The sequence below is a fragment of the Acinetobacter minutum genome (assembly GCF_035916735.1).
Classification (GTDB): Bacteria; Pseudomonadota; Gammaproteobacteria; order Pseudomonadales; family Moraxellaceae; genus Acinetobacter.
In genome coordinates this window covers 1-46,171 of the sequence record NZ_JAQIHG010000019.1, presented here as the reverse complement: position 1 = coordinate 46,171, position 46,171 = coordinate 1, and the positions used below count along the sequence as shown (strand labels likewise).

At 45.5% G+C, this 46,171-nt stretch carries 36 protein-coding genes, 5 tRNA genes, 1 other RNA gene and 1 pseudogene; 23 read left to right on the top strand and 20 right to left on the bottom strand.

Going from position 1 to position 46,171, the window contains the following annotated elements; translation table 11 throughout:
* The 4 genes and pseudogenes from PAE54_RS08900 to PAE54_RS08885 form a co-directional block, all read left to right on the top strand.
* A pseudogene (locus PAE54_RS08900) lies at positions 1-3,403 on the top strand (hypothetical protein); the annotation flags it as partial.
* A gap of 487 nt (positions 3,404-3,890) precedes the next feature.
* Positions 3,891-5,129: a TolC family protein gene (locus PAE54_RS08895; RefSeq protein ID WP_326519163.1), complete on the top strand. Its 1,239-nt coding sequence runs from the start codon at positions 3,891-3,893 to the stop codon at positions 5,127-5,129.
* A 54-nt stretch (positions 5,130-5,183) separates the two neighbouring features.
* The gene (locus tag PAE54_RS08890; RefSeq protein ID WP_326519162.1) at positions 5,184-7,451 is read left to right on the top strand and encodes a type I secretion system permease/ATPase; all 2,268 of its coding nucleotides are present in this window, start codon (positions 5,184-5,186) and stop codon (positions 7,449-7,451) included.
* A 53-nt stretch (positions 7,452-7,504) separates the two neighbouring features.
* Positions 7,505-8,743 carry an HlyD family type I secretion periplasmic adaptor subunit gene (locus PAE54_RS08885; RefSeq protein ID WP_273778755.1) on the top strand — a complete coding sequence of 413 codons (1,239 nt, stop codon included), beginning with the start codon at positions 7,505-7,507 and terminating at the stop codon, positions 8,741-8,743.
* 424 nt (positions 8,744-9,167) lie between these two features.
* On the opposite strand, the gene PAE54_RS08880 is transcribed toward PAE54_RS08885, so the two are convergent.
* Positions 9,168-10,043, bottom strand: a complete 876-nt coding sequence (locus PAE54_RS08880; RefSeq protein ID WP_326519161.1) for a diguanylate cyclase — start codon at positions 10,041-10,043, stop codon at positions 9,168-9,170.
* An 80-nt stretch (positions 10,044-10,123) separates the two neighbouring features.
* On the opposite strand from PAE54_RS08880, the gene PAE54_RS08875 reads away from it, so the two are divergent.
* Positions 10,124-10,600, top strand: a complete 477-nt coding sequence (locus tag PAE54_RS08875) for a helix-turn-helix domain-containing protein (RefSeq protein ID WP_005262470.1) — start codon at positions 10,124-10,126, stop codon at positions 10,598-10,600.
* Positions 10,596-11,135: an IS630 family transposase gene (locus PAE54_RS08870; protein ID WP_326519167.1), complete on the top strand. Its 540-nt coding sequence runs from the start codon at positions 10,596-10,598 to the stop codon at positions 11,133-11,135. The genes PAE54_RS08875 and PAE54_RS08870 overlap by 5 nt, the downstream gene beginning before the upstream one ends.
* Here PAE54_RS08870 and PAE54_RS08865 read toward each other — a convergent pair.
* The 4 genes from PAE54_RS08865 to PAE54_RS08850 all read right to left on the bottom strand — a co-directional run bounded on the left by PAE54_RS08865 (position 11,097) and on the right by PAE54_RS08850 (position 13,392).
* On the bottom strand, positions 11,097-11,861 hold the full coding sequence (locus PAE54_RS08865) for a cache domain-containing protein (protein ID WP_326519160.1): 765 nt from the start codon (positions 11,859-11,861) through the stop codon (positions 11,097-11,099). The two genes, PAE54_RS08870 and PAE54_RS08865, sit on opposite strands and share 39 nt — an antisense overlap.
* A gap of 405 nt (positions 11,862-12,266) precedes the next feature.
* A non-coding RNA gene (ssrS, locus tag PAE54_RS08860) (6S RNA) lies at positions 12,267-12,451 on the bottom strand.
* A gap of 102 nt (positions 12,452-12,553) precedes the next feature.
* A complete protein-coding gene (locus PAE54_RS08855; RefSeq protein WP_326519159.1) occupies positions 12,554-12,838 on the bottom strand; it encodes a cell division protein ZapA in 285 nt (94 codons plus the stop codon).
* Complete coding sequence (locus tag PAE54_RS08850) at positions 12,835-13,392, bottom strand: hypothetical protein (protein WP_326519158.1); 558 nt, start codon at positions 13,390-13,392, stop codon at positions 12,835-12,837. The genes PAE54_RS08855 and PAE54_RS08850 overlap by 4 nt, the downstream gene beginning before the upstream one ends.
* Positions 13,393-13,456: 64 nt before the next feature.
* Between PAE54_RS08850 and PAE54_RS08845 the strand changes: the two genes are divergently transcribed.
* The 5 genes from PAE54_RS08845 to PAE54_RS08825 all read left to right on the top strand — a co-directional run bounded on the left by PAE54_RS08845 (position 13,457) and on the right by PAE54_RS08825 (position 18,354).
* Positions 13,457-14,089, top strand: a complete 633-nt coding sequence (locus PAE54_RS08845; protein WP_273778762.1) for a UPF0149 family protein — start codon at positions 13,457-13,459, stop codon at positions 14,087-14,089.
* 59 nt (positions 14,090-14,148) lie between these two features.
* Complete coding sequence (pepP, locus tag PAE54_RS08840) at positions 14,149-15,474, top strand: Xaa-Pro aminopeptidase (protein ID WP_326519157.1); 1,326 nt, start codon at positions 14,149-14,151, stop codon at positions 15,472-15,474.
* A gap of 28 nt (positions 15,475-15,502) precedes the next feature.
* The gene (gene ubiH, locus PAE54_RS08835) at positions 15,503-16,708 is read left to right on the top strand and encodes a 2-octaprenyl-6-methoxyphenyl hydroxylase (RefSeq protein WP_326519166.1); all 1,206 of its coding nucleotides are present in this window, start codon (positions 15,503-15,505) and stop codon (positions 16,706-16,708) included.
* Positions 16,705-17,937, top strand: a complete 1,233-nt coding sequence (locus PAE54_RS08830) for an FAD-dependent monooxygenase (protein ID WP_326519156.1) — start codon at positions 16,705-16,707, stop codon at positions 17,935-17,937. The genes ubiH and PAE54_RS08830 overlap by 4 nt, the downstream gene beginning before the upstream one ends.
* A 174-nt stretch (positions 17,938-18,111) precedes the next feature.
* On the top strand, positions 18,112-18,354 hold the full coding sequence (locus tag PAE54_RS08825; protein WP_273778765.1) for a hypothetical protein: 243 nt from the start codon (positions 18,112-18,114) through the stop codon (positions 18,352-18,354).
* A 58-nt stretch (positions 18,355-18,412) separates the two neighbouring features.
* On the opposite strand, the gene rsmI is transcribed toward PAE54_RS08825, so the two are convergent.
* The gene (gene rsmI / locus PAE54_RS08820; RefSeq protein ID WP_326519155.1) at positions 18,413-19,252 is read right to left on the bottom strand and encodes a 16S rRNA (cytidine(1402)-2'-O)-methyltransferase; all 840 of its coding nucleotides are present in this window, start codon (positions 19,250-19,252) and stop codon (positions 18,413-18,415) included.
* Between the two features lie 179 nt (positions 19,253-19,431).
* Between rsmI and PAE54_RS08815 the strand changes: the two genes are divergently transcribed.
* The 3 genes from PAE54_RS08815 to PAE54_RS08805 all read left to right on the top strand — a co-directional run bounded on the left by PAE54_RS08815 (position 19,432) and on the right by PAE54_RS08805 (position 21,484).
* Positions 19,432-19,836, top strand: coding sequence for a YraN family protein (locus tag PAE54_RS08815; RefSeq protein ID WP_326519165.1), 405 nt, complete (start codon positions 19,432-19,434; stop codon positions 19,834-19,836).
* Between the two features lie 84 nt (positions 19,837-19,920).
* On the top strand, positions 19,921-20,616 hold the full coding sequence (locus PAE54_RS08810) for a BON domain-containing protein (protein WP_326519154.1): 696 nt from the start codon (positions 19,921-19,923) through the stop codon (positions 20,614-20,616).
* Positions 20,606-21,484: an alpha/beta hydrolase gene (locus tag PAE54_RS08805; RefSeq protein ID WP_326519153.1), complete on the top strand. Its 879-nt coding sequence runs from the start codon at positions 20,606-20,608 to the stop codon at positions 21,482-21,484. Before PAE54_RS08810 ends, PAE54_RS08805 begins: the two co-directional genes overlap by 11 nt.
* 12 nt (positions 21,485-21,496) lie before the next feature.
* Here the strand turns inward: PAE54_RS08805 and nudC are convergent, their stop codons facing one another.
* The 3 genes from nudC to dnaQ all read right to left on the bottom strand — a co-directional run bounded on the left by nudC (position 21,497) and on the right by dnaQ (position 25,376).
* The gene (nudC, locus tag PAE54_RS08800; protein WP_326519152.1) at positions 21,497-22,243 is read right to left on the bottom strand and encodes an NAD(+) diphosphatase; all 747 of its coding nucleotides are present in this window, start codon (positions 22,241-22,243) and stop codon (positions 21,497-21,499) included.
* Positions 22,244-23,890, bottom strand: a complete 1,647-nt coding sequence (locus tag PAE54_RS08795) for a chemotaxis protein (RefSeq protein WP_326519151.1) — start codon at positions 23,888-23,890, stop codon at positions 22,244-22,246.
* Positions 23,891-24,017: 127 nt separating this feature from the next.
* Positions 24,018-25,376, bottom strand: coding sequence for a DNA polymerase III subunit epsilon (gene dnaQ, locus PAE54_RS08790; protein ID WP_326519150.1), 1,359 nt, complete (start codon positions 25,374-25,376; stop codon positions 24,018-24,020).
* A gap of 220 nt (positions 25,377-25,596) precedes the next feature.
* Here dnaQ and PAE54_RS08785 point away from each other — a divergent pair, with 220 nt between their 5' ends.
* The 6 genes from PAE54_RS08785 (at position 25,597) to PAE54_RS08760 (ending at position 35,703) form a co-directional block, all read left to right on the top strand.
* Complete coding sequence (locus tag PAE54_RS08785; RefSeq protein ID WP_326519149.1) at positions 25,597-28,821, top strand: lytic transglycosylase; 3,225 nt, start codon at positions 25,597-25,599, stop codon at positions 28,819-28,821.
* A gap of 16 nt (positions 28,822-28,837) precedes the next feature.
* Positions 28,838-30,682, top strand: a complete 1,845-nt coding sequence (locus tag PAE54_RS08780; protein WP_326519164.1) for an extracellular solute-binding protein — start codon at positions 28,838-28,840, stop codon at positions 30,680-30,682.
* A 33-nt stretch (positions 30,683-30,715) separates the two neighbouring features.
* A complete protein-coding gene (locus PAE54_RS08775) occupies positions 30,716-31,786 on the top strand; it encodes a microcin C ABC transporter permease YejB (protein ID WP_326519148.1) in 1,071 nt (356 codons plus the stop codon).
* Complete coding sequence (locus tag PAE54_RS08770) at positions 31,786-32,799, top strand: ABC transporter permease (RefSeq protein WP_326519147.1); 1,014 nt, start codon at positions 31,786-31,788, stop codon at positions 32,797-32,799. Before PAE54_RS08775 ends, PAE54_RS08770 begins: the two co-directional genes overlap by 1 nt.
* A complete protein-coding gene (locus tag PAE54_RS08765) occupies positions 32,774-34,390 on the top strand; it encodes an ABC transporter ATP-binding protein (RefSeq protein WP_326519146.1) in 1,617 nt (538 codons plus the stop codon). The genes PAE54_RS08770 and PAE54_RS08765 overlap by 26 nt, the downstream gene beginning before the upstream one ends.
* Before the next feature lie 62 nt (positions 34,391-34,452).
* The gene (locus PAE54_RS08760; protein ID WP_326519145.1) at positions 34,453-35,703 is read left to right on the top strand and encodes an NADH:flavin oxidoreductase/NADH oxidase family protein; all 1,251 of its coding nucleotides are present in this window, start codon (positions 34,453-34,455) and stop codon (positions 35,701-35,703) included.
* 94 nt (positions 35,704-35,797) lie between these two features.
* On the opposite strand, the gene PAE54_RS08755 is transcribed toward PAE54_RS08760, so the two are convergent.
* From PAE54_RS08755 to argG, 10 genes are all read right to left on the bottom strand, one after another.
* A tRNA-Glu gene (locus PAE54_RS08755) sits at positions 35,798-35,873 on the bottom strand.
* A gap of 23 nt (positions 35,874-35,896) precedes the next feature.
* A tRNA-Glu gene (locus PAE54_RS08750) sits at positions 35,897-35,972 on the bottom strand.
* 194 nt (positions 35,973-36,166) lie between these two features.
* Positions 36,167-37,081 carry a hypothetical protein gene (locus PAE54_RS08745; RefSeq protein WP_326519144.1) on the bottom strand — a complete coding sequence of 305 codons (915 nt, stop codon included), beginning with the start codon at positions 37,079-37,081 and terminating at the stop codon, positions 36,167-36,169.
* A gap of 130 nt (positions 37,082-37,211) precedes the next feature.
* Positions 37,212-38,630 (bottom strand): amino acid permease, encoded by a 1,419-nt coding sequence (locus tag PAE54_RS08740; protein ID WP_326519143.1) that lies wholly within the window; start codon positions 38,628-38,630, stop codon positions 37,212-37,214.
* Between the two features lie 107 nt (positions 38,631-38,737).
* Positions 38,738-38,813, bottom strand: a tRNA-Glu gene (locus PAE54_RS08735).
* 142 nt (positions 38,814-38,955) lie between these two features.
* Positions 38,956-39,108 carry a hypothetical protein gene (locus PAE54_RS08730; protein ID WP_326519142.1) on the bottom strand — a complete coding sequence of 51 codons (153 nt, stop codon included), beginning with the start codon at positions 39,106-39,108 and terminating at the stop codon, positions 38,956-38,958.
* Positions 39,109-39,255: 147 nt separating this feature from the next.
* A tRNA-Glu gene (locus tag PAE54_RS08725) sits at positions 39,256-39,331 on the bottom strand.
* A gap of 20 nt (positions 39,332-39,351) precedes the next feature.
* The gene (rnt, locus tag PAE54_RS08720) at positions 39,352-40,011 is read right to left on the bottom strand and encodes a ribonuclease T (protein ID WP_273778787.1); all 660 of its coding nucleotides are present in this window, start codon (positions 40,009-40,011) and stop codon (positions 39,352-39,354) included.
* Positions 39,996-41,030, bottom strand: a complete 1,035-nt coding sequence (pyrC, locus tag PAE54_RS08715; protein ID WP_326519141.1) for a dihydroorotase — start codon at positions 41,028-41,030, stop codon at positions 39,996-39,998. Before pyrC ends, rnt begins: the two co-directional genes overlap by 16 nt.
* 228 nt (positions 41,031-41,258) lie before the next feature.
* Complete coding sequence (argG, locus tag PAE54_RS08710) at positions 41,259-42,617, bottom strand: argininosuccinate synthase (protein ID WP_273778790.1); 1,359 nt, start codon at positions 42,615-42,617, stop codon at positions 41,259-41,261.
* Between the two features lie 201 nt (positions 42,618-42,818).
* On the opposite strand from argG, the gene PAE54_RS08705 reads away from it, so the two are divergent.
* The 3 genes from PAE54_RS08705 (at position 42,819) to PAE54_RS08695 (ending at position 45,621) form a co-directional block, all read left to right on the top strand.
* Positions 42,819-43,253 (top strand): hypothetical protein, encoded by a 435-nt coding sequence (locus PAE54_RS08705; protein ID WP_326519140.1) that lies wholly within the window; start codon positions 42,819-42,821, stop codon positions 43,251-43,253.
* 169 nt (positions 43,254-43,422) lie between these two features.
* Positions 43,423-45,444, top strand: a complete 2,022-nt coding sequence (locus tag PAE54_RS08700; RefSeq protein WP_273778791.1) for an NADPH-dependent 2,4-dienoyl-CoA reductase — start codon at positions 43,423-43,425, stop codon at positions 45,442-45,444.
* A gap of 87 nt (positions 45,445-45,531) precedes the next feature.
* Positions 45,532-45,621 (top strand) — tRNA-Ser (locus tag PAE54_RS08695).
* 245 nt (positions 45,622-45,866) lie between these two features.
* Here the strand turns inward: PAE54_RS08695 and PAE54_RS08690 are convergent.
* On the bottom strand, positions 45,867-46,171 hold a 305-nt coding region (locus tag PAE54_RS08690), incomplete at its 5' end, for a 4Fe-4S dicluster domain-containing protein (protein ID WP_326519139.1).

The window sequence follows — 46,171 nt, the reverse complement described above, 5'->3', positions numbered from 1 at the left end:
CGATAGTGACACCCAGGTTGATGGTAGCGTTAAAGTCTATGATATTGCAGGCAATGACTACACTGCCTCAGCCAGTCAAGACTATACAATTGATGTAACACCACCAGAGATGCTTGATGATTCAACCAATAGCGTATCTGAAGAAGGTTTAAAAGGTGGTATCAAAGATTCAATACCAGCAGAAATGGATACCACAAATTCTGCAACTGCAGTCTCAACTTTGAGTAATCAAATTGTTTTCTCAGAAGCCTTGTCTTCAATCTCTGTGTCAAATACGGTGGATGTCATCAGTATGTCCTCAGGGTTGCCGATTGCATCACTTACATCGGGAGGTTTACCAGTCACCTGGAGTCATTTCACACCGACTGACTCGGTAGCCGGACAATACATTCTGATTGGTACAATTGCAACGAGCCCTGTCACTGAAGTTGCGCGGCTTACCATCAATACAGACGGTAGCTATGAATTTGAATTAAAAGCAGCTTTGGATCATCCAGATATCAATCTGGAAGATGTCTTACAGTTGCAATTTGATCTGAATATCACGGATCTGGCCGGCAACTCGGCAAGTGTTCCAACGGCATTGACGATTAATATCGAAGATGACCGACCTGATGTGCACTTCCAAAATGGTAGTATTGCGGGCGGTGCAGTGAATCTACTCGCGACATTTACCGAAACCAACCTTACAGGTTTTGTTGAAACCAACCTTATCAACATTTTTGATCACTATAACTCTGGAACTTCTTCAGATGTGACACAAACCATGATGGTTTGGGCAAAACAAAATAATCTGACCGAAGTTAATTTAACGCTTCTATCAAGTAGCCAATTGGATACATTCCGTGGCTTATTGAGCACTAAAGAAGGAAACTTAATCCTTCAAGAGGTTGCCCACGAATTAGGACTCTCAATTTCTTGGAACGCTACAGGAAACTTGACCTTCCATATCACGGCAGGAACCTCAGCTTTAACCAATCAATCTGCGAATGAGCTACTGGCGACTTTGTATCAGACCATCGGTGGTTTAATGCAAGGAAGTACCAGTACCTTGATGGCAGGTGCAACCTTAACAGCCAGTGATGGTTTGTCTACAGTCACAACGACTTTACCAACTGATCCGGTTACCGGTTTTACGGATAATTTTGGTGCGGTTGAAACCTTTGGTCTAACACTCGCTAACAAAGTTTATGTGCCAGAAAATACCGTGACGGGGACTTCAGGGGATGATGTCTACTTTACGAAAAGCGGTAATGACACCGTTTATGGTAAAGCCGGCAGTGACATCCTTATTGGTGGAACAGGCAATGATGTGATGTATGGGGATGATGAAACCCCAGATGCCCTAACGGATGATAATGATAAATTGTACGGTGGAGATGGGGCAGACACACTCTATGGTGGTAATGGTCAGGACTTGCTGAATGGTGGAGCCGGTAATGATAAATTGTATGGCCAAAACGGCAATGATCTGCTCATTGGTGGCATGAATGATGATTTCTTGACAGGTGGTGCAGGTAATGATGTCTTCCAATGGCGTTATGAAGATACTTTACCAAATATTAACCTGCGGATTGATTTGGCCCCTTCAGCCAAACCTGGAGATGTTATCCGGGTGACTGACGGTTTCACCGTTCAAGAGTACGTAGTTCCGGGTGGTAGTGGCCCTGCTGGTCAGATGAATTCGATTGATGTGATTTTCAACCGGATTCCTTTACCAGGTGAAGTCATCACGATCACAGCAGCCCGGATTAATGTAGATACAGGTCAAACAGAAATCATTCGTACCATGACCCCACCGGGGACAGACAGTGCGATTTATTTGCCAGAGGCTAATAAGACAAATGCGAAATTAACAGTCACAATTCTGGATGATAATGGCCCTAAAGATGGTTATTTGACCCCAAGTGAAATCGCAACCAATACAGCAAACGCCATTGACCTTCGGGTGAATTTTACAACCTTGGGTGATGCGGCAGAAGGGGATGTGATTGAGTTATCTTATACCTATGTCGATGGTATGGTCGTCAAAACGGATATGCTACAAGTCACTCTAAACAGCACCATGTTGTCTAATGGCTATGTCGATATCCCAATGAATTCAACCCAGATTCCACTCCCTACAACGACGTATAACAGTTTCTTTAGTTTCACTGCCGTGCTGAAAGATAGTGCTGCGGTTGATGCAATATACAAATCCGCCCCTGCCAGTATAGGAGCGACATTCACTCCAAGTAATACGGAAAGGGTAACGTCAGATCCTGGTGTCCTTACCCTACTCAGCGATACTAACAATGACGGTATTTTGTCTGACATTACACCACGGGATGTCGTAACAGATTTTGCCGTGGGACTTGGTCCTAACAATCCGGTTGATGTCTTGGATTTACGCGCGCTGTTAATCAATGAGTACTATATTTCGGGTACTTTGGAAAATAACTTGAGCCGTTATATAAGAGTTGAAGCGAAAACTGTCGATCCAGTGACAGGACTGGATTCAACTGCAAATGGTGCTGTACTCTCAACTGTGATCTACGTCAGTTCTACAGGAACCTATGGTTCAGGCACAGAAGTTACCGATCAGGAAATCGTGTTATTCGGCATCGACTTAACCTCTAATAATACAACGCCTGATCAGGTCGTTATTAATAAATTACTAAGTGATGGCAGCCTACTGGTCGATGGTGTCGGCAGTGTAATTTATGTCAGTGGTGACCCAGTATTTGGTGACCTAGTGGATTACGGTGGCGATGGACCGGGATACGTCAAAACGATCAATTACGATGGTTTAACCATTAATTATGACGGTAATGGACATGTGAGCGGTAATGGATTGACTGGTGATGATACTTTATCAGGCAATATTTTAACCATTAATACTGCCGATGGTGATCAGTTGAAAGTGGATATGGTGACTGGCAGATATGTTTATGATGCGGGTAGTCCAGGAATATCAACTTTTGAGTTTACTGCGGTTGACCGTGATGGTGATACAGACTCGGGTTCAGTCAGTTTTGGTTACTTACCTGATCTGAATCAGTCTATTAACTATTCTGCCGGAACGCCTGTAGATGGTGGAGCCGGATTTGATATCCTCACTACTACTGAGAATTTGGATCTGACCTTGGTCAATACCATCCAGAATATTGAACAGATTAATCTGGGTGCTGGTAATCAAACCTTAACCCTCACCGCAGCAGATGTGCTTGAAGTAACCGGTTCTAGTACCTTGTATGTCCTTGGTAATACGGGAGATACAGTGAATTTGAGCAATGCAACACAAGTGGGCCCAACGCTTACAGGGGGGTATGTTGAATATCAAATGACAACTGCCGGAGGCGTGACAACATCCGTGTTCATTGATAATGACATCACCAATGTAACCGGTGTCAGTGTGTTATAACTGGTTTTGACCGTTGAATTGACTTTAATCTTGCACTTTCAAGGCATCCGATACGCGTATCGGGTGCCTTTTAATTTGTAATAATTTAGAAATAAAAAATCTGTTGAGAAATGAAGCAGAGTCAAGAGGTAAAGCTTTCATTTTGAGTTCCTAAACAGGTTCAAATAAACGCTTGAAATTGCCCTTAAGCTGGTTCATATTAATAAAAAAATACAACAAATATATAGCCGGATAAAGGAGAGCATTAGGCATAGAAATTTTAAATTAATTGTAAGTTTTTGATTGAAATTGATTTATTGAATGAACTATATCTCGTTAAATGTAACCAAATAATAAGTACGTAAAACAGTGTTATTAAAGTAATTTGAAAAAGTAATAACTTATTAACTGTAATTTTATTAAATAATAAGACAATGAAGTGAAGCCTATGAAAAAGTGTAATGTGTTTGCCAGATCGATACACTCCAGTCAAAGTATTGCACTTTTAATGGCTTTATTTGTTATTTCGCCTGCTCATGCCGTTGAACTCAAAACCTTATTAAAAATTGCGCTGACGCAAGACCCGTTAATTCTTGAAGCACAAGCCAATCAACAGGCTGCGGTCAGTAAGGTCAAAGAGTCTAAGGCGTTGCATTACCCAACCCTTGCAGTGACCGGCAACCAGATTCTCAACCAGTCACACAACAACCGTTCTAATTATGTTAGTGAAAGTTTCACGCCCGGGGTACGCGGCAGCTTAAACCTCTATTCTTTTGGTGCGATTAGTGCTCAGGTCGAGCGTGATCAAAAGAAATCTGAATATTTCAACCAGAAAATAGATGAGACTGCGGAAGAGTTGGGCTACACCATCGGTACCGAATATTTTAAGGCTTTACGTGCGCGTGAATCTCTGGCCGTACAGGCACGCAGTCTGGAAAGGCACAATAAATTTACCCGTGATATTGGGATTATTGTGCAATATGACCCAGGGCGTCGTTCTGAACTGACACAAGCACGAGCACGTCAGATGCAGGTCGAGCATAGTATTAGCAGCTTGCAACGTGAATTAGGTTTTGCCCTTAGTAACCTCAAAAAATACTCCCCCGAAGTTCTGGATCAAGAGGGATTGATTGATCCTTTTGCCTATATGTCCCCGACTGAAGTGATTGATCGCTATACAGCCAACATTCAGGCGCATCCGTCATTGCAGGCACAACAGGCCGAACTCGACAGTATCCGTTCTGAACTCAAATACCGTAAGGCTAAACGTTATCCAAGTATCAACCTGGAGGGGCAAGTCACCACTGAAGACAGTCAGGTCTATGTCAATATGGCTTGGGATGTACTGAATCAAGGCACCAAATATTCCATCGAGCAGGGTGCACAATCCATTGTCGCAGCGCAGGCGCGTTTGGGGCAGATTCAGCGTGACATTGAAGAACGTGCACGGACGGCTGAAATTGATATGTTCCAAAGTAAACAGAAAATGGACATCAGCAGTCAGCAGATTATCGCATCGCGTGATGTGGTGATTGCCAATGAAAAACAATTCAAGATTGCGCGTAAAACACTGGTAGATGTACTGAACGCCTATAACGAACTGGCCACAGTTGAAATGGCGTATGTCAGTGCACAACACGATTTTCGTATGGCGGCACTGTCTTATTTACGTGCCAAGGCCCAGATTTCTGCATGGGCTCATGATCCGGCAACAACAGCATGGTCACCACAGCCTGTTAGCCGCTAAAGCGGTTGCACATGCTGTGCCTCAGCAAAAAAATAAAAATTGGGTAGAGACATCATGAAATCCATTATTGAACATATTGCACTGGTGACCCAGTTATTGGGGACACCAGTTTCAGTGGTCACCCTGCTGGCACAAGTGACCCATGACCAAAATTTGCAGGTGAACTATCATGCGCTGGGTGAGGTGCTGAAAACCCACGGTTTTGACAATACCTTGGCGCAACGAGACCTGCTGGATATCCCGTCATTGGCCATGCCGGTGGTGATTGTGCTGCATAACGAAGAAGCTGCAGTGGTGACCCGTATCGAAGGTCAGGGCGCTGAACGTTATTATGAAATTCAGCAAACCGATGGCTTAAAGCAACGTTTGTCCCATCAACAGCTCAGCGAACGTTATCTCGGTTACTGCTGGTTTATCAAACCTAAGTTGGCCAGTGATCTGCGTTCTGAATTGCCTGAATATCATTTACCCAAGGCCTGGTTCTGGAAGGTCATCTGGCGGTTTCGTTCATACTATTATCAGGTCATTCTGGCCACCTTTATCATCAACTTTTTGGCCTTGGTCAGTTCACTGTATGTGATGAATGTTTATGATCGCGTCATTCCCAATAAATCCTATGAAACGCTCTGGGTACTCAGTATTGGGGTGATTCTGGCCATTACGTTTGAGTTCATCGCCAAAATGATCCGCGGTCATCTAACAGATCTGGCGGGTAAAAAAGCCGATCTGATTATCAGCTCGGCTATTTTTAGACGGGTGATGAGTCTGGATCTGGCAGAAAAACCAGCTTCCTCCGGTTCCTATGCGAATAACCTGCGCGAGTTTGAATCCGTTCGTGACTTTATGACCAGTGCCAGTCTCTTGGTCTTGGTGGATTTGCCGTTCTTACTGCTGTTTATTACCGTCATCTGGCTGATCGCCGGAAAACTAGCACTGGTTCCGCTGATCCTGATTCCGATTGTGATGTTGGTCGGTTTCCTGGCACAAGGCCCATTGGCACGTTATATCAATGAATCTATGCGTGAAAGTTCACAACGCCAAGGTCTTGCAGTTGAAGCTATTGAAGGGATTGAAACCCTGAAATCCAATAACGCCACCAGTTGGGCACAAGAAAAATGGGATTTTTATACCGCCAAAAATGCAGCGTCAGGCATTAAAACCCGAGACCTCAGTAATTTTGTGGTGAATTTCTCGGTGGGTATGCAACAGCTCAACACCGTTATTCTGGTGATCGTCGGTACTTATCTGATTCACAGTCCAGATGCTAACAGTAAAATCACCATGGGGGCATTGATTGCCGCGGTGATCTTGTCGGGGCGGGCCTTAGCACCATTGGCACAGATTGCGAGTCTGGCCATCCGTTTCCAGCAAGCCAAAGTCGGGATGCAGGGGTTGCAGAGCATTATTGATCGTAAAATTGAACGCCATCCTGATCGTCAATACATCAGTTTGGACCGTGTCGAGGGTGAACTGAAGTTTCAGAACGTCAGTTTTAAATATCAGCCTGATACACCAGAAGTACTACAAGCGTTGAATTTACAAATTAAACCGGGTGAAAAAGTCGGCATCCTCGGCAAAATCGGCAGTGGTAAAACTACCACACTAAAACTGGCAAGCGGTTTATTTGAACCGAGCCAAGGCAATGTCACCCTCGATGGGGTGGACTTGCGGCAACTGGATCCGAATTACCTACGCAATCAGGTGGCCATGCTGGGACAAGCTCCACGTCTGTTCCTGGGGAGCCTGCGTGAAAATCTGGATCTGGCACGTCAGGATGGTTTTTCTACCGATCAGGATTTACTGAACGCATTAAAACGCTTTGGACTGGAAAGCATTATCCAGAACCATCCAAGAGGGCTGGATATGCCTTTGGGTGAAGATGGTTTGGGGCTGTCCGGTGGGCAAAAACAGATCATAGCCTTAGCCCGTTTAACCTTAAGAAATCCGCGGGTGGTGTTGCTGGATGAACCGACCACAGGTCTGGATCAGTTGACGGAGAAACGTGCACTAAGCGCTTTGCATCAGTGGTGTAAAAATAAAACCCTGCTGGTAGTGACGCATCGTACTCAGGTGCTGAGTATTGTGAGCCGGATTATTGTGATTGATCAAGGCAAAATTGTCATGGATGGTCCACGTGATTTGGTCCTGCAACAACTGGCACAAAATGAGCAGGCCGAACAACAGCGTGCACAACATGCAGCCAAAACCGCAAACCCTCCCCAGAGCGGCAGACGCACTGTAGTGGTGAAGCCGGAAGGTGTGACCGTTGAGCCCGCAGACGCTGCAGAAGCAACAGTGATGAATATGCCGCATCAGGCTTAAAAAATTCTCAGTGTTTGCAGACAGGTATAACGAACAGATTGTGAGTGTGAACTATGAAGGATGATCAAACCCCGCCAGTGGAACAGATTCAGTCCAAAGACCTTAAACTGGTTAATGATCTGAACGCGGCTTTACAAAAAGAGAAGCACACCGGGCTATTCTGGGTCGTCAGTTTGCTGTTTGTCTTCCTGATTGTTTTTGTGATCTGGGCATACAACAGTACGGTTGAGGAAGTCACCCGAGGACAGGGTAGTGTCATTCCGACCAGCCGTGAACAGATCCTGCAAAGTCTGGATCCGGGAACCATCAAAGAAATGCTGGTCAAAGAAGGTGATGTGGTTGAAAAAGGCCAGATCTTACTGCGTCTGGATGATACCCGGAGTTCCGCGGTTCTACGTGAAAGTGAAGCAAAAGTTGCCAATCTGGAAGCAATGGCTGCACGCTTGCGTGCAGAATCTTATGGCACAGCCATTCAATTTCCTGCAGGGATTAGTGCCGACTTACAACGTCGTGAACGTGCTGCTTATGCCGCCCGTCGTCGTGCAGTTGATGATGCGGTGTCTGGCTTGGCTCGAAGCAAAGCGATGCTCGACCGGGAAATAGGCATTACCGCCCCGATGGTAGCGGAAGGTGTGATGTCAGAAGTGGAACTCCTGCGCATGCGCCGACAATCCTCAGATCTTGCCCTGCAGATCAATGAAAAACGCAATCAGTATTCGGCAGATGCCAATAATGAGCTGGTACGAATTGAATCGGAACTGGCACAAGCCAAAGAAAATATGGCCATGCGTGCTGATCCCGTCGACCGCAGTTTAATTCGGGCACCACTACGAGGCATTGTCAAAAATATCAAGATTAATACCGTCGGTGGCGTCGTTCAGGCAGGACAGGACATCATGGAAATTGTTCCATTGAATGACAAACTTCTGGTCGAAGCCTATATCCGTCCACAAGATGTTGCCTTTGTGCGTCCAGGTTTACCGGCAATTGTAAAGATCAGCGCTTATGACTATGCCTTATATGGCGGGCTTGAAGGAAAAGTTACACTCATCAGTCCAGATACCTTACGTGATAAGGCTCGACCAAGTGAACTGAATCTGAATCCAGACGAAGCCTATTATCGGATTTTGGTGGAAACCAGTAAAAATTCACTAACCGATAAGAATGGTAAAACCATGCCGATTATTCCGGGCATGATTGCCAGTGTTGATGTGAAGACTGGAGAAAAAACTATCTTCCAATATCTGATCAAGCCGATTACCCGGATGAAGCAGGCATTGCAGGAGCGCTAATCCTTGTATACGTTAATCCCCACTATCAAAAGTGGGGAATTTTTAGCTAGCCATAAACGTAAAAGAGCAATCTGAAATTGTTTCCCTGTCACGAAGAAAACGAAAATGTAGATAGCTCAGAGCAATTAATAAATGAATATAAATCGTTGACTGTGAAAAAAGAACATAACTGGATAAGAAAAGAATAAATAGAAACTAATTTTTTATTATATGGCTGAAATTAAAAGCTAAAAATAGAGCTTGTGGTAGCTGGTGATACTCGTTATAAGTCACAGGCTCTTTGATTTTCGTGGTGAAAATATTGGTATATGAATTAAAGTACGTCAATGGTGTACTTTAATTCCGGCAGTTTTAACACAAAAAAACGAGAGCATTAAGCTCTCATTAATTATCTCTTTGATTTAACTAAAAGATCCCTAAGAAATTAGGTGTGATCGGTATACCGAATACAATTACGACCCTCAACCTTAGCACGATATAAATTATTATCTGCTTCCTTGAAGACGTGTTTAATATCTGCTGACGTATCGGAAGACCAGAATGAAAGACCAATAGAAACCGTGATTGGTCCTATACCATTCACCAGTGTCGTGGCCAGTTTTTGCTGTAAACGTTCTGCACTTAAATAAGCTTGCTGTATATCTATTCTCGGGGTGATCACAATAAATTCTTCACCGCCAATACGACAGCAAATATCATCCTCACGGAAGTTTTCCTTGATCATTTGTGCCATCTTTTGCAAAACCAGATCACCTTGATCATGGCCATAGTGATCATTAATTTTCTTGAAAAAGTCGATATCAATTGCGATCACCGAGAATCGGATTTTCTGCTTCAGCAATTCATTAATCAACAGATTCATACCACGTCGATTATATAGCCCGGTTAAAGGGTCTGTATTAACGTGAAAATTGAGTTCAGTCACTTTTTCATTGAAATTTTTGGTACTTAGCAACAGGGACAGTTTAAATTTGTAGACTTCGTAATACCATGGATTCACCTGTTCAATTTGAGCAATCGCATCTGGACTATTCAGATTACCTGCTGTTTTTGCCAGGCTATGTAAAGGTGTAGAAATAAAACGAGATAATCGCCAAACTATAAAGAAAACAAAAATATAGAAGAAGAAAATACCAATGCCAACCTTATACAGAATAGAGCTGGCTTGAGCCAATAAAGACTCGGTTGGCTGTTGAGAAACCACGATCCAGTTAGTGGAAGGAACGCGTGCGAAACCCGCCAGATTATCAATTCCTCGGCTGTTAATCAGACGAATTTTTCCGTAATTTGCCTGATTCATAAAAGCTAACCCCGTGTTATTAAGTTGACAAAAATAACTAAACATGCGAAAAGACATTTTTGGTTAAACGATGTTTGCACATGCCACGGATTGTTACCGTCCCACTCAGCTTAGAACAGCGTGCACAACTAATTCTCCTGACCAAGCATGCAGCACATTGGCGTGAAAGACAACGTGCCCAAACCATTCTCTGGCTTTCCGAAGGTAAAACTGTTGCCGAAGTTGCTGCGTTACAAGAGCGTATCCCAGAAACCATAAGGCTACAACGCCGACATTGGGAGCTACATCAGTTTGAATCGATTCAAGAAGGTCATCGCTCAGGCCGTCCCAATACACTGACATCAAACTATCAGGCTCAAATCTTAGAGTGGGTCAACACAAGCCCACTCAATGCAGAACAAATCCGAGTCAAACTGCATGAAAAACACGGTGTGTCCGTGTCTGTTGAAACTATTCGCAAGTTTTTGCGAGATTCAGGCATGGTCTTCAAACGCACCCGCCACAGCTTGAAAAAAAAGAGACCCGACCGCATTTGGACAAGCGCAACAGCAAATTGAAGCATTACGTGAGCAAGCGGCACGTGGTGAAATTGTATTGGGCTATGTCGACGTAACAGGATTTTCGGCTACGCCAGATAACCGTTATGCATGGACAAAGATAGGCGATGTTCATGCGGTTGATGCTGTAAGACTAAAGCGAGTTAATGTGATGGGTTGTCTCCTGTCAACGGGTCATCTGATCACCAGTTGCCTACAGGAGTCCGTTAACAGTCGCTGGTTTTATGCCTATTTGATGGGTGTAGCAGCACAGGTGAAACGCAGCTATCAAGTTCCTTTGGTGTTGATTGTTGACAATGCCTCGATTCATCGCAGCAAACAGATGGTAGATTGGCGCAAGCTTCTTGTACAAGAGTATTCAACGACTTTGTATTTTCTACCTGCGTATAGTCCTGAGCTGAATAGAATTGAGATGGTTTGGAAGCAGATGAAGTATAACTGGCGGGATTTTAAGGTAATGAAGGCAGATCAAATAGAGCGTTGGGTTGGGCAGATTTCAAAGGGTTTTGGTAATGAATACATGTTTACTTTTTAGTTGATACTTAACTACGGTCTCTCCAATTCTTTCTCGTTCAGGATGAAAGATAATTTTATTATTATTATCCATAACATACATATAACCATCTTTATAAGTATATTTAATTGTGAGTAGCTCACTGATAATATTATTCTTTTTTAAATAAATAGAACCACTAACAAAACCAAGATACTTCTTATTCTGATCATAGATCGGTTGTGTGATGACAACAATTAGGTTCTTTGCAGCAGAATAATAGGGTGGAGAAATATAGGTTTTTTGGGCCTTTAAGGATTCTTTTACCCCTGGAGTGTGCAAGACCATATTCTTTTTAAGAGTCAGGCTTGGGGGTGCGACTTCTTTAATTTTTCCTTGATGATCAAAAACTAAAACACTGTTAAATTGTGATGACTGATTTTTCAGACGTGCAACTTCAGCTTGCAAAACAGCCTGATTATCGAAATTCTTTCCTAAAATGTTGGCACTATAGGCGAGCTGATCCAGCATAATCCTAAACTGCTGATCAGCATTAATTGAGATTTTATGGGCGTAATCAAAGTTAATCGATAAAGAATTCTCTATGAGTTGTTTTTTCTGAATGTAGTAACTCACAGCCAGGGAGATCAGGAATAAGCTAGCAACACTGAATATAACGAGATATAAAATTAAGGTTCTAAGATTAATCTTTAACGAGTCATTGTATTGACGGTGAAAAGCATGAATAAAATATTTGACCTTAGGCATATTGTTGTCTATTCCGCGCCCCGATAAAAAGAAAAATTAGACTTTATTGCTAAACAAGCATAAGTCATTCAAATCATTGTGTTTCGTTTCTCATATTACAATATAAGTGCGCTTTGTATAGGATTATTTACCGCTTCAGGGTAATCCCTCGCTAAAAATAATAGGATCTAAAAACAGTAGAATTTTTTCTTAAGCTATAAAACTCTGTGCGGATAAGACAGAGCAGTATTAATGGTCTGGAAAAACTGATCATGCTCTAAGATCCAGTGGGGCAGAATTTGTCCTTGAGTTCTGAGTTACTGCATTAAGCAACTGAAGTTATACATGGAGTATACAAAAAGCTTGAAAATTAGATTGGAGTGGAATATGGAAGTTTTTATTATATTGTTGAAATTAAAAGCTAAAAAATGCTCCGAAGATGCCGCTGCATGTCGTTACCCTTGAACCCTAAAGTTCAAGGTGGAGGCGACGCATACTTGCTGGGTTTCCTACTCGGGGTAGGCATACGCTCTAAATATGCAGAACGCCATCCTAAAGTGATGATATCGGCTCAGGGGAATCAGACCCGCTGGCGAACATCTCAGAGACAACTTTAGTATAACCCATCTTGCTACGATGGCAATGCTCTCGCGGCTGGATATGTAAACTTAGGTGACAACTGTTGCTGCTTTAAACAGAATGATTCAATTCATTCAAACCAAGCTCTCTACATCTTTTAAAATCGCGTCGAGAAGGCGTTCACAGTGTGCATATTCCTGTAGCGATTTATTGAGACTCAAAACTTCCTGCATCAATTCAAGTGCGACCATAATGACCAGTTTGTTATGCTCAACACGTGGAGCTTTACGGCGGAATTCATGAAATTTTTCATTTAACAGGGCAGCAGCACGCTCTAGATCTGCCTGTTCATCGGCAGTTGTTGCAACACGGAAAATCTGTTCAATCAGGCGTAGTTCAACGGTGACTTGTTCACTCATGATTCAACCTCTTCATTAACTTCTGTCGGGTGAGCAAGTTGCTGAATTTCTTGCGCGTTCTGATCCTGTGTGGTGCCAAGAATCGCCAAACGTTGGATAATCGCTTCTACTTTCGCACGTGCATGTTCATTTTTAAGTCGCAAACGTTCCCGATCCTGTTGCAGCTCCTGAATTTCCTGTTGGCTACGTCGTTGTTCATTTTGCAACTTTTCTTTTACAACGCGCAGTTCATTACGTTCAGCCAAAATTTCCTGAAAACGGTTTTTTAAGTCGGTACTGCTTTTTTCAAGACGGCCATAACGTTCAGCCAAAGCGGTAGCATCTTGGTTGAGCTGTTGATACTGGCTTTGTAAAGCTGACAGTTGCTCGGTCAGATTATCAATTTCTTCTTGTTTCTGGGTGATCAGACCATTCTTATGCACCACTTGCGCATGATGCTGTTCATCTGCCTGCGCTTTGTCGTGAATCAAAGCCTGATTTTCACTTTGGTAATCCGCTAAACGCGTTTTTAAAACGCCAATATGCGCTTGTAGACGCTGTAATTCTTCTAACATAACGTGGTCGCACAGTGTTGCAAACAAAGGTAATATATACGCAGTATAGAGATTGGATAAGCGAATGCAAGACGATATTTCAGGTTGGTCAGAATGGCACCGCAATTTTGTAGGCATTGAAGAAATTTCAAGCCCGAGTGAGTTACACGGGCTGTTGACCGGTATAGTTTGTGTTACACAGGCACCAAGTCGTGAAGAGTGGATCCAGATTTTATCCACCCTCAATGTGCCGGAATTACAAGATGATGCCCTGGTGATTTTGACGGATGAAGCTGATGATGTAGCGCATGCCTTGACAGAGGATGAACTGGACTATTTACCACTCTTACCTGATGACGATCACGTTTTGGCAGATCGTGTACAAGCCCTTGCAGATTGGTGTGCGGGTGTTGTGTTAGGTTTTGGTTTGGCATCGGGACATATCCGTGCTGATGAAATGGAACTGATTGAACATTTGCAAGACGTGGCGGCCGTCGAGTTTGAAGATTCAGACGATGATGAGGAAGGTGAAATTAGCTATCAGGAACTGTATGAATTCGTACGCTTGATTCCTGTGAGTCTATCGATTGGACGCAAGAAAATCAGTGTTGCTGAAAGTTCCTTGTTGCAAAACTTCCATGCGAAAGCAAAAAAGGGCCAAACAGCCTCTGAAAGCAATAGCGTTGTCGAAATGTTTACCCCGCACCGTCCGAGTTAATCGGACGCGTTGCGTCAAATTTTTCTTTATCACCTTGCCGATTAAAAATAAGAGCCATCATGAAATTGACACAGACCGATTTTCGCCTCCGCCGAGACCGCCTTGCAGCCAAGATTGGGCCACAAAGTATCGCCATCATTGCGACCAGTCCGGTTGCGTACCGGAATCGTGATGCTGATTATAAATTTCGTGCTGATAGTAGCTTTTATTACCTGACGGGATTTGCTGAGCCGGAAGCGGTGGCGGTCATTGAAACGTTTGAGTCGGGTGAGGATTATTGCTATAGCCTGTTCTGTCGTGAACGCAACCGTGAAATGGAAATCTGGAATGGCTATCGTGCGGGGATTGATGGTGCAATCCAGGATTATGAGGCGGATGAAGCTTATGCGATCGATCTGCTGGATGAAGAAATACTGGAAAAACTGCTCGACAAACAGCACTTGTATTATCGTATTGGACATCAGGCCGATTTTGATGCACGTGTGAGCCAGTGGATTAAGCAGGCTGATAGCCAGCAGCGCCGGGGGCATGGTTCGCCGGCTCAGGTCATACAGCTGGATCGGCTTCTGGATGAGATGCGTCTGATCAAGTCTGCTGAGGAAATTGAATTGATGCAGATCGCATCAAATATTAGTGCACAAGCACATACCCGTGCGATGCAACGGGTACGTCCAGGCATGATGGAATATGCACTAGAAGCGGAACTGAATTATATTTTCGGTCAAAACGGCTGTGTACCTTCTTATAACAGTATTGTCGGTGGCGGGGCGAATGCCTGCATTCTGCATTATGTGGAAAACAATCAAATGCTGAAAAGCGGTGATCTGGTCTTGATCGATGCTGCTTGTGAATATGAATGTTATGCGTCGGATATTACGCGAACGTTCCCGGTCAATGGCAAATTCAGTCCAGAACAAAAAGCACTTTATGAGATTGTCCTACAGGCACAGTTAGCCGCGATTGATGCTGTACGGATTGGTCATTCTTACCGTGAGCCACATGAGGTTGCCGTAAAAATTCTCACGGAAGGTCTGCTGGATTTAGGCTTATTGCAGGGTGAGCTGAATGAACTGATTGAAACTGAAACCTACCGTCAGTTCTATATGCATGGGACGGGACACTGGCTCGGGATGGATGTCCATGATGTCGGGTCATATAAGGAAGAAGGTGAATGGCGTCCTTATCAAGAGGGCATGGTGGTCACGGTAGAACCTGGCCTGTATATCGCTCCAGATGATGAAACTGTGGAAGAGAAATGGCGTGGCATTGGCATCCGAATCGAAGATGATGTCGTTGCTACAGCGGATGGACCTCGTATTTTAACAGCAGGTGTTGTAAAAACAGTCGCAGACATTGAACAGTTAATGGCTCAAGCCCAAGCATAATGGGTAGCAGCGATAAGGAGTAGAAATGGTGCAGCAGCAAGTCATGATTGTGGGTGGGGGTATGGTGGGACTCAGCTTGGCGCTGATGTTAGCCAAACAGAATATTGCTGTGAAGCTGCTGGAGGCCATTCGCTATCCACAAGAGCAGCAGGCTGAGGTGGCTTATCACTCCAGTTTTGATGCACGGAATACCGCTTTGTCACGTCGTACCGTACAGATCTATCAAAAGTTGGGGCTATGGTCAGCCTTGCAGCAGCATGCCACACCCATTTTGCAGGTTCATATTACTGAACAGGGCAGTTTTGGTAAGGCGCGTTTGTTGGCGGATCAGGAAAAAGTCGAAAGTTTTGGTCAGGTCATTGAAAATGCCTGGCTTGGCCGTGTGTTGCTGAGCCAGGTACGTCAGCAGCCTCTGATTGAACTGATTGATGGAGTTACCGTCACAGCGTTGCGTCAGGATGATCAGCAAGTCTATCTAGAAGCGACCCGTGGTGATGAAACTTTAAGCCTGAGTACCCAATTGCTGATTGCGGCAGATGGACGGGATTCATTCTGCCGTCAAGCACTCGGTGTGGGTGTGGATGTGCATGATTATGAACAAGCTGCAATTGTAACCACAGTGCAAACCTCGAAACCGCATCAGCACATCGGTTTTGAACGTTTTAGCCCGCTTGGGCCATTGGCTTTATTGCCACTGCCTGGAGAATACCGTCGTTCCGTGGTTTGGCCAGTGAAAAAAGGCACTGAACAGGAATGGCTTGGCGAAGAAAATGACCAGCATTTTCTTGATGCCTTGCAAAAAACCTATGGTGATCGGGCTGGAAAATTTCTGAAAACAGCACAACGTTTTAGCTATCCATTGTCACAAGTGCTGGCCCATCGCCAGGCTGTGGGACGTGTAGTGTTGATGGGTAATGCTGCGCATACCATTCATCCGGTGGCTGGTCAGGGCTTTAACCTGTGTATGCGTGATGCCGATGTGTTATTACGCTATTTGAACCAGCAGCAGGCAAATAATGCTGATTTGGGTGATCCAGAAGTATTAAAAGCCTATGAACAGGCTCGTCTTCCCGATCAGCGACGCGTGATCAAGTTCTGTGATTCCGTGGTGCGTGGCTTTAGTAACAACAATCCATTGCTGAAATTACTACGCAATACCGGATTGATTGCTTTTGATGTCATTCCGGGGGTGAAACCACTGGTGGCGAATTATGCTATGGGGTTAAAAGCATGAATGAAACCAAAGATGTGGTGATTATTGGCGGTGGTCTGGTCGGGGGGCTGACCGCCTTATTACTGGCACAGGCCGGTGTACAGGCGACTGTACTTGATGCTGCACCGATTCAGGATGAGGCTCAAGTTTTGGCTGTTGCCAATCCACGGGTATTGGCACTGAGTCAGGCCACCATGCACTTGCTCCGCACAGTCGGGGTGTGGGACAAACTGGCACGCCATATGCCCTATACAGGCATGCAAGTCTGGAACAAGAATGGCTATGGTGAAATCATGTTTGGCCAGGCATCTGACCGATTCCCCGCTGCTGAACAATGGTTAGGTTCCATGGTTGAACCGAGCATTTTGAACCTGGCGATCCAGCAGCAGATGGTGCAGCAGGTGCAGGATTACCGTACGCAGGTCAAAGTGACACGACTGGAACAGGATGTGCAAGGATGGCGCATTCAGCTGGCAGATGGTACCCAACTCAAGGCTAAGCTAGTGATTGGTGCCGATGGAGCCAACTCTTTTGTACGCGAGCAGGCGATGATCGGTTTGGATCTCTTGGATTATCGTCAGGCAGCGATCAGTTGCGCGATTAAAACAGCCCAACCGCATTTACACGTGGCACGACAAATCTTCTTGCCGACCGGTCCATTGGCTTATTTGCCGATGGCCAGCCTGCATGCTGCCGAGCAGGGCTTCTGGCAGTCGATTGTCTGGACGTTGCCAGATGATTTTGCTGATGAGTATTCCGCCTTGGACGATGAGCAGTTCAAACAACTGCTTACACGGGAAAGTCATTATATGTTGGGTGAAGTGCTTGAGGTTCGTTCGCGTGCACAGTTTCCTTTAAAAGCACGTTCTGCACAGTTATATGTGAAACCGGGGCTGGCTCTGGTCGGTGATGCAGCGCATGTCATCCATCCTTTGGCAGGACAAGGCGTGAATATTGGTTGTCTGGATGCGGCAGTGTTGTGTGATGTCTTGTTGCATGATTTACAGCGTGGGATCTGGGCACACGAGCAAACCTTACAGCGCTACGCTCACCGCCGTAAAGGACAAAATGAGGCCATGATGCATAGCATGTCCGCGATTGGCTGGCTGAAAAGCTCTGAATTTTCTCCATTGATCTGGGCGCGTAATTTTGGTTTGAAGCAAGTCAATCAGTCTGAATTGCTTAAGCAGATGTTTATGCAGCAGGCCGCTGGATTACAGGCACTACAGGGAACCCGTTACGCCGCTTGAGGCAAGTGTGTTGTTTTTTAAACAAACATCAATATAAGATTACTAAGATGGCTAAAAAAAATACGATTTTTTCGTATTTAGCTCTTTGCGAAACTCAGAGAGATTGCTAAATTTCTTCGTAATTCATTCCCATGCAGGATGGGGTAACAGGATGTCATTTGTGGGGAGAGAGAAATGACGGATATTAATGATTTTGACGATGCAGAAGATGTAACAGTCGACGAAGACGAGGCGAAGGCTGCCGAAAAAGGTGCAGATAGCGAAGATGGCACCTCTGATGCAGACCTTGCTGAAGCTGAAACGCTCACTGTTACCGCAAAACAAAAACAGCGCCAGGCCCTAGAAGATGAAATAGCGGCTTTCTTGGCGCGCGGTGGGAAAATTACCGAAGTTCCACCGGATGAAGGTCAGGCGTAGTTAATACGACAAGCACAAAAAAGCATCACAAACGTGATGCTTTTTTATATAAGGTTGCTTATTTTTGTTCGGTCAGTTCTAGTGCACGTTGATAGGCAATTTTCTTTTTGATCCCGGTAAGATCCGCAGCAAGCTGAGAAGCTGCTTTGACCGATAGATCTTGTAATAACCGTGTCAATAACTGATCCAGTTTTTCCTGTTCCATGTTCTTTTCTTGTGTGGCTCCACCTACCACCACGACAATTTCACCTTTCTGCTGGTGATGATCCTGTGCAATAAAGGTGACCAGTTCACCTAAGGTCATTTTTTTGATGGTTTCAAAGGTTTTGGTGATTTCACGGGCAAAGCCAACGGGACGTTCTGCACCAAATACCTTGGCCATGTCTTGAATGCATTCCAGAATGCGATGCGGTGCTTCATAAAAGATCAGGGTTTGTGTCTCATCTTTGAGCTTTTCTAATTGCTGTAAACGTTGCGATTGTTTGGATGCAAGAAAACCTTCAAAACTGAAACGGTCACTGGGTAAACCCACTGCACATAAAGCGGCAATTGCAGCACAAGCGCCCGGAACAGGAATGACACGGATCTGATGCTCCTGTGCCGCACGTACCAGTTTAAAGCCAGGATCACTAATTAACGGGGTCCCTGCATCGCTCACCAAAGCTAGACTTTCACCAGCCAACAGTTTTTCAATCAGACTATGAATTTTGTTGCTTTCATTATGATCATGGCAGGCGGTCAACGGGGTGCTGATATTAAAGTGCTTGAGCAATTGTGCAGACTGGCGGGTATCCTCTGCAGCGATCAGCGAAACCGACTTTAACACTTCTACGGCACGAAAGCTCATATCATCCAGGTGCCCAATCGGGGTAGCAACAACGTATAGCGGGGCACTCATGTGGAACTCCAGGATCAGATCAGCAAAATCGGTGTTTCTCTTAAAGATGAGAAAGCGAAAGAAAGGATGCTGCTGATTGTACCTGAAATGCCTGTTGAGGTCTAAGCGCTTTGCAAATCAACAAAAAACTGTTATCACATCAGGTGTTCGCACAAGATAAGAAAAATAACGAGGTTCTGATGGCACTTGCATCACGCACTTTGGGTCAATGGGCTGAACAGCAAGCCAGCCATTTTCTGCAGCAGCAAGGTTATCAGCTACTACGGCAAAATTATCATTCCCGTTATGGGGAAATTGATTTGATCATGGTACAAGCACAGCAACTGGTCTTCGTTGAAGTGAAAGCACGTCAGCGAGGCGGTTTGCTGCGAGCTGAGGAGAGCATTAGTTCCAGCAAACAACGGAAAATTATTCAGACTGCCCAGCATTTTTTGGCTCATGCGATTGAATATCAGGATTTTTACTGCCGTTTTGATGTGATTTGCCTAGAGATTTCTTCAACAATTGCAAAAACAGTACAGCAAGATTTTCCTCACCTCATTTATGATCTGCAATGGATTGAAAACGCATTTACATTGGATTAAGAGTTCATTACTCTTTGAAATAGATCTAAATATAAACGCTGAATGAATAGACCAACATTGAAGATGAATAGGGAGTCTGACGGAGTGTCTAAACGTATTGTAATGGCTCTGCTCTGTGTAGCAAGTTTATCAGGTTGTGCAAGTTTTATTGCAAGTGGTACAGGGCCAGCACCGGTCGGAAATGACCTCGGCACTCGCTCTTTGGGACAGGTATTTATCGATTCTTCGATTGAGCGGACGGCCAATATTAATCTTTATAAACTGGATCCACGCTTCAAACAGTCACGGGTGAATATTGAAAGTTTTCATAGCAATGTGTTGTTGACTGGGCAGGTGCCAGACCAGCATTTAAAACAGTTAGCTGAAGACAACGTCCGCGCGATGAGTGATGTCAAAGCCGTGCACAACTACATTACCGTTGGCGATAAAATTGGTTATGCCAGCATCATGCAGGATGCTGCGGTAACAGCGAATACCCGTGGTCTGATTGTGAAAGCGCCAATTGTGAATAGCAATAAAGTGCTGGTGCATACAGAAAATGGCGTATTGTATGTCATGGGCCGTTTAAACAATGCTGAAATTAATGACCTGAATCAGGTTCTGCAGCAAGTTGGCAATGTAAATAAAATTATCACCTTGATTGATAATACGGAACAGATGCAATCTGCCATACAACCCATGGCAATGGTGAATCCGGGCCAGAGCAATTTTGTACAGCCGGACGTACAGACACCTGTTGCAATTGATCCTGATGCCGCCGAGCCAACAAATGCCCAGTAAACCACAACAAATCGTCCAGCGTCTGAATGATAAAGTACAGCAGGTCTCTCAGAATTTTCGGTTGTATGATATCGGCAGTTACGCACTGAACCGTTTTATTGCAACCGAGTATTTTGAGCTGCTGCCGAATATTGCCTATGGTTTGAAAGGGCGTCAGCGCCTAGATTTGTATCGCTCCTGCATGCCACGACCGTATCGCCCTTTATTGGTGTTTGTACACGGGGGTTCCTGGCAACATGGTGACAAGAAAGACTATAAGTTTATTGCCGAGGCTTTTTGTCGTGAAGGCTATGATGTGGCGGTGGTGAATTATCATCTGGCACCAGAACACATTTTCCCGGCTTATATTGATGACCTGACATTGGCATTAAATCATTTGCATCAACATCAGCACAAATATCAGATCTCAACCGAAAATCTGGTCCTGATGGGGCACTCCGCGGGTGCCTTTAATGTGATGTCCGCTTTGTATCACCCTGAGCCTTGTAGTTTGCATTGCCGTGAACAGATTAAAGCGGTTGTAGGGATTGCAGGGCCATATCATTTTGATTACAAGGGTGATCCACTGTCACAGCATGCATTTGATGAGCATATTCCTTACCAGCAGGTCATGCCCTATTACTTCGTGGATCAAAATCCGGTACATCACTACTTGTTGATGGCGGAAAATGACCAGATTGTGCAGGAAAGTAACAGTTGGGATTTGCATGAGGTATTGCAAGAAAAGGGGAATCACAGCCAGGTGGCCGTGATTCCGAATACCGGACATATTACCATTGTGGGCAGTTTATCGAGCTGGTTTAGTCGTTATTTCAAGACGAAGGAGACCATCTTGCAGATGTTAGAGCAGACTTTTGCTCAGCGATGAAACCACTTGGGCTTACATCGCATGTCCATGGATGATATGCATGATCATGGCATGTGCCACGCTACCTTTAAAAGGAATTTCAGGTAGCTGATCAAATTTAAAGAAAGCGGCATCATAAATTTCGTCTTCCTGAATTTTGATCTCACCGGAATCATATTCAGCATGGAAAGCGATCATCAGATTGCTTGGGAAGGGCCAAGGCTGGCTAGAAATATAGCGAATATTTTTCACCTTAACACCGACCTCTTCTAATGTTTCACGCTCAACCGCCTGTTCAAGCGTTTCACCCACTTCCACGAAGCCGGCAATCAGGCCATACATTTTGCCCTTATTGCGAATTGACTGTGCCAACAGGATTTCATTACCTTTGGTAATAATAGTAATGACACAAGGCTGAATTCGCGGATATTGGCTGTATTTACAGGCCGGGCAGACCATGGCGTATTGTGTTGGGTGAATTTCGGTAGCATAGCCACAATGGCTGCAAAACTTGTGATTGCGGCGCCATTCTAGTAATTGAACCGCTCGGCTAGCCTGTTCAAATTGGGTGCGATCCCAAATGGTCACGAGTTGTCGAATGGGAACGAGTTGAAAACCTTCAGGAATGGTTTCGCTATCGAGTAGATCCCGTGCAATAACGTGATCGCCTTCAGTGAAGAGTAGATCGTCTTCTAGACGTTCAACTTGAGGGAGTTGAAACTGCTCGTCAACGAGCAGTTTCTGTTCATGAAAAATATAAGCAAGTGATAATTCAGACATTTAGATCGTTGCAGAAGCGAGTTGTTGACTACTCGATAATGCTACATCAAACATTGAATGTAAAACAGGTTGTTTATTTTTTAAATTCTCGATGAGCATTTCAGCACTAGCCAGTGTGTCCAACACCAGGTTGATCTGAGCTTTCTCAACACTCTTTTGTTGCTCAATCTGTTGCTGAATAAATATCGCAGATTGTAAGAGGGCATTTTGCCCTTCCTGAGCACCTAAGAATAAAATGGCACCGCCAACCTCTTTCAGCTGGGCAGGAACAGCCGTTAAACTGTTCACATCCTGATCCTGTAAATATTGTACCAATGACTGGCTACAGAGCTCGATCAGACTTTGCGTTTCAGTTAATAAAACCACATGGGCTTCGTCCAGACGATCCAATGAAATTTTCATGTTGTTGACTGGAAGCTGCAGGCGACTAGAAGTATGGCGACGTTCCAGAATTCCGATGGCATTCATAGCAGACAAAATCGCATTCATCAGGTTGTGGGCAAAATTTTCCTCATGCAGAACCTCTGGCTGAGTCAACGCTGCGGCCTGATTACAGAGCTCATGATAGGCATCATGCAGATCTAATACTTTAAAGATATTCGCCAGTTCTTTCAGTTTACCTTGCAGTTCCTGGGTTTTTTCAGGACTCATGTTTTGGTAATTGTATTCAATCTCGTTACGGATTTGTGCCATTTCGGTCGTTACCAGCGTACTGATATTGCGAATGGTGTCATAATCCGGGCCATATAACTGTGTGCTAAACACACGTAATTGGGTGTCGGTGAGGGAATCTTCAGCAATATTTAGCTGTTCACGAATGTGATGCGAAATCTCATCTTCTTGGCTGATACATAAACTCAGTACATCTGCACTATCTGCCAAGCTAGCCTTGAATTCATTAGGTGCTGCAAAGAACTGGGCCATATTGTATTCGATCTGAATGAACGTGCGTAGACGGGCATCGTTCAGGAACAGTTCATCAATATGGTTGAAAGCGACATAAACCAGATTCCAGTATTGCTCGCTTGGCTGTTGCTGAGCGAGACCTGCCAGATAAGTACCGACCAGTTTAATTCCCTGACGATCTAATTCAGCGGCCTGTTGTTGAAGCAGCTTGTGCAGGCAGAGTTTATAAAGCTGATGCACATAGCCTGATTTTTCCAATTGTGGTGCTTGTGGAAGCTGAAAATTCGGGTTGACGCAGTCTAAGAGTGGCTCAATATGTTGGCCTTCATTGGTAAGTGCTTTGCCCAAGGCGAGTTCTAATCGATTCAAGGTGTCATGCAAGAACTGTGGGACGGTTACTTCACGTAAGCAAATGAATTCGATATAGCGCTTCAACATGGTGGTGCCTTCACTCAGCGCCAGCATGTCCTGTGTATTAATTTCACTTGGATTGGCCATGATCTTGCGCATCAATTCTGCTGAATACTGCGCAATCCGGGCAAGTTGTGGCATGTCGATTAGAGCAAGGACTTGAGCACACTGTTCAAACTGATTGAGTGCATCATCTATACCAAAAGGAAGGGTCTGGTCTTCGGCCAACGCACTTACTGCAGATTCCACCAGTTTAATCGAGTTATCAACCTCATTTTTTATTATCAATAATGCAGTCGGGTCGAAGTGAATAGAGGTTTGGTAAGACATGTATCTGCACCTTTCCTAGTGTTATTTCTGTTGTGTAGGCCCCCAATAAAGGGGCTAATTTGTTCAAGCTCAAATATAGCCTAACTTTTCAGGCTTTAAATACAAAAAATAACAAAGCATTCAAAATTTATTTAGCAAAAAAGCAAGACTCTCCATGTTTTTCTTCATATTGTTTGACCCAAGTCTCATGTATGGCGAGCTCTTGCTCACTTGGCAGAATAACCGGCAAGTCGACTTGCATCAGTGGTCGGTTACTTTGGCCGGACTGGCTTTCGTGATGTGAAAGAGCGTCCATATCGAAAGAGACCTGACCGCCGGTCATCGCCAGATAAACGTCTGAGAGAATCTCTGCATCGAGTAACGCACCATGGAATGTACGATCACGTGCAGGGATTTCATAACGTCTGACGAGGGCATCCAAGGAGTTTTTCTGTCCAGGGTGTTTGCTCTTGGCCAACGCCAAGGTGTCCGTCACTTCACAGACTTCGGATAATGCCAGTAGTCCTGCACGTTTGAACTCCATATCCAGAAAGTTCATATCGAAGGTGGCGTTGTGCGCAATAATTTCGGCGCCTTTTAGGTATTCGAACAAAACATCGGCGATTTCGGCATAGGTCGGTTTGTCCTGCAAGAACTCATCAGTAATACCGTGCACGTTCACTGAATCACCGACCGGTTTTTGCGGATTGATATAAATGTGAATCGAGCTACCCGTAAGTTTGCGGTTGACCATTTCAATCGCACCGACCTCAATGATGCGATCCCCATCTTGATAATAAAAACCGGTGGTTTCTGTATCGAGGATCAGTTGGCGTGGACCATGTAATTCGAGTTGAGCTGGGGTGATTTTAATTTGTGGATGTACTGCACCTACTCCTATTTCTGATTCTTGAGTGGTTACAGTTTCTTCTGCCGCTTCCATTAAGGTTGTTTCTTCCTCAGCTGAATCATCGTCTAATAATTCAAAGCCGAAAGGATCATCTAGGAGCCAGTCCTGTTCTTGAGGTGTATCCGTATCGATGACTGTTTCGCTCAGCAGGTTTTCACTACTTTTAAGATGGTTCTGGCTGACCTGATCTGCACCGAGGTTGGCCAGTTTGTCTGCCATTTCATTACCGGGATGACCGGCATGGCCCTTGATCCAGTTCCATTCAATCTGGCGTTTTTGACAGACGGCATCCAGTTTTTGCCATAAATCCGGATTTTTGACATCTTTCCAGTTTTTCTTTTTCCAGCCGTGAATCCACTCTGTAATGCCCTGTTTGACGTAATTGGAGTCAGTCCAGACAATCAGTTTCGCCTCCATCGGGCAAAACGAAACGCCTTCAATCGCAGCAGTTAGTTCCATGCGGTTATTGGTGGTTTGTGCTTCACCACCAAACAGTTTGTGCTCACCTTGTTCGGTAATGATATATGCGCCCCAACCGCCCAAGCCCGGATTGCCGCGGCAAGCCCCATCAACATAGAGAGTGATTGTTTGTGACATAAATCAAAAATCCAAAAACGTGTGAGTGGGAAAAAGCGAAAACATGAAAAGTTATTGTATACGGAAATGGCTTTTTTCAACCTTGCCAAAATGCTTTTTTTAAATTTCTTGTAACATTTCTGCCTGAAACCCGCTAAATTATGGCCTTGTCTCTCAGACATGCTTCAATAAAATGGCATATCTAAAAAATAAATTTTCACGCGAGTTGTTGGAACTTTTTATGTATAAATCCACCACTGCGATGTGGCAGCCTTCTGCATCGGTCTTTTTTAAAATTACGCTCTTAAGTTCGGCCTTGGCAGCGTTGGGGATTACGACAGGTTGTTCTTCCACTCAAAGTGCAACAACAGTAAATAAATCCAATAACTTAAACTCGAATTATTTAGATGCAGACAGTCTCGATTCACTCGAAGATTTGTTATCCGCAACGGATATGCAGGCAGTAGAGGGGGATCGTCTGCTCATTCTGAAGCATGGTGATGTGTGGAAGCGCATGACGGTGGGTTTCAAAATGGATCTGGATCATTGGGATCCGCGTATTGAAGCACAGCGTAACTGGTTTATTTCGCGTCAGCCCTATCTGGATCGTCTAAGTGCGCGTGCCAGTCGCTATTTGTATCACACGGTGAAAGAAGCCGAGCGTCGTGGCTTGCCTACTGAACTCGCTCTGTTACCTGTGATTGAAAGCTCTTATGATCCCGCAGCGACCAGTAGTGCAGCAGCAGCGGGTTTATGGCAGTTTATTCCGAGTACCGGACGCATCTATGGTCTAAAGCAAACCGATTTATATGACGGCCGTCGTGATGTCGTGGAGTCTACCCGCGCTGCCTATGAGTTTTTAGGTGGCTTGTATAATCAGTTTGGTTCTTGGGAGCTGGCATTAGCGGCATATAACGCGGGCCCAGGCCGTATTCAGCAGGCAATTAACCGCAATAAAGCAGCCGGTTTGCCGACCGATTATTGGTCATTAAAACTGCCGCAGGAAACCATGAACTATGTGCCGCGTTTCCTGGCTGTCGCTCAAATTATCAAAAATCCGCAGGCGTATAATGTGCGTTTGCCTGCCATCGCGAATCGTCCGCACTTCCGTGAAGTTCAGGTGCCGGGTGCCGTATCCTTGAATGAAGTATCGGCCATTACCGGTTTGAGCCGTGCTGAACTGTATTCATTAAACCCAGGCTACCGTGCTGAGCATATTGATCCGTCTAGTCCAATGCGGATTTTGATTCCAGCCGATCTAAGTCCTACAGTGGACAGTAAATTACGCGGTTTAAAGGCGAATACAGGATTGTTGGCCAGTACACAGCCGGTTTTATCTGATTCGACTGCGGGAAGCAGTACCTCTACGGTACAAACCATTCGTCCTTCTAAAAGTACTCCACCACCGATGCAAGCTAGTGTGACGCCTGTAAAAACGCCAGTGGCACCTGCAGTGAGTCATAGTAAAAAAATCTCGACACCACGTGGTTCGGATGCGCTGGCTGCCTTCGCGGGTTCTGCAGACATTCCAAGTGCACCGCGTATTCCAGTGGCTGTTACACCTGCAACCAATATTCAGCCGGTTAGGATTGAACCACCGATCAGCGCTCAAGAACGCGAACAGTTACAGGCTGTGGTAAAAGCAGAAAATCAGAGTAAGAGTGTCGAAGAGGTTCTACAGCCCAAAGCTTCTCAGGCTGAAAAAGATCAAGTAGTGGCCGAGTTAACAGCTTTGGCACCTCAAGGGACAGAAATTGTCGATCCTTATGATGGCAAGATCAAGCTTACCGCGATCCAAACCAGTCAGTCCGTGGCAGAACAGCAGGGCAAAGAAGTGAGCAAAGCCTTTGCTTATCCAAAAGCCTTGGCTGAAGTGACACCAGCAGATTCAGCTGAAGCCAAACTCAACCGTGGTAAAAACTACGTCAAGACAGATGCTGAAGTGGTTGTGGTACCACCAAAAGGCAAACGTAGTACTTACACTGTCATGTCAGGAGATACCTTGGCACTCATCGCCATTAAAAATGGGGTGAACTGGCGTGATGTCGCGAAGTGGAATCAGATTGATCCAGATGCGACCTTATATGCGGGTACGCCGTTATATCTGTATGATGCAAAACCGCAAGCTGCGATTGATAAACCAAGTCCAAAACCGGAAAGTAAACCTGAAATTTATCTGGTGAAAGCCAATGATAGCTTAACCAGTGTGGCGAATCAGTTTGAACTGTCTTTGCAGGACTTGGCACAGTGGAATGATTTGACAGTGAGCAGCGGATTGCGAGTGGGGCAAAAACTGGTGTTACAGGCACCAGTGGATGAAAAACCAAAATCAGCTGCAAAACCGGTATCCACTACTGCCAATCCAATCAAGACAAAATCTTATACCGTACAACGTGGCGAATATTTGCAGTTGATCGCGGAACGTTATGATCTCTCGAATCAGGAATTGGCGGATTTAACACCAGGACTGACCGCAGGTAGCAAGTTACTGGCTGGACAGAAAATTAATGTACCGGCCAAAGCAGTCACCGGCATTGAAAAACCTGCAGAGGTGAAAGTCCGGGCAACGAAAGCTGAAACTACCAAAGCCCCACCAGCTTATAAAACTGACAGCTATAAGGTACAACGTGGAGATACCTTGTATAGTATTGCCAACCAGTCAAAAATCAGTTTGAGTGAACTCGCTGAACTGAATGATTTGAGTAATACGAGTGGCTTGCGTGTGGGGCAAACGATTCAGGTTCCGGCGGGTAGTACGACTCCAGCGACGTATGTTGTGCAGTCTGGCGATACCCTGATCGGCGTGGCGAATAAATACAATCTGCAATTGGATGACCTTGCTGATCTGAATGGATTAAGTCGTCAAGCCGGTTTGCGTGTTGGCCAGAAAATTAAGCTGACCGGTGAGCCAATTGCTGCTGTCAAAGAAGAAACCAGCTCTAAGGCCTCTCCTGAATTCCATGTGGTGAAGTCCGGTGAGACCTTAACCAGCATTGCAAAGAAATACCATTTACAGTTGAACTATTTAGCTGAATTGAATGGATTGTCACGTGGCAGTAGTGTTCGTGTTGGGCAGCGTTTGAAGTTAGAGGGTGAAATTGACAAAGCTGAAGTTGTGGCCAAAACTGAAATAAAGTCAAAAGCAGTGGTTAAAACCAGTAATGCAAATACTGAAAAATATACCGTCAAAGCTGGAGATTCTTTAACCTCAATTGCTGCACGTGTCGGCATTTCAATCAAAGAATTGGCTGACTTGAATGACTTGAACCCACGCAGTAGCTTGCAACGTGGACAGACCATTTTGGTACCCAAACGCTTCACGGAATATAAAGTGAAACGTGGTGATACCTTGATTGGCCTGGCCGGCAAGTATGGTCTGCAAAGTCAGGAACTGGCTGAAATGAATAACTTGAAACCAAGCACTACATTGCGTATTGGTGATGTGATCAAGGTGCCAAATTTATAGGAAGGACATGAGCACGATGCGTCAGTTTTATACTCGGGTTCCATCACTCGCACTTGTATTCGGACTCAGTATGCTGGCGCAAGGTGTGTCTGCTGCCTTGCAGACCACACCGTATATCGCCTTACATACCCAGCCACGCTATAGTGGCTTGGCCGCCCTGCCTTATGCGAACCCCAAGGCTCCTAAAGGCGGTTTGCTCAGTACCGCTAGCATGGGGACCTTTGATAATTTAAACAGCATGAATGGCAAGGGGAGTTCCACCGAAGGGGTCAATTATCTATTCGACTCCCTAATGGACAGTTCATTGGATGAGCCAGGTGTGCTGTATCCGCTGCTGGCAGAGAAAGTCACCTTTGATCCAGAAAAAACCAAATTCGTGATTTTTCATCTCAATCCTAAAGCTCATTTTAGCAATGGTCAGCCGTTGACTGCACAAGATGTCAAATTCACCTTTGATACCTACCAGAGCAAGGCCAACCCGGGCTTGCAGATGTATATTTCGGATCTGGCAAAAACCGAAGTCTTGTCCAAGTACCAAGTCAAATTTCATTTTAAATCTGACAATAACTCGGAAATGCCACTGATTCTGGCGACTTTGCCGATTTATTCCAAGCAGGACTGGCAAGGCAAGGACTTCAGCCGTATCAGTATGCAGCCGATTTTGGGGTCAGGGCCCTATGTGATTGACCGGATTGATGCCGGACGTAGTATTACCTATAAACGCAATCCCAATTATTGGGGTAAAGACCTGATCATCAATCGTGGCCGTTATAATTTTGACAAAATCAAATATGTCTATTACCGCAATCTGGACATTGCCTTTGAAGGTTTTAAATCCGGGCAATATACTCTGCATGAGGAAATGACCGCACGTAAATGGGTCACCGAATATCGGTTTCCTGCAGTGACGGCTGGAATGGTAAAAAAATACCGTTTCCAGCATCACAACCCGATTGCTACACAAAGTTTTATTTTCAATACTCGCCGTAGTCCTTTTCAGGATATCCGTCTACGCCAAGCTTTAACATATGCCTATGATTTTGAATGGCAAAACAAGGCGCTGTTTTATGGTCAGTATCGACGCCTGCAGAGTTATTTTAGTAACAGTGAGTTAGAGGCACGTGGTACACCAAGTGCTGCAGAAATGCAGATACTCAAACCGTTATTGCCGGGTTTGCCGCCCTTACAGCGTCAAGGGGTCATGTTGAACTGGAAATATCCAGTTTCCGATGCTAGCGGATTTAACCGCAATAACCTGTTGGTTGCCCGTCAAATGCTTTTAGACGCGGGTTATCCAATTCGGGGAGGGCAACTTTATGATCGTCAGGGCAAACCGATTCAGATCGAATTCCTGATTCATCAGGATGGTTTACAGCGCACCTTGATGCCATTTGTCCGTAATCTGAAAAAACTCGGGATTATGGTGAATATCCGTCAGGTTGATTTGCCGCAATATATTGAACGGATGCGCCGCTTTGATTTTGATATGACTACCGGGGTCATGCCACAGTCACTGACGCCGGGGAATGAACAGGCTCAGCTCTGGGGTAGTGCTGCTGCAGATCAGGTTGGCAATTTCAATTATGCCGGGATCAAGAGTCCGGCAATTGATCAAGTTGTACAAAGTGTGATTCGTGCGCCGAACCGGCAACAACTGGTGATTCGTACCCGTGTATTGGACCGTTTATTGCGTGCAGGTTATTATCAGATTCCAACCTACGGTAAAGGTGAGAACTGGCTGGCTTATTGGAACATGTATCGTCAACCACAAATCAAGCCGAAACTGTCTACCGGGATTGATTATTGGTGGGTTGATGCTGCGCAGGCACAAAAAGTAAACCAATACCTACGTCAACAATAACTACAGCTTAAAGTCATAAGGAACCTCGTTTCGATGGGTACATATATATTAAAAAGACTGCTGTTGATTATTCCTACGCTGTTTTTCATCTTGCTGATTAACTTTGTGGTGATTCAGCTGGCACCCGGAGGCCCTGTCGAGCAAGCCATTCAGCAGGCAGAAAGCTTTCAGGGGATGAAAGGCGCTGCTGGGGCGGAAACGACAAATACGCCGAATAGTCATTATCAGGGGGCACGTGGTCTCAGTGAAGAAATGGTGGAGAAAATTAAGGCCCAGTATGGCTTTGACAAGTCAGCGCCAGAACGTTTCTGGATTATGCTGAAGGGGTATCTAACGCTAGATTTTGGTAGCAGTTTTTTTAAAGACAAACCGGTGACTCAGCTTCTTTATGAAAAAATGCCGGTCACCATTTCCCTGGGATTATGGAGCACCTTGCTGATCTATCTGGTGTCGATCCCGCTGGGCATCAAAAAAGCCAAGCAGCATAGCATGATCTTTGATAAAGCGACTTCCTTGTTGCTGGCCGTGGGTTATGCAGTTCCGGCTTTTGTGTTTGGTGTATTGTTGATTGTTTTTTTTGCCGGGGGAAGCTACTTTCAATGGTTCCCGTTACAGGGGCTGGTTTCAGAAAATTTCTATGAACTCAGCTGGCTAGATAAGATTCAGGATTATTTCTGGCACATGACCCTGCCATTATTGACCATGGTGTTGGGCAGTTTTGCCGGCCTGACCTATCTCACGAAATATTCTTTTATGGAAGAGCTGAACAAGCAATACGTTCTGGCGGCGCGTGCCAAAGGCTTGAGTGAAAACCGGGTGTTGTATGGACACGTGTTCCGCAATGCCATGCTGATTGTAATTGCGGGCTTGCCTGAGGCATTGATTGGCATTTTCTTTGTCGGCAACCTGTTTATCGAAATTATTTTTAATCTGGATGGCTTGGGGTTGCTCGGTTTTGAAGCCGTGGTGCAACGTGATTATCCGGTAATTTTTGGCACCCTGTTTATTTTTACCTTGTTGGGACTACTCTTGCGGCTGGTCAGTGATGTGTTGTACCAGATTATTGACCCACGGATTAACTTTGATGCACGAGGAGTGAAATAATGTCTCCTCTCATGCACGCCCGATTACAGCGATTTAGACAAAATAGACTCGGCTTTGGTTGTCTGATCGTTTTTATCGTGGTCTTTGTGTTGTCTATTGCGGCAGAGTTGATCGCGAATGACAAACCGCTATTGGTTCGTTATGACCAGCAATTTTATCTTCCTATCCTGAAGCGTTATCCTGAAACCACCTTTGGCGGTGTATTTGAAACTGAAGCCGATTATAAAGATCCGGTGGTGCAACAATTAATTGAGGACAAAGGGTGGGCGATCTGGCCACTGATTGAATATTCCTATCAGACACCGAATCTGGACTTGGCTGTTCCAGTGCCTTCTCCCCCGACAGTTCAAAACTGGCTCGGCACCGATGATCAGGGTCGTGATGTCCTGGCACGGATTCTTTATGGCCTGCGGGTTTCTCTGCTGTTCGGTTTTGCCCTGACGTTTATTTCGGCCATTCTCGGCATTTTGGTCGGTGCATTGCAGGGCTATTACGGCGGTTGGGTGGATTTGTTTGGACAGCGGGTATTGGAAGTCTGGGGTGGCCTACCGATGCTGTTTATGGTGATGATTCTGGTCAGCATGTTTACCCCGAATGTGTACTGGCTGTTTTTGATCATGTTGCTGTTTGGCTGGCCGGCACTGGTCGGATTGGTGCGTGCAGAGTTTTTACGCGCGCGTAATTTTGATTATGTCCGTGCTGCGCGCGCACTCGGGGTGAGTGATCGTACCATCATGTTCCGGCATATTTTGCCAAATGCGATGAGTTCATCGCTGTCCCAATTGCCTTTTATGCTCACGGCGAATATTACTGCTTTAACCGCTTTAGACTTTCTGGGTTATGGTTTACCACCCGATGCTGCTTCCTTGGGGGAACTGCTTTTACAAGGTAAAAACAACCTGAATGCTCCTTGGTTGGCACTGTCTGGCTTTTTTACCTTGGCCCTGGTGTTGTCACTGTTAATTTATATTGGGGAGGCGACACGCGATGCATTCGATCCAAGACGCCAATAAGCCGATTGAGCCCTGTCTGAGCGTACGGCATTTACAGGTTCAAAATGCCCAGCAGCAATCTTTGGTCCAAGACCTGAGCTTTGATCTGTATCCCGGTAAAACACTGGCGATTGTTGGGGAAAGTGGTTCAGGAAAGTCGATCAGTAGTCTGGCACTGTTGGGATTGTTACCGAGTAGTCTATCTGTTTCCGGACAGGCTTACCTGCAAGAGCAGGATCTGCTCGCGCTTCCTGAAGCTCAGAAACGTCAGATTCGCGGCCATAAAATTGCAATGATTTTTCAGGAGCCGATGACTGCGCTTAATCCACTGCATCGGGTGGAAAAAATTATTGGTGAAACGCTGTTGCTGAAAGGTTGGCCGAAAGCTCGCGTGCGTGAGCGGGTTATTGATCTATTAAATGATGTGGGCATTCCTGAGCCAGAAAGTAAACTGCGACGTTATCCGCACGAGTTGTCTGGAGGGCAGCGCCAGCGTGTGATGATCGCAATGGCATTGGCTTTGGATCCCGAGATTCTGATTGCAGATGAGCCGACTACTGCACTGGATGTCACCTTACAAGCACAAATCCTGAACTTGCTGCAATCTTTGCAACAAAGCCGTTGTATGGCACTGATCCTGATCAGCCATGATTTGAATCTGGTACAGCGTTATGCGGATCAGGTGGTTGTAATGAATCAGGGCCGCGTAGAGGAACAGGGGGCCGTGCAGGATATTTTTAGCCAACCCAAGGCGGCTTATACTCGGCATTTGCTTAACCATGATTTTGGCGAAGCATTACAGTTGCAGCCTCAGCAAACACTATTGCAGCTTAGCGCTGTTGGCGTGAAATTCCCCATCAGACAAGGCCTGCTCAACCGGATCAAAGATTATTATGTCGCGGTTGAGCCCTTGGAGTTGACCCTGTTACAGGGGGAGTCGATCGGAATCGTCGGTGAGAGTGGTTCCGGTAAAACTTCTCTGGCTTTAGCGATTGCACGGCTGATCGAGAGTGATGGTCGAATTGAGCTGCTAGGTCAGGATTTGAACCAATTTTCAGAAAGACAGTTGCGCCCCTTACGTAGTCAGTTTCAGATTGTGTTTCAGGATCCGTTTAGCAGCTTGAATCCACGCATGACCGTACAGCAGATTATTGCGGAAGGCTTGGCTCTGCAGTCATTATCGCAGGAGCAGATCGTAGAGCGGATTGATGAAGCCCTGACTAAGGTTGAGCTGCCTGTAGAGTTTAAACAGCGCTACCCACATGAGCTATCAGGTGGCCAACGGCAGCGGGTGGCTTTGGCACGTGCTTTAGTGCTACAACCGCAGCTTATCATTATGGATGAGCCTACTTCGGCACTGGACCGCACCACACAACGTGCGATTGTAAAACTGCTGCGTCGTTTGCAGCAGGAACAGCAGCTCAGTTACCTGTTTATCAGTCATGATTTGCAGGTCGTACGTGCACTCTGCCAGAAAGTGCTGGTCCTGCGCCATGCTCAGGTTGTGGAACTGCAACCGACAGCTCAACTGTTTGCCCAGCCACAATCGGAATATACTCGACAGTTGATTGCCGCAAGCCAATATGCATCGAATGGAATTGAGCGTGGCTGAATCGGAATAGTTAGAATAATAACCAATGGCTGATCTCGCCGGACAGGACAGAGGAGAACAAGATGAATCGACTGGCTGAACCGCTGATCCTTCGCGGCATTACGCTGAAAAATCGAATTGTTAAAGCGGCGATGAGCGAAGCTTTGGCCAATCATCTAGGCCAGCCCAACCAGCAACATTTACGGCTGTATGAAGCTTGGGCGAAAGGTGGTTTGGGATGCGCCATTAGTGGCAATGTTATGGTGGATGGTCGTGCCAAAAATGAACCTGGTGTTGTGGTCATTGAAAATGAACGGGATCTAGATGTGTTGCGGCAGTGGGCTGAGATCGGCAAGCAATACGCGATGGTGCAACTGATTCAGTTGTCGCATCCGGGTCGACAATGTCCCAAAGGCTTAAACCGTGAAACGGTTGCCCCTTCAGCGGTACCATTTAGTGCGAATTTGGCCTCGATGTTTGCCACGCCCCGTGAACTGGCCGAGTCTGAAATTGAAGACATCATCCAGCGTTTTGCACGTGCGGCGCAGATTTGTGAGCAGGCTGGATTCGAAGGTGTGCAATTACATGGTGCGCATGGCTATCTGATCAGTGAATTTCTATCTCCCTTGACCAATCAGCGTCAGGATCAGTGGGGTGGTTCGATTGAGAACCGTTGCCGTTTCCTGTTGCGGATCTATCAGGCCGTACGTGAGGCCACATCAGCAGATTTTATCGTTGCAGTGAAACTGAATTCGGCGGATTTCCAGCGTGGTGGTCTGACTGAGGACGAGGTGATCAGCGTATTTAAGATGCTCGATCAAGCGGGTGTGGATCTCATCGAAATCTCGGGTGGTAACTACGAAGCACCTGCAATGACAGGTAAGACGGATCAACCATTAAAAGCCAGTACGATTGCACGCGAGGCTTATTTCTTAGCCTTTGCCGAGAAAATCCGCCATTATGTCCAGTGTCCATTAATGGTCACTGGGGGCTTTCGTAGCGTACAGGGCATGAATGCGGCTTTGCAAAGTTCAGCATGTGATTTGATTGGTATAGCACGACCTTTTGCACTGCAAACTGATCTGACTGAACAGTTGATCGCTGGGCAGGATGTGAAATATGCCATACGGCCAGTGAAAAGTGGCTGGGCTGCACTCGATAAAAAAGCCATTCTGGAAATTATCTGGTATGCCGCACAATTTAAAGCCATTGCGCAGGGTAAAGCCCCCAATCCGAATTTATCGCCGATCTGGGTGTTTCTCAAATACGCCCGGCGTAATGCGAAAGCGATTCTATATGGACGCTTAAACTCGCGTGTGCAATCTGGCCAGTGAGGGGTAATATGAATGATCGCGATTTGAAAGCGAGCAATAAAAAAGCCTGATTTATAATGATCAGGCTTTTTTATGAAGATAACATCTTCGAATATGGCGTCCCTACGGGGATTCGAACCCCGGTTACCGCCGTGAAAGGGCGATGTCCTAGGCCTCTAGACGATAGGGACTTATTTGAGGCAGATCTGAAAATTGGCGTCCCTACGGGGATTCGAACCCCGGTTACCGCCGTGAAAGGGCGATGTCCTAGGCCTCTAGACGATAGGGACGTTTCAGAGGTGGGCGTATATTAGGGTGAATTCTGAGGTCTGTCAAACACTTTTCTGCCATGAAATTATAATATTCTTTTGATCGCCTAAAAAGACAGCATCTTGCTGTGTGGTGTTATTCGCTTTGAAGCAGAAATACTTGAGATGAGTTCAAGATAAAGGCGTGATGTGCTGAGTTTGCTCATTCCTATGCTTCAAGTTAAGAGCATGGGTTTTTGTTCAGGATTAGACAGGGTTTCAACAATGCATTGGATAACGGCGGGATGTTGTAAGTAACCACTAATGTCATGGGGATCGACCAGAAATGTACGAATGGAATGGTTAATAATTGCTGGCTCAAATTGGAATGGAGGAGCATCCAAGGCGAAACAGCTGACAAAATCATCGGGGGAATAAAAATTATACCAATGACCTTGCAGGCAGTCGGGATAAACAATCGGTTGGGGGATCTTAGACTGAATAACATGAAAAGCCAGTGGTGAACCAAGAGTGATGAGTGCTTTCAGCCGAAAGTGAGCTGGGAGCTGCCGAATCACATTATATGCGACCACTGTACCCAGAGAATGGGCAACGATCAGATAGTCCTCATCATTTTTTAGGCATTGCCGAATCCGGCAATTCACCTCATCAATAAACTGGTGATTACTGAGGTAAAGATAGGCTTCCACAATAAACTCATGCATTAAGTCTTCATGCAGTTTGGGGAAATAATTCAGCATCATAATGAAATCTTTCAAGACATAGTCTTTGGCCATCTGTGAAAGCAGATAAATTTTGCTGGAAAAAGACAAATTCGGATTGCTTAAAAATCGGGGCAGGAACGGAGTCTGATTGGTGGTGGTGAGATCAAGCAGATGCGGTTTGATCAACGAATGCAGTGGCTTGCTAGGTGTCTGATTAAAGGTGAAACTGCCAATGCTGAGCGTATTACGCAAGCCATAATGCTCGAGTACATCACCATAAAACGGAAAATCTAGGCTACATTCACTTAGCATGTGAGTACAGTTCAGGTTCTGAAAACCCAGTTGTAAAACTTCAAGCCAGTACTGTTTTAAGGCAATCGCATCCAGATTCTGCTGGTTGATCCCATGAATAAACACTATTTTCATGCTGCTTGGCCTGTCTGACATCAAGCTTCTTTTTACTTTACGCTTGAACAGCCTGTCCAGCTAGAACCGCATGCATAAAAAAGTGTAGCCTTTTGCTACACTTCCAGAACTGAATAAAAATCACGGCATCCTAGGCACGCGAATGGTATAAGAGAAAATAACTCAGGTAGCATGCCGCCATAAAAATGAGGCAGCCGATAAATCCGACCAACATTTCCGGATCTGCAGCCATACTGAGACAGGTAATTAGGCAGAACACCAAGCCTAGAATCGGAATTAGAGGAAACCATGGCACAGCAAACTTTAATTCCTGCCGTTGATGGCCTTGACGATACCATTCGCGACGGAAATTAAACTGGCTGAGACAGATACTCATCCAGACCACCACCATGGTAAAGGCGGCGATACCCAGCAAGTTCTTAAAAATAGTTTCTGGAGCAAATAGTTCTGAGAGCAGGCCTGGAATGGCACCCAATAGGGTCACAAGAATTGCGATATACGGCGTGCCCGACTGGCTGAGTCTAGAAAAAATGGCGGGTAATTGTTTACGAACCGACAATGACCACATCATGCGGGAAGCCGCAAACAGACCGGAATTGGCCGCCGATAACAGAGCCGTAATAATCACGAAACGCATCAGGTCTTCTGCATAAGGAATACCCAGATAGCTAAAAACCGTAACAAAAGGACTGCTACTCACGCCAGCTGTATGCAGACCGGCTTGCTCATACGGGAGTAGGGCACTGATGACGACAATGGTGCCGACAAAGAAAATCAGCAAACGCCAGATGGCCGTGTTAATGGCTTTTGGAACCTGCTTCGCTGGATCTTTGCTTTCACCTGCTGCGACACCGATCAGCTCAGTACCAGAAAAGGCAAAGTTCACGATCAACATGGTGGCAAAAATTGGAAAAATGCCTTGTGGAAACCAGCCATGCGTGGTCAGGTTACTGAACAACGGGGCAGTTTCTTGTCCCTGAAAAGATAGCAGTCCAAACATCGCCAGAAGGCCTAATGCGATAAAGCTCGTCACAGTAATTACTTTGACCAGTGCCAGCCAGAATTCAGATTCGGCAAAGACCCGAGTTGAGCTGATGTTGAGAATCAAGACCAGTGCGGCAAACATTAGCGTCCAGATCCATACAGGAATCGTTGGAAACCATTCCTGCATCAGTAAGGCAGCCGCAGTAAATTCGGTGCCGAGCGTTGCTGTCCATGTCAGCCAATATAGCCAGGTGATCATATAACCAGTAGCTGGGCCAATAAAATGTTGGGCATAGACCCCGAAAGAACCCGAGGAGGGCATGTGTACGGCCAGTTCACCTAGACACAACATCACCATATAGGCGATCAGGCCACCGAGAAAGTAGGCAAGAATTGCACCTATTGGTCCTGTTTGAGCAATCACCTCACCTGAACCCAGAAAGAGTCCTGTTCCGATGGCACCGCCCAAAGACAGCATGACCAGATGTCGGGTACTCATCGCACGTTTTAAGGCAGCAGAAGGATCCTGATGCAAGACATCATTCGGAGAATGTGAAGGCAGCATGCAATAAGAAAAAATCAGAATAGAAGAAGGACGCTATTTTAGATAAAAAGCAGGATTGTTCAATTTGATTTTTATGGGAGGGTAAAATGAAGTAAAGCAGATATAGATGGCGTCCCTACGGGGATTCGAACCCCGGTTACCGCCGTGAAAGGGCGATGTCCTAGGCCTCTAGACGATAGGGACGTCGCAAGGTGGTGCTATATTAGGAATTTAACCGGGGGCTGTCAAATAATAATTGTGTTGATTTAAGCTGAAACGATGTGTTTGTTCAAAAAATGGTTGAAAAGCGGAAAGCACCATATGATCAACACACATAGGAGTTAAATTAGTGATCTGGCGTTTGGGCACTGGAACTTGGCTCAGCGGTCACCGACTTGGCGGATGGTTCAGCTTTATTTTGGTTGACGATGTATAAATACAGGATGGAGGGTGAAATAATTAGGGCAACCAAGAGAATCTTTTTCAGGATTTTGTTCATAAGCTCATTAAAAATAAACAATATTTGGACATTATAAACGGAAATTTGAGCTTTATCGCGCGTGAGCGATAGGTAGTAATACATTCTGTCGATAGAGAAGTAAAATCTTAAAAGAAATCGATTGTAATGAAACTAAAGAGGAGAAATTGGCGTCCCTACGGGGATTCGAACCCCGGTTACCGCCGTGAAAGGGCGATGTCCTAGGCCTCTAGACGATAGGGACGTTTAGAAGATGGCGGTATCTTATTGATCCGCCACCGTATTGTCAAGCAAGTGGGGTCCGAGTTTGTTTAAAATATAGCAAAACAGTTCGGCCGTCTTTTGCGTGTCATACAAGGCAGAATGGGCTTCTTTGCCATCAAACTCGAGGCCGGCCTGGATGCAGGACTTGGCCAGTACCGTCTGACCAAACATCATCGCACTCAAAGTTACGGTATCAAAGACCGAAAAACTATGAAATGGATTCTGGTTTTTGGTTCCGGTACGGGCAATCGCAGCCTGCAGAAAGCCGAGATCAAAATGGGCATTATGACCGACCAAAATCGCATGCGTACATTGCTGTTGGCGGCGTGTCTCATTGATCACTTTAAAGAGACGTTTTAAGGCACTTTTTTCATCTTCTGCCATGGCAACACGCATCGGATTAAACGGATCGATGCCAATAAAGTCCAGTGAGCGGCGATCCAGATTGGCCCCTTCAAATGGATTAATGTGTGCATGTACCGCTTCACCCGGTATAAATTGGCCATGCTCGTCATAGATAATCGGAATACAGGCAATTTCGAGTAAGGCATCGGTTTTGGAATTAAAACCTGCCGTTTCTACATCGACAACGACAGGTAAAAATCCACGAAAACGTTGACCGATGACTGGGGGGGCATCAGTGGTCACACTTTCCTCCATTGGATGGTTTGTCCGGCATACAACGGAATGATTTTTTCACCATCAAGATAGTCGAAACTTTCAGGAATGACCTGAGCTTCTTTGACTAGCGTAATTGTGTTGGTATTGCGTGGCAGACCATAGAAATCCGCACCAAAATGGCTGGCAAAACCTTCAAGGCGATCCAGTTTGTTGACCTGATCAAAGGCTTGAGCATACAGTTCTATCGCTGTTGGTGCGCTATAACAACCGGCACAACCACAGGCATTTTCTTTAGCATTTTTCGAGTGCGGTGCACTGTCTGTGCCTAAGAAGAATTTTGGATTGCCACTGGTCGCAACTTCCAGCAACGTTTGCTGATGCGTTTGACGTTTCAAAATTGGCAAGCAGTAAAAATGTGGCTTGATCCCACCGACCAACATGTCGTTGCGGTTGAATAACAGGTGCTGTGGGGTAATGGTTGCAGCTACGTTGCGATCCTGTTCCAGTACAAACTGTGCTGCATCCGAAGTGGTGATGTGTTCAAGCACCAGTTTTAGTTTTGGGAATTGCTTTAACAATGGTGACAATACTTCATCGAGGAAGCGTTTTTCACGATCGAAAATATCGACATGGGAATGCGTGACTTCACCATGTAACAGTAAAGGAACCTGATGTTCTTCCAGCTGTTCAATTACCGCATAGACTTTGCGAATGTCGCTGACACCATTGTCCGAGTTAGTGGTGGCACCTGCTGGATACAATTTTATGGCATTAACATGTTCAGACGCTTTGATTTTACGTACTTCATCGGGTGAAGTTTGATCGGTGAAATACAACACCATGCGTGGATCAAAATTCATGCCTTCAGGAACATGCGCCATAATGCGTTCACGGTATGCCACGGCTTCTTCAACCGTTTTCACTGGTGGAACCAGATTCGGCATACAGATCGCACGGGAAAACTGGCGTGCCAAGTCAGGAACCGTTCTTTTAAGCGCAAGGCCATCACGCAAATGAGCATGCCAGTCGTCTGGCTGGAGAATCGTTAGGGTATTCAAGGCAATTCAGACTTAAAAATAAAACAAATGATAATCGATAAACTGTGAAAATGGTAACGGGATTTCTGATCCTGCGGAAAAATTCGGCAGATCAACAAGCACTGTATGTCTGAGCGTGGATAGATGAAGAGAAAAGCTGCAATGAGAGGGCTAAGAGGCGGACTAACACTGTAAAAATGAAGCATGAAAAAACCGCCTGCAGGAGGCGGTTTTTCTTGAAACTAAAACTTATTTATTTTTGTCTTTCAATTGTGGAACTGCAGAGCCTGCACCAATAGAAAGCAGGCCAGAGTTGGTATAGATGCCCAATTTTGCACGGGTATCGGTGATGTCGAGGTTGCGCATGGTCAATTGACCGATACGATCCATCGGCGTAAACATCGAGTCACCTTTCTCCATAGTCAAACGCTCAGCTTCATAAGTGAGGTTTGGAGATTCAGTGTTCATGATGGTGTAGTCATTACCACGACGCAACTCAAGCGTTACTGTACCGGTAATGGCTTTTGCCACCCAACGTTGTGCAGTTTCACGTAGCATCAAGGCTTGAGAATCAAACCAGCGGCCTTGGTACAACAAGCGACCTAAACGTAAACCGTTAATGCGGTATTGTTCGATGGTGTCTTCGTTATGAATACCTGTTACCAAACGCTCATAGGCGATATGCAGGAGCGCCATCCCCGGTGCTTCATAGATCCCGCGAGATTTCGCTTCGATGATACGGTTTTCGATTTGATCCGACATGCCTAAACCATGGCGACCACCAATGCGGTTGGCTTCAAGGATGAGTTCAACCGGGTTTTCAAAACGCTGACCATTCAACGCAACTGGCATACCTTCTTCAAACGTCACGCTGACTTCTTCAGCCTTGATTTCAACGTCGTCTTTCCAGAACGCGACACCCATGATTGGCTCAACAATTTTGATGCCTGCATCCAGATATTCGAGATCTTTGGCTTCGTGAGTTGCACCGAGCATGTTGGAGTCAGTCGAGTAAGCTTTTTCTTTTGACATTTTATAGTCAAAGCCATTGTCGATCAGGAACTGTGACATTTCGGCACGGCCACCCAATTCATCAATGAATGTTTGGTCTAGCCATGGTTTGTAGATTTTAAGATTCGGATTGGTCAACAGGCCATAACGGTAGAAACGCTCAATGTCGTTACCTTTATAGGTCGAACCATCACCCCAGATGTTGACTTCATCTTCTTTCATTGCAGTTACCAGCATGGTACCGGTTACTGCACGGCCAAGTGGTGTGGTGTTGAAGTAAGGAACACCACCCGTGCTGATATGGAATGCACCACACTGAATCGCAGCAATACCTTCAAGTGCCAACTGCAGACGGCAGTCTACAAGACGTGCTTTGATTGCACCGTAAGCTTCAGCTTTCTTTGGAATCGCATCGTAGTCATCTTCATCTGGCTGACCAAGATTGGCTGTGTAGGCATAAGGCATTGCGCCTTTTTGTTTCATCCACAATAAAGCTGCAGAAGTATCTAGACCACCTGAGAAAGCGATCCCGACTTTTTGACCTACTGGTACATTCTGCAAGATGGTTGCATTATCAGTCATTGCTTGTCCTAACATTATAAAATAGGCACCACGAATTGGCTGCCTTGGAAAATCGTAAAATGGGGATATTGTAGCACTTTTCCCGCCGCTTGTTTTCGATAAACCGATCAAGTCCTAAAAAATTCTCCGTGATGCAGTAATGGCACGAATGGTAGTTTTGGTGTGTGCCAAACCTGAAGTGTGCTACACCTTAAATTTAAAACAGCAATACATGAAATGCTGTGTGTAGGCAGGGTAAATGGCAGGACTGTTCCTGAGCCGAATTTGCGTTATAGTGGACGTTATTTGGGGGATCTGTTGATGTTGCATAAAACACCTTTCTCGGGCTTTCCCGTTGCATCACTAAACCAGACCGTTGCCATGGTGCATGCCCTATATGCGGGTTTGATGGCTTTTGCTTTGGTTTTATTTGTTTATCTCGAATATCAGAAATCCATGACGGACCTGCCGACCTTATTGAGTTTGGTGCTGGTTTTACTGCTCATCTTGATTCTCAATTTGAAGGCCTACCGAGATGTGAAGCAGGGGCAGAACAAGGGATTATGGTTATCTCGGATTTTGGCCGTGTTGATGTTACCCAGTTTTCCGATTGGCACCGTGCTTGGCCTGATTGTGTTATGGAAAACTTTACCGAATCAGTGGCAATCTTGAGCAGCGCGTTAATCCTTGTGACTCGTATAAGTCTGTATTGATCATAACTTCACTTGCCATTGACCGGATTGCCCAATATTTGTGGCTACCTGGTCATCCCTTCGCTGAAAAAAATCATTAAAGTAACGTAGAACGGATAAAAAACTAGAATTTATAACAAGGAGAACGCATGACCCAGTTTAGCCATGTGCTGAGTCCATTGTCGTTGGGCTTCACTACTTTAAAAAATCGTGTTGTGATGGGGTCCATGCACACTGGTCTGGAGGATCGTTTCTATAATTATCCTAAACTCGCGGCATTTTTTGCGGAACGGGCCAAAGGTGGTGTTGGACTGATTATTACGGGCGGTATTTCTCCTAACCGTCAGGGCTGGTTGTTGCCTGCGGGGGGCACCATGAGCAGTCTGGCCGATTTACCCCATCACCGTTTGCTGACCCATGCTGTACATAAGCATGGCAGCAAGATTTTATTGCAAATTCTTCATGCTGGACGCTATGGTTATCAGCCTTTTGTGGTTTCTGCGAGTCCGGTTAAATCTCCCATTTCTCCTTTCAAACCGCGGGAAATGACCGAAAAACAGATTCTAAAAACGATTGAAGATTATGCTCAGAGTGCCCGTTTGGCAAAAAAAGCCGGTTATGATGGTGTTGAAATCATGGGATCGGAAGGCTATCTACTGAATCAGTTTCTGAGCCAGCAGGTCAATCAACGCAAAGATCGTTGGGGTGGACCGATTGAAAATCGGATGCGATTCGCTGTCGAAGTGGTCAAAGCTGTGCGTGCTGCAGTCGGTGAGCAATTTATTCTCTCTTTTCGCTTGTCATTGCTGGATTTGGTACCACAGGGCAATACCATGGCAGAGGTGATTATTGTTGCAAAGGCACTGGAAAAAGCCGGCATCACTTTGCTGAACAGCGGTATTGGCTGGCATGAAGCGCGTGTGCCTACCATTGTAACCTCTGTGCCGCGTGCTGCATTTGTTGACTATACAGCCGAGGTAAAACAGCATGTGAGCATTCCAGTGATTGCTGCCAATCGTATCAATATGCCAGAAGTGGCGGAAAAGATCCTTGCGGAAGGTAAGGCTGACCTGATCCAGATGGCGCGGCCATTTTTAGCGGATCCTTTCTGGGTAAATAAAACGGCAAGTAACCGCGTCGATGAAATTAATACCTGTATTGCCTGTAATCAGGCCTGTCTGGATCATACCTTCAAACATCAACGCGTGACCTGTCTGGTGAATCCACAGGCAGGCTATGAAACGGAATTGCATTATCCGAAAACCCGTCATCCCAAAAAAGTGGCGGTGGTAGGTGCTGGGGTGGCCGGATTATCTGCGGCAACGATTGCTGCCCAGCGCGGTCATAATGTGACCTTGTTCGAAGCTAAAGCTGAGGTCGGTGGTCAATTTAATTTGGCTAAGGTGATTCCGGGTAAAGAAGAATTTTATGAAACCTTGCGCTATTTTCAGGTGCAGCTAACCAAGACTGGTGTTGATTTACGGCTGAATACCCGAATCAACCGTGAACAGTTGGAGCGAGAAGGTTTTGATGAAGTACTGATTGCGACTGGGGTCGTGCCACGTGGCCTTAAAATTCCAGGCTCAGATCTGCCTCATGTATTGTCTTATGCCGAGGTGCTCCAAGGCGCAAGCGTTGGAAAACGTGTTGCAGTCATCGGTGCAGGCGGCATTGGTTTTGATGTGGCTGAGTTTTTATTGAAACCGACAACACCACAACCCCTGTCTGAATGGCAACAGGAATGGGGGGTAGACGCCCATCCACATTACACAAGTGCAGGTGGACTGGTTCAACCTCATATTGAAGCCCCATTACGAGAAATTTTTTTATTGCAGCGTAAAACGACTGCCTTTGGTGCAGGATTGGGGAAAACCTCCGGTTGGGTGCATCGTGCACAACTGAAAAAGCACGCGGTGCGGATGTTGAGTGGCGTACAATATAAAGCTGTAACCCAAGAAGGATTGTGGATTGAATATCAGGGACATGAACAGTTATTGCGTGTTGATAGCATTGTGGTTTGTGCAGGGCAAGAATCTGTCAATGCGCTGATGCCAACAGCTGGTGAGTCAACTTTAGCGCGTTATCAGATCATTGGTGGGGCTAAACTGGCTGCAGAACTTGATGCCAAACGTGCGATCCGTGAAGGTGCTGAATGGGCAGCCAAAATTTAGCAAGTTGATGAAACAATATGCATTTGAATCATTTGGATTAAGATTTTTCTTGAATGAGCGACCGAAGCTTTGTATTCTTAGGCCTATGGAAGCGTGGCAGAGCGGTTTAATGCACCGGTCTTGAAAACCGACGAGGGTTCACGCCCTCCGTGAGTTCGAATCTCACCGCTTCCGCCAAATTCAAAAATAAAGCCCTGATCATTGTCAGGGCTTTATTTTTTTATGCTTATAAATCTTTAAAGAAAATTTTTACGATCAATTTTTTAATCCTAGCCCCCGAAGAGGCTAGGATTACCTTAAAAATAACCATCGAAACGTTTCCGCTCGAAGTGTTGGGGTAACAGATCCAAACGATCTCTATGCCTGCTAAATCTGAACCCAAAAAAGGGAAATGGGATCTTCTTTGGGTTCATCATGCAGCATTACATATTCGGATAGTTTGGACCACCACCACCTTCCGGCGTTACCCAGGTGATGTTCTGTGAAGGATCCTTGATGTCACAGGTCTTGCAGTGCACGCAGTTCGCCGAGTTGATCTGGAAACGTGGACCACTTTCTTCCTGCACAATCTCATACACGCCTGCAGGGCAGTAACGCTGTGCCGGTTCATCCCATTTTGGCAGGTTCACATTCACCGGAATTGAGGCATCGGTCAGTTTGAGATGCGATGGCTGGTTTTCTTCATGCACCGTGTTTGAGACAAACACCGAAGACAGACGGTCAAAAG

What these genes read in the sequence shown, in the direction of transcription:
- PAE54_RS08770 (WP_326519147.1), top strand. Translation starts at nt 31,786, where the DNA reads ATGTCTCCTCTCATGCACGCCCGATTACAGCGATTTAGACAAAATAGA.
- PAE54_RS08745 (WP_326519144.1), bottom strand. Translation starts at nt 37,081, where the DNA reads ATGAAAATAGTGTTTATTCATGGGATCAACCAGCAGAATCTGGATGCG.
- PAE54_RS08705 (WP_326519140.1), top strand. Translation starts at nt 42,819, where the DNA reads ATGCTGTGTGTAGGCAGGGTAAATGGCAGGACTGTTCCTGAGCCGAAT.
- PAE54_RS08895 (WP_326519163.1), top strand. Translation starts at nt 3,891, where the DNA reads ATGGCTTTATTTGTTATTTCGCCTGCTCATGCCGTTGAACTCAAAACC.
- argG (WP_273778790.1), bottom strand. Translation starts at nt 42,617, where the DNA reads ATGTTAGGACAAGCAATGACTGATAATGCAACCATCTTGCAGAATGTA.
- PAE54_RS08805 (WP_326519153.1), top strand. Translation starts at nt 20,606, where the DNA reads ATGCCCAGTAAACCACAACAAATCGTCCAGCGTCTGAATGATAAAGTA.
- PAE54_RS08760 (WP_326519145.1), top strand. Translation starts at nt 34,453, where the DNA reads ATGAATCGACTGGCTGAACCGCTGATCCTTCGCGGCATTACGCTGAAA.
- PAE54_RS08765 (WP_326519146.1), top strand. Translation starts at nt 32,774, where the DNA reads ATGCATTCGATCCAAGACGCCAATAAGCCGATTGAGCCCTGTCTGAGC.
- PAE54_RS08825 (WP_273778765.1), top strand. Translation starts at nt 18,112, where the DNA reads ATGACGGATATTAATGATTTTGACGATGCAGAAGATGTAACAGTCGAC.
- PAE54_RS08785 (WP_326519149.1), top strand. Translation starts at nt 25,597, where the DNA reads ATGTATAAATCCACCACTGCGATGTGGCAGCCTTCTGCATCGGTCTTT.
- rsmI (WP_326519155.1), bottom strand. Translation starts at nt 19,252, where the DNA reads ATGAGTGCCCCGCTATACGTTGTTGCTACCCCGATTGGGCACCTGGAT.
- PAE54_RS08875 (WP_005262470.1), top strand. Translation starts at nt 10,124, where the DNA reads ATGCCACGGATTGTTACCGTCCCACTCAGCTTAGAACAGCGTGCACAA.
- PAE54_RS08845 (WP_273778762.1), top strand. Translation starts at nt 13,457, where the DNA reads ATGCAAGACGATATTTCAGGTTGGTCAGAATGGCACCGCAATTTTGTA.
- rnt (WP_273778787.1), bottom strand. Translation starts at nt 40,011, where the DNA reads ATGGAGGAAAGTGTGACCACTGATGCCCCCCCAGTCATCGGTCAACGT.
- PAE54_RS08775 (WP_326519148.1), top strand. Translation starts at nt 30,716, where the DNA reads ATGGGTACATATATATTAAAAAGACTGCTGTTGATTATTCCTACGCTG.
- PAE54_RS08830 (WP_326519156.1), top strand. Translation starts at nt 16,705, where the DNA reads ATGAATGAAACCAAAGATGTGGTGATTATTGGCGGTGGTCTGGTCGGG.
- PAE54_RS08780 (WP_326519164.1), top strand. Translation starts at nt 28,838, where the DNA reads ATGCGTCAGTTTTATACTCGGGTTCCATCACTCGCACTTGTATTCGGA.
- PAE54_RS08865 (WP_326519160.1), bottom strand. Translation starts at nt 11,861, where the DNA reads ATGCCTAAGGTCAAATATTTTATTCATGCTTTTCACCGTCAATACAAT.
- PAE54_RS08855 (WP_326519159.1), bottom strand. Translation starts at nt 12,838, where the DNA reads ATGAGTGAACAAGTCACCGTTGAACTACGCCTGATTGAACAGATTTTC.
- PAE54_RS08850 (WP_326519158.1), bottom strand. Translation starts at nt 13,392, where the DNA reads ATGTTAGAAGAATTACAGCGTCTACAAGCGCATATTGGCGTTTTAAAA.
- PAE54_RS08815 (WP_326519165.1), top strand. Translation starts at nt 19,432, where the DNA reads ATGGCACTTGCATCACGCACTTTGGGTCAATGGGCTGAACAGCAAGCC.
- PAE54_RS08740 (WP_326519143.1), bottom strand. Translation starts at nt 38,630, where the DNA reads ATGCTGCCTTCACATTCTCCGAATGATGTCTTGCATCAGGATCCTTCT.
- pepP (WP_326519157.1), top strand. Translation starts at nt 14,149, where the DNA reads ATGAAATTGACACAGACCGATTTTCGCCTCCGCCGAGACCGCCTTGCA.
- PAE54_RS08880 (WP_326519161.1), bottom strand. Translation starts at nt 10,043, where the DNA reads ATGAATCAGGCAAATTACGGAAAAATTCGTCTGATTAACAGCCGAGGA.
- PAE54_RS08700 (WP_273778791.1), top strand. Translation starts at nt 43,423, where the DNA reads ATGACCCAGTTTAGCCATGTGCTGAGTCCATTGTCGTTGGGCTTCACT.
- PAE54_RS08795 (WP_326519151.1), bottom strand. Translation starts at nt 23,890, where the DNA reads ATGTCTTACCAAACCTCTATTCACTTCGACCCGACTGCATTATTGATA.
- nudC (WP_326519152.1), bottom strand. Translation starts at nt 22,243, where the DNA reads ATGTCTGAATTATCACTTGCTTATATTTTTCATGAACAGAAACTGCTC.
- PAE54_RS08885 (WP_273778755.1), top strand. Translation starts at nt 7,505, where the DNA reads ATGAAGGATGATCAAACCCCGCCAGTGGAACAGATTCAGTCCAAAGAC.
- dnaQ (WP_326519150.1), bottom strand. Translation starts at nt 25,376, where the DNA reads ATGTCACAAACAATCACTCTCTATGTTGATGGGGCTTGCCGCGGCAAT.
- PAE54_RS08730 (WP_326519142.1), bottom strand. Translation starts at nt 39,108, where the DNA reads ATGAACAAAATCCTGAAAAAGATTCTCTTGGTTGCCCTAATTATTTCA.
- PAE54_RS08890 (WP_326519162.1), top strand. Translation starts at nt 5,184, where the DNA reads ATGAAATCCATTATTGAACATATTGCACTGGTGACCCAGTTATTGGGG.